The sequence below is a fragment of the Streptomyces sp. Ru62 genome (genome assembly GCF_002920615.1).
GTDB lineage: Bacteria > Actinomycetota > Actinomycetes > Streptomycetales > Streptomycetaceae > Streptomyces.
Map to the genome: position 1 here is coordinate 283,436 of NZ_PQSU01000002.1, position 57,223 is coordinate 340,658.

General features: G+C 71.8%; 50 protein-coding genes (2 of these 50 cut by a window edge). 25 read left to right on the forward strand and 25 right to left on the reverse strand.

The features are described 5' to 3' along the window. The 3 genes in view from C3492_RS03710 to C3492_RS03720 are tightly spaced (each overlapping or abutting the next) and all read right to left on the reverse strand, a layout consistent with a single transcriptional unit that may run on beyond the window. On the reverse strand, window positions 1-811 hold the start of the coding sequence (locus C3492_RS03710; protein WP_103810257.1) for a substrate-binding domain-containing protein. It extends 1,139 nt beyond the left edge of the window; only the first 811 of its 1,950 coding nucleotides appear in the window; its start codon is at window positions 809-811; the stop codon falls past the left edge of the window. Continuing rightward, the gene (locus C3492_RS03715) at window positions 801-2,357 is read right to left on the reverse strand and encodes a sugar ABC transporter ATP-binding protein (protein WP_103810258.1); all 1,557 of its coding nucleotides are present in this window, start codon (window positions 2,355-2,357) and stop codon (window positions 801-803) included. Before C3492_RS03715 ends, C3492_RS03710 begins: the two co-directional genes overlap by 11 nt. Next, entirely contained in the window at window positions 2,354-3,412 is a 1,059-nt protein-coding gene (locus tag C3492_RS03720; RefSeq protein ID WP_103810259.1) for a LacI family DNA-binding transcriptional regulator, read from the reverse strand. The genes C3492_RS03715 and C3492_RS03720 overlap by 4 nt, the downstream gene beginning before the upstream one ends. A 644-nt stretch (window positions 3,413-4,056) precedes the next feature. On the opposite strand from C3492_RS03720, the gene C3492_RS03725 reads away from it, so the two are divergent. Beyond that, complete coding sequence (locus C3492_RS03725) at window positions 4,057-4,830, forward strand: DUF2637 domain-containing protein (RefSeq protein ID WP_374938320.1); 774 nt, start codon at window positions 4,057-4,059, stop codon at window positions 4,828-4,830. A gap of 520 nt (window positions 4,831-5,350) precedes the next feature. Here the strand turns inward: C3492_RS03725 and C3492_RS03730 are convergent. Further along, window positions 5,351-5,761 (reverse strand): ATP-binding protein, encoded by a 411-nt coding sequence (locus C3492_RS03730; RefSeq protein ID WP_103810260.1) that lies wholly within the window; start codon window positions 5,759-5,761, stop codon window positions 5,351-5,353. Between the two features lie 202 nt (window positions 5,762-5,963). Between C3492_RS03730 and C3492_RS03735 the strand changes: the two genes are divergently transcribed. The 3 genes from C3492_RS03735 to C3492_RS03745 all read left to right on the forward strand — a co-directional run bounded on the left by C3492_RS03735 (window position 5,964) and on the right by C3492_RS03745 (window position 7,546). Next, complete coding sequence (locus tag C3492_RS03735) at window positions 5,964-6,815, forward strand: helix-turn-helix transcriptional regulator (RefSeq protein WP_103810261.1); 852 nt, start codon at window positions 5,964-5,966, stop codon at window positions 6,813-6,815. An 8-nt stretch (window positions 6,816-6,823) separates the two neighbouring features. Further along, the gene (locus C3492_RS03740) at window positions 6,824-7,042 is read left to right on the forward strand and encodes a DUF397 domain-containing protein (protein ID WP_103810262.1); all 219 of its coding nucleotides are present in this window, start codon (window positions 6,824-6,826) and stop codon (window positions 7,040-7,042) included. A 123-nt stretch (window positions 7,043-7,165) separates the two neighbouring features. Beyond that, window positions 7,166-7,546, forward strand: coding sequence for a VOC family protein (locus C3492_RS03745; protein ID WP_103810263.1), 381 nt, complete (start codon window positions 7,166-7,168; stop codon window positions 7,544-7,546). On the opposite strand, the gene C3492_RS03750 is transcribed toward C3492_RS03745, so the two are convergent. Continuing rightward, window positions 7,533-9,773, reverse strand: a complete 2,241-nt coding sequence (locus tag C3492_RS03750; protein ID WP_103810264.1) for a hypothetical protein — start codon at window positions 9,771-9,773, stop codon at window positions 7,533-7,535. The two genes, C3492_RS03745 and C3492_RS03750, sit on opposite strands and share 14 nt — an antisense overlap. Window positions 9,774-10,107: 334 nt before the next feature. Here C3492_RS03750 and C3492_RS03755 point away from each other — a divergent pair, with 334 nt between their 5' ends. After that, window positions 10,108-12,360, forward strand: coding sequence for an ATP-dependent RecD-like DNA helicase (locus tag C3492_RS03755; RefSeq protein ID WP_181140182.1), 2,253 nt, complete (start codon window positions 10,108-10,110; stop codon window positions 12,358-12,360). A 283-nt stretch (window positions 12,361-12,643) separates the two neighbouring features. Beyond that, window positions 12,644-13,933, forward strand: a complete 1,290-nt coding sequence (locus C3492_RS03760) for a citrate synthase (RefSeq protein ID WP_103810266.1) — start codon at window positions 12,644-12,646, stop codon at window positions 13,931-13,933. Window positions 13,934-14,527: 594 nt separating this feature from the next. Here the strand turns inward: C3492_RS03760 and C3492_RS03765 are convergent. After that, window positions 14,528-16,861 (reverse strand): cation-translocating P-type ATPase, encoded by a 2,334-nt coding sequence (locus tag C3492_RS03765; protein ID WP_258055467.1) that lies wholly within the window; start codon window positions 16,859-16,861, stop codon window positions 14,528-14,530. Between the two features lie 87 nt (window positions 16,862-16,948). Beyond that, entirely contained in the window at window positions 16,949-17,188 is a 240-nt protein-coding gene (locus C3492_RS03770) for a heavy-metal-associated domain-containing protein (RefSeq protein WP_103810267.1), read from the reverse strand. A gap of 258 nt (window positions 17,189-17,446) precedes the next feature. Here C3492_RS03770 and C3492_RS46605 point away from each other — a divergent pair, with 258 nt between their 5' ends. After that, complete coding sequence (locus tag C3492_RS46605) at window positions 17,447-18,172, forward strand: chaplin (RefSeq protein ID WP_308461122.1); 726 nt, start codon at window positions 17,447-17,449, stop codon at window positions 18,170-18,172. Between the two features lie 533 nt (window positions 18,173-18,705). Here C3492_RS46605 and C3492_RS03780 read toward each other — a convergent pair. Both C3492_RS03780 and C3492_RS03785 read right to left on the reverse strand, forming a co-directional pair. After that, the gene (locus C3492_RS03780) at window positions 18,706-18,981 is read right to left on the reverse strand and encodes a hypothetical protein (RefSeq protein ID WP_103810269.1); all 276 of its coding nucleotides are present in this window, start codon (window positions 18,979-18,981) and stop codon (window positions 18,706-18,708) included. 64 nt (window positions 18,982-19,045) lie between these two features. Next, window positions 19,046-19,900 (reverse strand): hypothetical protein, encoded by an 855-nt coding sequence (locus tag C3492_RS03785; RefSeq protein ID WP_103810270.1) that lies wholly within the window; start codon window positions 19,898-19,900, stop codon window positions 19,046-19,048. 461 nt (window positions 19,901-20,361) lie between these two features. Here C3492_RS03785 and C3492_RS03790 point away from each other — a divergent pair, with 461 nt between their 5' ends. From C3492_RS03790 to C3492_RS03800, 3 genes are all read left to right on the forward strand, one after another. Beyond that, on the forward strand, window positions 20,362-20,847 hold the full coding sequence (locus C3492_RS03790; protein WP_103810271.1) for a hypothetical protein: 486 nt from the start codon (window positions 20,362-20,364) through the stop codon (window positions 20,845-20,847). Window positions 20,848-21,067: 220 nt separating this feature from the next. After that, window positions 21,068-21,358 carry a hypothetical protein gene (locus tag C3492_RS03795; protein WP_103810272.1) on the forward strand — a complete coding sequence of 97 codons (291 nt, stop codon included), beginning with the start codon at window positions 21,068-21,070 and terminating at the stop codon, window positions 21,356-21,358. Between the two features lie 223 nt (window positions 21,359-21,581). Continuing rightward, the gene (locus tag C3492_RS03800) at window positions 21,582-21,872 is read left to right on the forward strand and encodes a hypothetical protein (RefSeq protein ID WP_103810273.1); all 291 of its coding nucleotides are present in this window, start codon (window positions 21,582-21,584) and stop codon (window positions 21,870-21,872) included. A gap of 158 nt (window positions 21,873-22,030) precedes the next feature. Here the strand turns inward: C3492_RS03800 and C3492_RS03805 are convergent, their stop codons facing one another. The 5 genes from C3492_RS03805 to C3492_RS03825 form a co-directional block, all read right to left on the reverse strand. Further along, a complete protein-coding gene (locus tag C3492_RS03805) occupies window positions 22,031-22,375 on the reverse strand; it encodes a hypothetical protein (protein ID WP_258055468.1) in 345 nt (114 codons plus the stop codon). A gap of 327 nt (window positions 22,376-22,702) precedes the next feature. Then, a complete protein-coding gene (locus tag C3492_RS03810; protein WP_103810274.1) occupies window positions 22,703-22,939 on the reverse strand; it encodes a hypothetical protein in 237 nt (78 codons plus the stop codon). A gap of 208 nt (window positions 22,940-23,147) precedes the next feature. Then, window positions 23,148-23,489: a hypothetical protein gene (locus tag C3492_RS03815; protein ID WP_103810275.1), complete on the reverse strand. Its 342-nt coding sequence runs from the start codon at window positions 23,487-23,489 to the stop codon at window positions 23,148-23,150. A 96-nt stretch (window positions 23,490-23,585) separates the two neighbouring features. Beyond that, on the reverse strand, window positions 23,586-23,828 hold the full coding sequence (locus C3492_RS03820; protein ID WP_103810276.1) for a hypothetical protein: 243 nt from the start codon (window positions 23,826-23,828) through the stop codon (window positions 23,586-23,588). A 256-nt stretch (window positions 23,829-24,084) separates the two neighbouring features. Then, the gene (locus tag C3492_RS03825) at window positions 24,085-25,497 is read right to left on the reverse strand and encodes a condensation domain-containing protein (RefSeq protein WP_103810277.1); all 1,413 of its coding nucleotides are present in this window, start codon (window positions 25,495-25,497) and stop codon (window positions 24,085-24,087) included. Between the two features lie 286 nt (window positions 25,498-25,783). On the opposite strand from C3492_RS03825, the gene C3492_RS03830 reads away from it, so the two are divergent. Next, window positions 25,784-26,827: a zinc-dependent alcohol dehydrogenase family protein gene (locus C3492_RS03830; RefSeq protein ID WP_103810278.1), complete on the forward strand. Its 1,044-nt coding sequence runs from the start codon at window positions 25,784-25,786 to the stop codon at window positions 26,825-26,827. A gap of 67 nt (window positions 26,828-26,894) precedes the next feature. Here C3492_RS03830 and C3492_RS03835 read toward each other — a convergent pair whose 3' ends face one another. Next, the gene (locus C3492_RS03835; protein WP_103810279.1) at window positions 26,895-27,095 is read right to left on the reverse strand and encodes an AlpA family transcriptional regulator; all 201 of its coding nucleotides are present in this window, start codon (window positions 27,093-27,095) and stop codon (window positions 26,895-26,897) included. Window positions 27,096-27,457: 362 nt separating this feature from the next. On the opposite strand from C3492_RS03835, the gene iolC reads away from it, so the two are divergent. The 5 genes from iolC (at window position 27,458) to mmsA (ending at window position 33,640) form a co-directional block, all read left to right on the forward strand. Beyond that, complete coding sequence (gene iolC, locus C3492_RS03840; protein ID WP_103810280.1) at window positions 27,458-28,408, forward strand: 5-dehydro-2-deoxygluconokinase; 951 nt, start codon at window positions 27,458-27,460, stop codon at window positions 28,406-28,408. Window positions 28,409-28,536: 128 nt separating this feature from the next. Then, window positions 28,537-29,415: a deoxyribose-phosphate aldolase gene (locus tag C3492_RS03845; protein WP_103810281.1), complete on the forward strand. Its 879-nt coding sequence runs from the start codon at window positions 28,537-28,539 to the stop codon at window positions 29,413-29,415. Between the two features lie 7 nt (window positions 29,416-29,422). After that, window positions 29,423-30,247, forward strand: coding sequence for a 5-deoxy-glucuronate isomerase (gene iolB, locus C3492_RS03850; RefSeq protein WP_103810282.1), 825 nt, complete (start codon window positions 29,423-29,425; stop codon window positions 30,245-30,247). Continuing rightward, entirely contained in the window at window positions 30,244-32,121 is a 1,878-nt protein-coding gene (iolD, locus tag C3492_RS03855; protein WP_103810283.1) for a 3D-(3,5/4)-trihydroxycyclohexane-1,2-dione acylhydrolase (decyclizing), read from the forward strand. Before iolB ends, iolD begins: the two co-directional genes overlap by 4 nt. Window positions 32,122-32,137: 16 nt before the next feature. Next, complete coding sequence (gene mmsA / locus C3492_RS03860) at window positions 32,138-33,640, forward strand: CoA-acylating methylmalonate-semialdehyde dehydrogenase (RefSeq protein ID WP_103810284.1); 1,503 nt, start codon at window positions 32,138-32,140, stop codon at window positions 33,638-33,640. A 53-nt stretch (window positions 33,641-33,693) separates the two neighbouring features. Here the strand turns inward: mmsA and C3492_RS03865 are convergent, their stop codons facing one another. Continuing rightward, on the reverse strand, window positions 33,694-34,524 hold the full coding sequence (locus C3492_RS03865; RefSeq protein WP_103810285.1) for a hypothetical protein: 831 nt from the start codon (window positions 34,522-34,524) through the stop codon (window positions 33,694-33,696). A 431-nt stretch (window positions 34,525-34,955) separates the two neighbouring features. Between C3492_RS03865 and C3492_RS03875 the strand changes: the two genes are divergently transcribed. From C3492_RS03875 to C3492_RS03895, 5 genes are all read left to right on the forward strand, one after another. Beyond that, window positions 34,956-36,347: an APC family permease gene (locus C3492_RS03875; RefSeq protein WP_103810287.1), complete on the forward strand. Its 1,392-nt coding sequence runs from the start codon at window positions 34,956-34,958 to the stop codon at window positions 36,345-36,347. Between the two features lie 151 nt (window positions 36,348-36,498). Next, a complete protein-coding gene (locus C3492_RS03880; RefSeq protein ID WP_103810288.1) occupies window positions 36,499-39,150 on the forward strand; it encodes a CocE/NonD family hydrolase in 2,652 nt (883 codons plus the stop codon). After that, on the forward strand, window positions 39,147-40,001 hold the full coding sequence (locus tag C3492_RS03885; protein WP_103810289.1) for an ABC transporter permease: 855 nt from the start codon (window positions 39,147-39,149) through the stop codon (window positions 39,999-40,001). Before C3492_RS03880 ends, C3492_RS03885 begins: the two co-directional genes overlap by 4 nt. Before the next feature lie 158 nt (window positions 40,002-40,159). Beyond that, a complete protein-coding gene (locus tag C3492_RS03890; protein WP_103810290.1) occupies window positions 40,160-41,641 on the forward strand; it encodes a von Willebrand factor type A domain-containing protein in 1,482 nt (493 codons plus the stop codon). Between the two features lie 106 nt (window positions 41,642-41,747). Then, window positions 41,748-43,670: a long-chain fatty acid--CoA ligase gene (locus C3492_RS03895; protein ID WP_103810291.1), complete on the forward strand. Its 1,923-nt coding sequence runs from the start codon at window positions 41,748-41,750 to the stop codon at window positions 43,668-43,670. A 71-nt stretch (window positions 43,671-43,741) separates the two neighbouring features. Here C3492_RS03895 and C3492_RS03900 read toward each other — a convergent pair whose 3' ends face one another. Next, window positions 43,742-44,146, reverse strand: a complete 405-nt coding sequence (locus C3492_RS03900; RefSeq protein WP_103810292.1) for a rodlin — start codon at window positions 44,144-44,146, stop codon at window positions 43,742-43,744. A gap of 247 nt (window positions 44,147-44,393) precedes the next feature. On the opposite strand from C3492_RS03900, the gene C3492_RS03905 reads away from it, so the two are divergent. The 4 genes from C3492_RS03905 to C3492_RS43950 all read left to right on the forward strand — a co-directional run bounded on the left by C3492_RS03905 (window position 44,394) and on the right by C3492_RS43950 (window position 47,992). Next, window positions 44,394-44,792: a rodlin gene (locus tag C3492_RS03905; RefSeq protein WP_103810293.1), complete on the forward strand. Its 399-nt coding sequence runs from the start codon at window positions 44,394-44,396 to the stop codon at window positions 44,790-44,792. A 237-nt stretch (window positions 44,793-45,029) separates the two neighbouring features. Then, window positions 45,030-45,272, forward strand: a complete 243-nt coding sequence (locus C3492_RS03910) for a chaplin (protein ID WP_103810294.1) — start codon at window positions 45,030-45,032, stop codon at window positions 45,270-45,272. A 120-nt stretch (window positions 45,273-45,392) separates the two neighbouring features. Then, entirely contained in the window at window positions 45,393-46,283 is an 891-nt protein-coding gene (locus C3492_RS46610) for a chaplin family protein (protein WP_103810295.1), read from the forward strand. A gap of 416 nt (window positions 46,284-46,699) precedes the next feature. Beyond that, window positions 46,700-47,992 (forward strand): glycoside hydrolase family 26 protein, encoded by a 1,293-nt coding sequence (locus C3492_RS43950; protein ID WP_107500661.1) that lies wholly within the window; start codon window positions 46,700-46,702, stop codon window positions 47,990-47,992. 14 nt (window positions 47,993-48,006) lie between these two features. On the opposite strand, the gene C3492_RS03930 is transcribed toward C3492_RS43950, so the two are convergent. The 8 genes from C3492_RS03930 to C3492_RS03965 form a co-directional block, all read right to left on the reverse strand. Continuing rightward, on the reverse strand, window positions 48,007-49,146 hold the full coding sequence (locus tag C3492_RS03930; RefSeq protein WP_103810297.1) for a GNAT family N-acetyltransferase: 1,140 nt from the start codon (window positions 49,144-49,146) through the stop codon (window positions 48,007-48,009). Then, complete coding sequence (locus tag C3492_RS03935; protein ID WP_103810298.1) at window positions 49,143-49,790, reverse strand: lipopolysaccharide biosynthesis protein; 648 nt, start codon at window positions 49,788-49,790, stop codon at window positions 49,143-49,145. Before C3492_RS03935 ends, C3492_RS03930 begins: the two co-directional genes overlap by 4 nt. After that, a complete protein-coding gene (locus C3492_RS03940; RefSeq protein ID WP_103810299.1) occupies window positions 49,787-50,944 on the reverse strand; it encodes a glycosyltransferase in 1,158 nt (385 codons plus the stop codon). Before C3492_RS03940 ends, C3492_RS03935 begins: the two co-directional genes overlap by 4 nt. Further along, window positions 50,941-51,702 (reverse strand): polysaccharide deacetylase family protein, encoded by a 762-nt coding sequence (locus C3492_RS03945; RefSeq protein WP_181140183.1) that lies wholly within the window; start codon window positions 51,700-51,702, stop codon window positions 50,941-50,943. Before C3492_RS03945 ends, C3492_RS03940 begins: the two co-directional genes overlap by 4 nt. Then, window positions 51,686-53,590: a lipid II flippase MurJ gene (locus C3492_RS03950; RefSeq protein ID WP_374938321.1), complete on the reverse strand. Its 1,905-nt coding sequence runs from the start codon at window positions 53,588-53,590 to the stop codon at window positions 51,686-51,688. The genes C3492_RS03945 and C3492_RS03950 overlap by 17 nt, the downstream gene beginning before the upstream one ends. Window positions 53,591-53,672: 82 nt before the next feature. Further along, window positions 53,673-55,034 (reverse strand): O-antigen ligase, encoded by a 1,362-nt coding sequence (locus C3492_RS03955; RefSeq protein ID WP_103810300.1) that lies wholly within the window; start codon window positions 55,032-55,034, stop codon window positions 53,673-53,675. A 3-nt stretch (window positions 55,035-55,037) separates the two neighbouring features. Beyond that, the gene (locus C3492_RS03960) at window positions 55,038-56,459 is read right to left on the reverse strand and encodes an exopolysaccharide biosynthesis polyprenyl glycosylphosphotransferase (RefSeq protein ID WP_181140184.1); all 1,422 of its coding nucleotides are present in this window, start codon (window positions 56,457-56,459) and stop codon (window positions 55,038-55,040) included. Next, window positions 56,456-57,223: the 3' portion of a glycosyltransferase gene (locus C3492_RS03965; RefSeq protein WP_103810302.1), read on the reverse strand. The gene runs 498 nt beyond the window's last position; 768 of the gene's 1,266 nt are visible here — the last part of the coding sequence; its start codon lies off the right edge, out of view — the gene reads right to left on this strand; the stop codon is at window positions 56,456-56,458. The genes C3492_RS03960 and C3492_RS03965 overlap by 4 nt, the downstream gene beginning before the upstream one ends.

A 57,223-nucleotide genomic window follows, 5' to 3' on the forward strand; every position in this document is an offset into this window, starting at 1 on the left:
CCAGCGAGGCGCCGCCGATGACGACCGCCGCGATGGCGTCCAGCTCGTAGCCGTCGGCGGCCTGCGGCTGCGCCGAGGAGAGCCGGGAGGCCAGCACGATGCCCGCCGCGGCGGCGAACAGCCCGGACAGGGCGTAGATCGCGAGCTTCTGCCGCTTCACCCGGAGACCGGACAGCCGCGCGGCCTCCTCGTTGCCGCCGATCGCGTACATGGACCGGCCGATGTACGTCCGCCCCAGCACGAACGCGGCGATCAGCCCCATCACCACCATGACCAGCACCGGCACCGGCAGCCAGCCGCCGAGGGTGTCCCCGAGGTGGGAGACCGAGTCCGGGAAGGCGATGGGGGAGCCCTGCGAGATCACCAGGGCCAGACCGCGGCCCACCGACAGCATGGCCAGCGTCGCGATGAACGGCGGCAGCTTGCCGTAGGCGATGAGGAAACCGTTCACCAGACCGGCGACGATGCCGGTGGCGACCGCCATCAGCACCGCGAGCACCACTGGCACCCCGTGGGAGGTGGCGCTCCAGGCCAGCACGGTCGCCGACAGCGCGGCCACCGAGCCGACCGACAGGTCGATGCCCGCCGAGACGATCACGAAGGTCACACCGAAGGCCAGGATCGCCGTCACGGCCGCCTGGACGCCGATGTTCAGCAGGTTGTCCGTCGTCAGGAAGTCGCCGGACAGCGCCGACAGGGCGATGACCAGGACGATCAGCGCGGTGAGCGCGCCGTTGTCGAGGAGCAGCCGGCGCAGGCCGCCCGGGGCGCCACTCGCGCCCGCCGGCCTCTTGAGCGTGTCAGTGGCCACGGGGGGCCTCCTTGTCGGTGGTGGGGGTGGAGCCGGTGGCGGAGTCCGAGCCGGCGGTCGGGGTGGAGACGGCGAGCGCCATGACGGCGTCCTGGGTGGCCTCGTCGGCCGGGAGTTCACCGGCGATCCGGCCCTGGGCCATCACCAGCACCCGGTCGCTCATGCCGAGCACCTCCGGCAGATCGCTGGAGATCATCAGCACGGCGGCACCGGCGGCCGTCAGCTCGTTGATCAGCTGGTAGATCTCGACCTTGGCGCCGACGTCGATACCGCGCGTCGGCTCGTCCAGGATCAGCACCTTGGTGTCGGCCAGCAGCCACTTGCCGATGACGACCTTCTGCTGGTTGCCGCCGGACAGCGTCCGCACGTGCTGCCCGAGGCCCGCCATGCGCACGCCCAGCTGCCCGGCGATCCGCTCGGCGGCGGAGTACTGCGCCTTGCGGTCCACCAGCCCGGCCCGGGTGGCCGACCGGAGGGTCACCAGTCCCAGGTTCTCCGCGACGGAGGCGTCCAGCACCAGCCCCTGCCCCTTGCGGTCCTCCGGCACCAGCCCGATCCCGGCCGCCATCGCCGCGTTCACGTCGTGCCGCTTGAGCTCGGCACCGGAGACCCGCACGACCCCGTGGTCGTACGGATCGGCGCCGAACACCGCCCGGACGACCTCCGTACGGCCGGCCCCCACGAGCCCCGCGATACCGACGACCTCGCCGGCGTGCACCTCGAAGCTCACGTCGTGGAACACGCCGTCACGGCCCAGCCCCTCGACGGACAGCAGCGCGGCGCCCTTCTCCGGACGCCGGCGCGGGTACTGCTGCTCGATGGAGCGCCCCACCATCAGCCGTACGAGCTCGTCCTCGGGCGTGGCGGCGGGCACCTGCCCGACACTGCGCCCGTCCCGGATGACGGTCACCCGGTCCCCCAGGGCGGCGATCTCCTCCAGATGGTGGGTGATGAAGACGATCCCCACGCCGTCCTCGCGCAGCGACCGCACGATGGCGAAGAGCTTCTCCACCTCCTCCGAGGTGAGCACGGCGGTCGGCTCGTCCATGATGAGCACGCGCGCGTCCAGGCTGAGCGCCTTGGCGATCTCGACCATCTGGAGCCGCGCGATGCCGAGTTCCCGCACGCGGGCCCGGGGCGGGACATCGACCCCGACCCGCTCCAGCAGCGTCGCGGCCTCCGCCTCCATCCGTTTCCGGTCGATCATCCCCAGCCGGCGCGGCTGCCGCCCCAGGAAGATGTTCTCGGCGACGGTGAGGTCCGGCACCAGATTGAACTCTTGGTAGATGGTGGCGATCCCGAGGCGCTCGGAGTCCTGCGCACCGTGGATGCGCACCTCCTCACCGCCTACGAGGATCCGGCCGGCATCGGGGGTGTAGGCACCGGAGAGCATCTTGATGAGGGTGCTCTTGCCGGCGCCGTTCTCACCGAGCAGTACATGGACCTCACCCCGGCGCAGGTCGAAGTCGACGCCGTCGAGCGCGACCACGCCGGGGAAGGTCTTGCGTATGCCCTCGATGCGCAGCAACTCGTCCGGGTTGCTCACGACGTGCTCCTTTGCACTGGGGAGGGGGACTGCGTGGGGGGTGCGGGGGTCTGGGAGGGCACGAGCGCCTCTCCGCAGGAGCGGCGTACGACGAGCCGCGCGGGCAGGGTGACGGAACGCGGGGTGCGCCCCTCGATCCGGTCGACCAGGGCCCGTACGGCGGCCCGCCCCAGCTCACCGGTCGGCTGGGCGATGGCGGTGACCGGCGGATCGGTGTGCACGAACCACGGGATGTCGTCGAACGCGGCCAGCGCGATGTCGTCGGGCACGCGCAGCCCACGCGCGCGTACGGCGTCCAGGGCGCCGAGCGCCATCAGGTTGTCGGCGGCGAAGACGACCTCGGGCGGCTCCGGCAGATCGAGGAACCCTTCGGTGACCCGCCGTCCGCTCTCCGCCTGGAAGTCGCCCTGCCCGATGTAGACGTCCGGGAGCGGGAGCCCGTACTCGGCGAGCGCGGCCCGGAACGCCTCCACACGCTCACTGCCGGTGGTGGTGGCGGCGGGCCCGGCGATGATGGCGAGCCTGCGGTGCCCGAGCCGGCACAGATGGGCGACGAGGTCCCGTACGGCGGCCTGCCCGTCCGCGCGGACCACGGGAACGTCCACGCCGGGGATCCACCGGTCGACGAACACCATGGGCGTCCCCGCCCGGGCGGCGTCGAGCATGAGGGGCGAACCACCGTCGGTGGGGGAGACGAGCAGCCCGTCGATCCGCCGGTCGAGCAGATTCCGTACGTGATGGTCCTGGAGCTCGGGCCGCTCGTCGGCGTTCCCGATGATCACGCTGTAGCCGAGCGCGCGGGCTTCTTCCTCGACGGAGCGGGCCAGCTCGGTGAAGTAGGGATTCAGCACGTCGCTGATGACCAGCCCGAGGGTATGGGTCTGATCCGTCCGGAGGGACCGGGCGACGGCGTTGGGCCGGTACCCCAGGGCGTCCACGGCCCCCATCACCCGTGTCCGCGCGTCGGCGCTGACGGACGGATGCCCGTTCAGCACGCGCGACACGGTGGCCACGGACACACCCGCCGCAGCGGCCACGTCCTTGATGCTCGCCATCGCCGGCCCCACCTCCTCGTGGGTTCATGGAATCGATTACATCCCTGCTGTAGGGAGGATTGGAATCGATTACACGAGCCGGAGGCAAGGGGCCAAGGGCGGCCGAGACCCAATCGTGACCGGGGGCGGGCGAGGGGGGGGTGGCCGCCCCGGGGCCGGGCGGGCCGGCGGCAGCGGAACGGACGATCAGACCGGAAGGGCTTTCAGAATACAACCCACTCGACTCACAAGCTGGATTCTGAAAAGCGAATGACACAAATGAAAAAACGCACTTACAACGTTTCCCTCGCGCCATGTTCACTCATTTGCCGCGCATCTGGAGGAGAGGAGGCGGCGTTAGCTCGAATATGACGACAGCAAGGTTCCATGGCTTGCCTCGCCGCGACGCGCGGAAAGACGGTCTGTCTGCGAGTCGTGTGGCGACGGTGGCAAAGTATATTTACACACCTGGTGTTGCACGCTCGCTGGAGGCGCGTGGCACCTTGCGCGGGGACGGCGTACGCGTCGAACCCCAGGCCACCGAGTCGCTGCTCCGTGAATTCCTCACCCTATTGGAAGCGGTGCAGGAGGAACTTAATCAACGGTGGACCGACCAGGCAAACTCTGACTGTCGCGCGGATCGTGTGTGACGGGGGCGGATCTCCATGAATCACGACTATGCGGGTTCCTCCTTCGGCCGGCGTGAACGGTACGCGGACACGCCCCCTTACACGGTGGGTACCGTCTGGCACAGCAGCCCCGTCGACGCCTTGGACTCATCTCCCCTGGTGCCCCCCGACTCGGGCTGGGACCCGGCCGAGGAACTCGCCTACCTCCTGCAGGAGGCCATCCCGGCCGAGCAGCCGGCCGTGGTCCCGCCTCCGCGCAACGAGGCGTCATCCCCCGTCGACTACGCCGACCCGATGGAGAACCTGGCCCGGATCACCGCGCAACTGCCGCCCATCCGACGCCCCTCCGCCGGGGCCGCACACCGCAAGAGCCGGGTGCGGAAAATCCGAGTCAAATGGTTGCAGACCAGCAGCTTCGTGATCGCCGCATTCGTTTCCGTCATCGCTGCGATGGTCAGCGTGTTCGGCGGAATGGCGGCCTACGGGCCACTGCGGAACATCACGTCGGGCACGAGCAGCGAGATGATCGCCTGGTGGCCCATTCTCGTGTACGGCCCCTGGATGGTGGCTTCCCTCTCCGTCCTGCGAAGCGCCTTGCATCAGCGCCGGGCCCTGCACTCGTGGTTCATCGTCCTGCTGTTCTCATCCGTAGCGATGATGCTGTGCGTGGCCCAGGCCGACCGAACGATCACGGGTATCGCCGGCGCCGCCCTCCCCGCGTGCGCGTCCCTGGCATGCTTCCAGCAACTGGTCCGCCAAATCACCTTGACGCTTCCCCCACGCCAGGACAAGCCCCGCCACCGCCGCTAGCCCCACCCGCCGTGGCTCCCCCCTGAGAATTGACAGGCAGATCTGTTCCACCCCCGACCCACCCCACCTGCGCCTTACCCCCACCCCCTGGCACAGATCTGCCAATCTCCCGCTTCCACCCCCACCGCCCCGCTCGCGCACCCCCCCCACCGGCCGTTCGCCGCCAAGCCGGCCCGGCGTGCCGGCGAGACGCGCCCGCGCCCCCCTCCGACGCTGTGTACCCAACCAACCCGAGGGCCCGTCGCCGCTGGGCCACCGCTGTGCCGGGCCGCTCGCTCGCTTCTCCTCCGGGCTGGAGCGGGCCGGGTCAAGGGTGGGCCGGAGGCCCATCGCCGAAGGCGACGCGCAGCGCCCTTGACGCGGGTCGCGGAAGCCCGACACTGGCCCAGAAGCGAGCGGCCCAACGGCTACCTGCTCACTCCCTCGTGAACAGCTCCGTGGCCTCCACCGCGTGCACGGCTCGCTGGGCCCAGCTCCTTCCGGGAGATCTGGCGCAGCGCCTCGTGCGACGAGCCGACCGTCACGCCACCTCCAGCTCGCACCACACGTACTTGCCCCGGTCGCCGAACCTGGCCGACGGCTGCCACCCCCAGTACTCCGCGCAGGCCTTCACCAGCCCCAGCCCCCGCCCCGCCTCCCGCTCCAACGCCCGCTCCAACGGCACCGGCGGCTCGGGCGGCGCCGGGTCCGTGTCCCACGCCCCGATCCACACCAGGCCCTCCGGGGAGCGGCGCACCCTCAGCGCCGCCGGCCCCTTCGTGTGCCGCACCGCGTTCGACACCAGCTCCGTCGCCAGTAGTTCAGCGGTGTCGAGCAGCCCCGCCAGCCCGTGCAACGTCAGGATCACGCGCAGGGTCCGACGGCAGACGGTCACGGCTCTGGGGTCGTTGGGGATGTAGAGCGTGTAGTCCCAGGGTTCGTTCTCGGGCATGACTCAGCGCCTCCGGTCAGTGGGTGGGGTTTCCACGCGCGGTGGCATTGCCGCAGCCGCCATGGCAGGACGGCGCGGTGCGCTTCCGCAGCGTGTGCGATGCGTCACCGACCGTAGGGCTAACTGTTTAACTGGCGCAACTGGATCGCGTAGTGTGACGCCCGAACGAGTAACGCCCACGGGCGTGTTGGGAGGTCCGGCGATGGCGTTGAGGAGCGAGCCGACAGCACGTCAGCTGCGTCTGGCGGTCGAGCTGCGCAGGCTCCGTGATGCAGCAGGCCTGACGGCCCGGGAGGCGGCGGCGCTGCTCGGGGTGACCGCTCCGGCCATCAGCCAGATCGAGTCCGGCCTCGCGGGTGTGAGCGAGAAGCGGTTGCGCCTCCTCGCGTCCCATTACGCCTGCACGGACGAGGAGTTCATCGATGCCCTGGTCACGATGGCGACCGACCGGACTCGCGGCTGGTGGGAGGAGTACCGGGGGCTGCTTCCAACGCCGTTCCTGAACCTGTCGGAGCTGGACCACCACTCCCGATTTCAGTACAACGTGGCCATCGTGTTCGTACCGGGTCTGCTGCAGACAGCGGACTACGCTCGCGCTGTCTACGCCACCAGAGTCCCCGAACTCACCGAGGAAGAGCTGGAACTGCGTGTGCGCCACCGCTTGGCGCGCCGCGTGATCTTCGAGGGTCCTTCGCCCACCCCTTTCGATGCGGTGATCCACGAGGCAGCGCTGCGGACCATGGTCGGCACCCGGACCGCAGCACGAGCACAGCTCGCCCACATCCTGGAACTTTCCGAAGCGGATCACATCACCGTGCGGGTCATCCCGTTCGATCGGGAGGGTTTCTCCGGTGGCAGCAGTTCGATGGCTTACCTCGGCGGCAGTGTGACCAAGCTGGACACGGTGATCCGTGACGGTCCCACCGGCGCGCTGTACATCGACGCCGAGGACCAACTGGCCACGTACCGCGCGCGGTTCCACCACGTAAGAGCGATGGCGTTGGAGCCCGGACACTCGCGTGATTTCATCCAGCGGCTGGCGAAAGAACTGTGAGGCACAGCATGACCGCCCCGAGTAACTGGCGAAAGTCGTCCTACTCCGGAGACGGCGAGGGCGACGACTGCGTAGAGATCGCCCCCACCCCCACCCACACCTCCATCCGCGACTCCAAGAACCCCACCGGGGCCATCCTCACCTTCCCCGCCCCCACCTTCGCCACCTTCCTCGAAGCCCTGAAGACACACCAGGACCCTCACCGCCACCACCACCCCCACCCCTAGGACCCAAAACCCTTCGCACCCGCTCCCCCCGCCCGGTACGGTCTCGACGTGTTCCCGCCGCGCGGAGCCCCGCCGGTCCGCGTGGCCGCACCGGCCGTCCCACGCTGAGAGCAGGTTCCGTCCATGGCATGTCGTATCGGTGAGCTCGTGCTCGGTTGCCGCGAACCCGAGGTGCTGGCGCGGTTCTGGTGCGAGGTCCTGGACTTCGTGGTGCTGGGGCGGGAAGAGGACGGCAGTATCGAGATCGGGCCGCGGGAAGGGTTCGGCGGCGCGCAGCCGACGCTCTTCCTCAGCCGCAGGGCCGAGCCGGAGCCGGGGAAGTCGCGGTTGCACATCGACGTCAACGCCACCGACCGCGATCAGGACGCCGAGCTCGAACGCCTCTTGAAGCTCGGGGCGCGCCCGGCCGACGTCGGTCAGACCGGCGAGGAGTCCTGGCACGTTCTGGCCGACCCCGAGGGCAATGAGTTCTGCCTGCTCAAGGCCCGCCTCAACCCCCTCTGAGTGCGGCGAAGAGGTCCGGCAGGAGCCCCGCGTTGGGATGGCTCAGAGGCACCGTCAACACGGGTTTCGCGACGCCCGCTTGACGGACGCTGATGACGCCGTTGTCCGGCTGCGCGGCGCTGATCGACTCCCAGGGCAGGGAGAGCCGTGGTTTGGCGCATGCGATGCCGCCCTGGTTCACCTCGACGCTGCCGCCGACCGTGACGGTCTCACCACGGCGGACCCGGGCGACCAGTTCGGTGAGCAACCGGGGCTCCAGGTACTGCCTGGCCAGGTTCACCAGGAATGCCCACTCCTCCGGGTGGTCGGCCCGGCGGCCCGCCTGGTAGAAGTGCACGCGGACCACGGGTCCGCCGTGGTACGGGTACCTGCCCACCGCGAAGTCCCACGTGTGGTCGTGGGTCGTCGGGTACAGGAACCGCTTGGTGGCGGTGTGGGTCGCGGTGTAACTGACCCACTCCACCTGGTCGAGCGCGAGTGAGTGCTTGCCGAAGGTGATGACCCGGGGGTCGGCGTAGAGACGCTTCCGGCGCACCTGCGTGTCGAGAACCGGAACCGGACCGGGCCGCGCCGACCCCGCCGCAGCGGAGGGCCCCTCGGCCCTGGCGGGCCCCGCCTCCCCACCAGGCCCCGACGCCTCAGCGGACCCCGCGTCCCCACCCGGCCCCGCCGCCCCAGCCCCTACGGTCCCCGCGGCGGTCCCGCCCGTCGCGGGCCCGGTCCCGTCCGCACCGCCGATGTGCGCGGTGAGCCATGCCGGTGTATGGGCGCGCGGGTAGGCGGCCAGGTCGGCGCGGTAGTGGCCGGGCGCCAGCAGGTGGTCGGCGGGGAGGGGCCGGTCGCCGTAGTCGTACTCCGTGGTGATCCGGGCGTTCGCTCCCGCGCTGTGGCTGACGGTGAGCAGCAGACGCCACCACGGGCCGGACGGCATCTGTGCGGCGAGGTGTCGCTGCCGGCGGACCAGTACGGCCATCTGCTCGGGGACCCGGACCTCGGTGCTCCGGTTCCCGGACCAGAACCGGAGCTGGGCAACCTCGCCGGAGACCGTGAAGGAGAAGGCCGCCGCCAAACGGTCCCACCCCGGCGGGCCGAGCAGGGCCAACTGCTGTGCGATCGGGGTGATCAGCCGGGACGCCCTGGCCGCGACCAGCTCCTCGGCGGCGGGTTCGATGGTGAACGAGCTGATGCCGGCCGAGCCTTCCGACGCGGAGTCGAGCCGCATGACCTCGTCCCTGAGGTCGGCCATGAACCTTTCCTCGGCGGGTTTGCGGCGCACGTACGCCTCTTCGGCGGCGAACATGTCCTCCGCCTGCTGCGGGGGGATCGCGCTCGATGTCTCCTTGACCCGCCCGACATCGCTCACCAGGAACACCGAGCGGCCCACCGGCATGTCCAGGAACGCCATCGGATCGCTCTCGTCGACGTCCACCGGCGCGTAGACGCTCCAGCCCGCTTCGAAGCGGTCCGCCGCGAGCCCTCGCGTGGGGTGGTCCAGGCGGCGTGCCCGGATCCGTTCCACGACCAGGGAGACGGCCCGGTCCGCGGTCATCCGCCCGCCCTCGGGCGTCGGCACGTGGTCGAGCGGGTGGCCGGCCCGGCCGCCGGGGCCGGTACCGGCCGCCGACCGGCCCCGGTAGTGCTGCGTGAGGTCGAACCAGAGGCACACCTCCTCGGCCGTCTCGACGTCGACATCGGCCGCGACCACCGACCAGGAGCCTCCGGCGTCCCGCCCGTACAGCGTGACCAGGTCGCCGTCGCCCCGGCCGGCGACGACGTAGTCCGCCTGGTGGAGCTCGCCGAGCCCGGCCGCGTCGGCGAGTGTGGGCGCCGTGGGGCTGACGCGCTGCCCGAACGCTTCGCCGCTCACGTCTAGGGCAGTCAGCACGTGATCGCTCAGCACGTGATCCCCGTCAGGAGTGGGGGCGTACTCGTAGCCGACCTGGGGGCTGTCGTTCCAGTCCGGCTCCGGCCGGCTCAGGGCATCGTGCCGACGGCGCGTTCGCACGACGACCAGGGCGGGGGCGTTGGCGACGAGCAGCGACCAGGTGCCGGTGGCGTCCCTGCCGTAAAGGGTGATGTCGTCGTGGCCGTGGCGGACCGAGACGTAGTCCGTCCGGTGACTGTCGCCGTACTCGGCGGCTTCGCCGAGCGTGGGGGCCGTGGAGACGACGCGTTCCCCGAACCGTTCGCCGCCGGCATCGGTGGCAGCCATCACATAGCGGGTCATGTGGTCCTGGCTCCTGTCGCTACGAGGATCAGGGGTGCGGGGCGCCCGCCACTCTAGTGGCTGGAGACGTCGGCTCGCCGGTGTTCGGAGTGTGCCGTTCCGGCGCAAGACCCGCCGACCGTGGGCGAGTTGACCGCTCAGAGCAAGAACGCGGCGGCAAGGGTGATCAGCGTGCCCAGGGCAACGACGGCGCCCAGGACGCCGAAGCCCGGGGCGATCTTCACGCTCGTGGGCCTGATCTCCCGCCGGACCGGCTCCCGGGCCGCGCCACGGATCAGACGGTGGCCCAGGACGCCAGTGGGCCGGTGTCAGACCTCACCGGTACCGTCGGATCATGGCTCAACAGGCGGGGACCCAGACCGGCGAACGGCGTCTTGCCGTGGTCGAAGGCGTGCTGGAGCGGATCACGTACGCCAACGAGGAGAACGGGTACACGGTGGCCCGGGTCGACACCGGCAGAGGCGCCGGGGATCTCCTCACGGTGGTCGGCGCGCTCCTCGGTGCCCAGGTCGGTGAGTCCCTCCGGATGGAGGGCCGCTGGGGGTCGCATCCGCAGTACGGCAAGCAGTTCCACGTCGAGAACTACACGACCGTGCTGCCGGCCACCGTCCAGGGCATCCGGCGCTATCTGGGGTCCGGGCTGGTCAAGGGCATCGGGCCGGTCTTCGCCGACCGCATCACCCAGCACTTCGGCGTCGACACCCTGAGGATCATCGAGGAGGAGCCCAAGCGCCTCATCGAGGTTCCCGGCCTCGGCCCCAAACGCACCAAGAAGATCGCCGACGCCTGGGACGAGCAGAAGGCCATCAAGGAGGTCATGCTCTTCCTGCAGACCGTCGAGGTATCCACCTCCATCGCCGTGCGGATCTACAAGAAGTACGGCGACGCGTCGATCTCCGTCGTGAAGGAACGCCCCTACCAGCTCGCCGCCGACGTCTGGGGCATCGGCTTCCTCACCGCCGACAAGATCGCCCAGTCGGTCGGGATCCCGCACGACAGTCCCGAGCGCGTGAAGGCCGGCCTGCAGTACGCGCTGTCGCAGTCCGCCGACCAGGGGCACTGCTTCCTGCCCGAGGAGCGGCTGATCGCCGATGCCGTGAAGCTGCTCCAGGTGGACACCGGGCTGGTCATCGAGTGCCTGGGCGAGCTGGGCCAGGTGCCGGAGGACGGAGGCGATCCGGGGGTCGTCCGGGAGAAGGTGCCCGGACCCGACGGCGGCGACGAGCCCGTCAGCGCCGTGTACCTCGTCCCCTTCCACCGCGCCGAACTCTCCCTCTCCGCCCAGCTCCTGCGGCTTCTGCGCACGGACCAGGACCGGATGCCGGGGTTCCGGGACGTGGACTGGGGCAAGGCGCTCGGGTGGCTGGGATCCCGCACCGGCGCCGACCTCGCGCCCGAGCAGGAGGCGGCCGTGAGACTCGCGCTGACCGAGAAGGTCGCCGTCCTCACCGGCGGGCCCGGCTGCGGCAAGTCGTTCACCGTGCGCTCGATCGTGGAGCTGGCCCGGGCCCGGCGTGCCAAGGTGCTGCTCGCCGCCCCGACCGGCCGGGCCGCCAAGCGGCTGGCCGAGCTGACCGGAGCCGAGGCCTCCACCGTGCACCGGCTGCTGGAGCTGAAGCCCGGCGGGGACGCCGCCTACGACCGGGACCGGCCGCTCGACGCCGACCTGGTGGTCGTGGACGAGGCATCCATGCTGGACCTGCTGCTCGCCAACAAGCTCGTGAAGGCCGTACCGCCGGGGGCCCATCTGCTCTTCGTGGGGGACGTGGACCAGTTGCCCAGCGTGGGCGCGGGGGAGGTCCTGCGTGATCTGCTCGCCGACGGCAGTCCCGTCCCGGCCGTCCGGCTCACCCGCGTCTTCCGGCAGGCCCAGCAGTCCGGTGTCGTCACCAACGCCCACCGCATCAACGCGGGGCAGCATCCGCTCACCGACGGGCTGAAGGACTTCTTCCTCTTCGTGGAGGACGACACGGAGGCCGCCGGCCGGCTCACCGTGGACGTGGCCGCGCGGCGGATTCCGGCCAAGTTCGGGCTGGACCCGCGCCGTGACGTGCAGGTGCTGGCGCCGATGCACCGGGGGCCGGCCGGCGCGGGCACGCTCAACGGGCTGCTCCAGCAGGCCATCACGCCCGGGCGGCCCGATCTGCCGGAGAAGCGGTTCGGCGGCCGGGTGTTCCGCGTCGGCGACAAGGTCACCCAGATTCGCAACAATTACGAGAAAGGGAAGAACGGTGTCTTCAACGGCACCGTGGGCGTCGTCACCTCGCTCGACCCGGTCGACCAGCGCCTGACCGTGCTGACGGACGAGGATGAGGAGGTTCCGTACGAATTCGACGAACTGGACGAACTGGCCCACGCGTACGCGGTGACCATTCACCGCTCCCAGGGCAGTGAATATCCCGCCGTGGTGATTCCCGTCACCACGGGAGCATGGATGATGCTCCAGCGGAACCTGCTCTACACGGCGGTCACCCGGGCCCGTCAGCTGGTCGTTCTCGTCGGTTCACGCAAGGCGATCGGGCAGGCGGTGCGCACGGTGTCGGCCGGGCGGCGGTGCACCGCCCTGGACTTCAGACTGGGGGCCTGAGCCCGAAGGCGGCGGGCCCTGAAGTCACGGGCGGTGGCCCCGAAGTCACGGTGGCGGCACGGAATCCGGCCCTGCGGCAAAAATGATCGATCAAACGAGTCGTGAAGGTCACAGAGCACTTCCGGTTACCCCTTCGAGGGGGCAGGATGAGCAGGTTGACGGCACTGAGTGCCGCCAATAGGCCCAATGGTCGACCCCGAGTGCACTCTCCTGAGCCAAATGGGGGATGGTAGAGACAGTCAGGGCACCTCGAAGATGAGGCACTACGTCGGTGAGGGAAGACGTGAGCGACAACTCTGTAGTACTGCGGTACGGCGACGGCGAGTACACCTACCCGGTGGTCGACAGCACCGTCGGTGACAAGGGCTTCGACATCGGGAAGCTCCGCGCCCAGACCGGTCTGGTGACTCTGGACAGCGGCTACGGCAACACCGCCGCCTACAAATCCGCGATCACCTACCTCGACGGCGAGGCGGGCATCCTCCGCTACCGCGGCTACCCCATCGAGCAGCTGGCCGAGCGCTCCACCTTCCTTGAGGTGGCGTACCTGCTGATCAACGGCGAGCTGCCCACCGTCGACCAGCTGACGGCGTTCAAGAACGACATCACGCGGCACACGCTGCTGCACGAGGACGTCAAGAACTTCTACAAGGGCTTCCCGCGCGACGCCCACCCGATGGCCATGCTGTCCTCGGTCGTCTCGGCGCTGTCCACCTTCTACCAGGACAGCCACAACCCGTTCGACGAGACGCAGCGCGACCTCTCCACGATCCGGCTGCTCGCCAAGCTCCCGACGATCGCGGCGTACGCGTACAAGAAGTCGATCGGCCACCCGTTCGTCTACCCGCGCAACGACCTCGGTTACGTCGAGAACTTCCTGCGCATGACCTTCTCGGTGCCGGCGCAGGAGTTCGAGCTCGACCCGGTCGTCGTCGCCGCGCTGGACAAGCTGCTGATCCTGCACGCCGACCACGAGCAGAACTGTTCGACCTCCACGGTCCGCCTGGTCGGCTCCTCGCAGGCCAACATGTTCGCGTCGATCTCGGCCGGCATCAGCGCCCTGTGGGGCCCGCTGCACGGCGGTGCCAACCAGTCCGTGCTGGAGATGCTGGAGGGCATCCGCGACTCGGGCTCCGACGTCGACACCTTCATCCGCAAGGTGAAGAACAAGGAGGACGGCGTCCGCCTGATGGGCTTCGGCCACCGGGTCTACAAGAACTTCGACCCGCGCGCCAAGATCATCAAGGCCGCCGCGCACGACGTGCTCTCCGCGCTGGGCAAGGAGGACGAGCTCCTCGACATCGCCCTCAAGCTGGAGGAGCACGCGCTGTCCGACGACTACTTCGTCGAGCGCAAGCTGTACCCGAACGTGGACTTCTACACCGGTCTGATCTACCGCGCCATGGGCTTCCCGACCGAGATGTTCACGGTCCTGTTCGCCCTCGGCCGCCTGCCGGGCTGGATCGCCCAGTGGACCGAGATGATCAAGGAGCCGGGCTCCCGCATCGGCCGCCCGCGCCAGATCTACACGGGCGTGGTGGAGCGCGACTTCGTGCCGGTCGAGGAGCGCTGAGTTCTTCTTGGCGGGTGCCTGGGGTGCGGTGAGCCTCCAGGCACCCGACTGTCCCGTCGTAGCGTCAAGGCGCTCGGCGGTCCCGTCGTAGCCGCACGGGCCGGAGAGTCGTCGTAGCGGTACGGACAGAAAAAGCGGAAGGCGCCCTGAGACGCCGGTCCCCCCACGGGCCGACGACCAGGGCGCCTTCCCATGTCCCGGTGCGGATTCCCCCCACGGGATCCGGCCGGGCGCTCGGAGAGGACAGCGCCTGAATCGCTGTCTGTGAGCAGAACGAGCAAAACTCGGCCTGCTCCAGTGATGCGGTGCGATCTGCCGGGACAACGCACCCCGGAAGGGCCGCTCAAAGCTTCCCGGTGTGCGTGCCCCGGCAACGCATCTCTGAGGAAGTCCCCCAAGACATCCCCAGATGCCAGTCAGCGCCCCCCAAGACGCCGGGCTGACATCGCCAACTTAGACCCTCGAACCCCTTCGATGGTTACGTTCGCATCACTGTGATCTGCGTCTCTTGCATATGTCCTTTAGGTGCGCAAGAGCCCCGATACGGCGATCGGGGCTCAAGCGTAAGGATGATGCGCGAGCCTTGTGAAGAGCTTATGTGAGGCTCGCGCCGGACTCCAGGGGGACCGGGACATCCACCCCGGCAATTGCCGCGCCCTGCCGGAAGGCGCGCAGCCGCAGGCTGTTCGTCACCACGAACACCGAGGAGAAGGCCATCGCCGCCCCCGCGATCATGGGGTTGAGCAGCCCCGCGGCGGCCAGCGGCAGCGCGGCGACGTTGTAGCCGAAGGCCCACACGAGGTTGCCCTTGATGGTGGCCAGCGTCCGCCGGGACAGCCGGATCGCGTCCGCGGCCACCCGCAGATCCCCGCGCACCAGCGTCAGGTCGCCGGCCTCGATCGCCGCGTCCGTGCCGGTGCCCATGGCCAGTCCCAGGTCCGCCGTGGCGAGCGCGGCGGCGTCGTTCACACCGTCGCCGACCATGGCCACGGCCCGCCCCTCGCGCTGGAGCCGTCGTACGACGTCCACCTTGTCCTCGGGCAGCACCTCGGCGAAGACGTGCGCGGAGTCGATGCCGACCGTGCGCGCGACCGCCTCGGCGACGGTCCGGTTGTCGCCGGTGAGCAGTACCGGCGTCAGTCCCAGCGCCCGCAGCTCGCGGATCGCCCCGGCACTGGTGTCCTTGACCGCGTCGGCGACGGCGAGGACCCCGCGGGCCCGCCCGTCCCAGCCCGCCACGACGGCCGTACGGCCTTCCCGCTCGGCCTCGCGGGCCGCGTGGGCCAGCTCCTGCGGGAGGTCGTCGTAGAGGCGCCCCACGGCCACCTCGCGGCCGTCCACGCGCCCGCGCACGCCCCGTCCGGGCACGTTCTCGAAGTGTTCGACCGGCGGCAGCGCTCCGGCGCGTTCCTCGGCGCCGGCGGCGACGGCCCGGGCCACGGGGTGCTCGGAGGCGTGCTCCAGGGCGCCCGCGAGCCGCAGCAGCTCCTTCTCGTCCTCGCCCTCGGCGACGTACACGGCCTGGAGGCTCATCCGGCCGGTGGTGACCGTGCCGGTCTTGTCCAGGACGACCGTGTCCACGCGGCGGGTCGACTCCAGCACCTCGGGGCCCTTGATCAGGATGCCGAGCTGGGCGCCGCGCCCGGTGCCGACCATCAGCGCGGTCGGGGTGGCCAGGCCCAGCGCGCAGGGGCAGGCGATGATCAGGACGGCGACGGCGGCGGTGAACGCGGCCACGGTGTCGCCGGTGACGCCCAGCCAGACGCCGAAGGTGCCGAGCGCGATGAGGATGACCACGGGGACGAAGACGGCGGAGATCCGGTCGGCGAGCCGCTGCACCTCGGCCTTGCCGTTCTGCGCGTCCTCGACCAGCTTCGCCATCCGGGCGAGCTGGGTGTCCGCGCCGACCCGGGTGGCCTCCACGACCAGCCGGCCGCCCGCGTTGACCGTGGCGCCGGTGACCCGGTCGCCGGGGCCGACGTCCACCGGCACCGACTCGCCGGTCAGCATGGAGGCGTCCACCGCTGAGACGCCCTCGGCCACTGTGCCGTCGGTGGCGATCTTCTCGCCGGGCCGGACGACGAACCGGTCGCCGACGGCCAGTGACGACACCGGTATCCGCACCTCGCGGCCTTCCCGCAGCACGGCCACGTCCTTGGCGCCCAGCTCCATCAGGGCCTTCAGGGCGGCGCCCGCGCGGCGCTTGGAACGGGCCTCCAGATAGCGGCCGAGCAGGATCAGCGCGACGACTCCGGCGGCGACCTCCAGGTAGATCGTGGAGGCGCCGTCCATGCGGGAGACGGTGAGGCGGAACTCGTCGTGCATGCCGGGCATGCCGGCGTCGCCGAAGAACAGCGCCCACAGCGACCAGCCGAACGCGGCCAGCGTGCCGACCGAGACGAGGGTGTCCATGGTGGCGGCGCCGTGCCGCAGGTTGGTCCAGGCGGCCCGGTGGAAGGGGGCGCCGCCCCAGACGACGACCGGCGCGGCGAGGGTGAGCGAGAGCCACTGCCAGTTGTCGAACTGCAGCGCGGGGATCATCGACAGGAGGACCACGGGGGCGGCGAGCAGCGCGGAGACGAGCAGGCGGTGGCGCAGGGCGCCCAGTTCGGCGTCCGGTGCGGGTGTTTCCGCTTCCGTCCCGGGCGCGGGCCGCGGTGGTGGCGGCTCCTCGGCGGTGTAGCCGGTCTTCTCCACGGTGGCGATCAGGTCGGCGACCTGGACGCCGTCGCCGAAGGTGACCTTGGCCTTCTCGGTGGCGAAGTTGACGGTGGCGCTGACGCCGTCCATCCGGTTGAGCTTCTTCTCCACCCGGGCGGCGCAGGAGGCGCAGGTCATCCCGCCGATGAGCAGCTCGACCTCGGAGCCGGTGCCCGTGGCCGCGGCTGCCTCCGCGGTTTCTGCGGTTTCTGCGGTGGTGCTGGTCATGTCCGGACTCCAGACATCGGACCGGGCCCTACGGATCCAGTATCAGCTGGTCGGCACGGCCCGGGTCGGGGAAACGGAGGGTCTTCCTCAGGCCTGGCCGGCCAGCTCGAAACCGGCCTCGTCCACGGCGGCGCGCACGGCCTCCTCGTCCAGCGGGGCCTCGGAGACGACGGTCACCTCGCCGGTCGACGCGACGGCCTTCACCGAGCTGACGCCGGGGATCTGGGAGATCTCGCCGGAGACGGAGCCCTCGCAGTGGCCACAGCTCATGCCGGTCACCTTGTAGACGGTGGTGACGGGGCCCGTGGTGTCGGTCTGAGCGGTCATCGTTGCTCCTCGTAGAGGTGTTCGGGGCCGGTGGGGTCCCTGGAGGACCCCTCACTCGGCCATACTATACCCCTAGGGGGTATGAGGTCGGTGTGTGACTCGCTGCGAGCGGGGCGGCCCGGAAGCCCGCCCGGAGCAACTCGCGGGCGGCACGCCATAACTCCGGATGGGGCACGTCCGTTTTATGTGGGTGCGGGTGAGTGCCCGCGATGATGTCAGGAAGGCAGGAAACCAATGAGACGGACTACCCGAAACGGTGTGTTCGCCGTCGCCGCCGCGTCCGGCGCGATGGTCGTGGCGTTCCCGGTGTCCGCCGCCTTCGCGGCCGACGGGGCCGGTGCAGAGGCAACGGCGGCCGGCTCGCCCGGGGTGCTCTCCGGCAACAACGTCCAGATTCCGGTGCACGTGCCGGTGAACATCTGCGGCAACACCGCCGACGTGGTGGGACTGCTCAATCCGGCCGCGGGCAACACCTGTGTGAACGGCGGTGCGGCGAAGACCGCGGGTGCCGCGAAGAGCGGTACGGCGAAGGCCGGCGTTGCGCGGACCGGTGGTGCGGCGAAAGCCGGCGGTACGGGCGACAGCGGCGCGTCGGTCGCGTCCGGTGGGGCGTCGGCTCACGGCAGCACCGCGGACTCGCCCGGACTGCTGTCGGGCAACGACCTCCAGCTCCCGATCGACCTGCCGGTGAACGTCTCCGGGAACAGTGTCAACGTGGTCGGCGTGGGCAACCCGGTCTTCGGCAACCACTCGGTCAACGAATCCGGCGACCACCCGAGCCCGGCCCCGCACTCCGCGGTCCCGAAGCCCCGGGCCCCGAGGCACCCGGCTTCCGCCCGGTCCCACCCCGCCCCGCACCCCGTGGCATCCTCGCTGGCCCACACCGGAGCGGACCTCACGGCCCCCGCCCTCGCGGGCAGCGTCGCGCTCATCGTCACGGGAGGGATCCTGTACCGCCGCTTCAGTGGGGGCCACGTCCGCTGAAGCGGCCCCCGTCCGGGAGTGCGCTCCGGCCCGGACCAGTGCTGCGGGGCCGCTGTGCCCTCTCCCGGACCCGCAGTTCCGAACCGGCGACGTGACGGCCCCGGGGCCGGTGCCCGAATCACCGACGGGCGCCGGCCCTGTCCGACACCCCCGCGGGGTGTGATCGCGGGAGGACGGGAGGAACCGGCGTGTGACTCCAGGGGCGCCGTGTCGTTGGAGGGGTGCGTTCCCTTCGGTCACGGGCCCCGGAAGTGGAGAACTTCCGGGGCCCGTGACACGTTCGGACGGGTCCGGGCAGACCGGTCCGCGCAGCGGCTGTCGGTTGTCGTACACGACAGCACCGCGTTCCCTGAGCGGTCCTGGGGGACCGCTCAGGGAACGCGGTCGCGGGCCGGCGGGCCGTGCAGGGCCCGGTCGGGCGGTGTCTTCGCGTGGGAAAGGGCACGCACGGACCACGGGACACGCCACATGCGATGGCACTGGCGTGTCCCGGAATGGTCTGTGCGTGCCCGGGGCCGCGGGGGGCGAGGCCGTCAGAACGCCTGGCTGTTGCAGCCCATGTCCGAACCGAGGTGGCTCTGCTGCGCGCCGGGGTTGCCTTCACCGTTCAGCAGGTTGCCCGCCAGGCCGGTGATCGCACCGATGCTGCCGATCACCTCGATGTTCATGTCGTGCGAGCGGCACTCGATGCCCTGCGTGATGTCGACGTCGTGGCCCGGCTCACCGTGGGCGAACGCGGCGTTGCCGCCGAAGGAGCCGACACTGCCGAGGACGACGCCCACGAGGACCGCCTTGTGAATCGTGCGCATGGGTTCTCCGTTGGTTGAGGGGACGCGATCTGCACCAGATCGGGTCGCGATTTCGGTGAGGCTGTCAGCCGAGCCGGGGAAGCCCCAGCTGGCCGACGGGTGGCGCCGCGACCTGCCCGAGGCCGACCGGAGCCAGTTCCGGCACGCTCCCCGGCGTGATCTGCGGGTTGAGGAGCGGGTTGATCTGAGGGTTCACCTGGGGGTTCACCTGCGGGGTGACGTACGCCGGAGGCTCCGGGCCGAACGCCTGGGGCACCGCCACCTGCGGGGCGACCTGCGGCATGACCTGAGGCATGACCTGGGGCACCACCTGAGCCCGCTGCGGGGGAGCGGCTTGGACCGGCTGCGGGGGAGCGGCCTGCTGCGGGTAGGGCGTGGCGGAGGCCTGCGCCGTTCCGAGCGACGTGGCCGAGGCCGTGGCGTAGCCGGTCGGCTGTTGCGGTGCCGGCTGTGCGTACTGGGGCGGGGCCGGCTGGGGAGCCGGTGCGGGCTGTGCGTACTGGGGAGCCGGTGCGGGCTGTGCGTACTGGGGCGGGGCCGGCTGAGGGGCCGGTGCGGGCTGTGCGTACTGGGGAGCCGGTGCGGGCTGTGCGTACTGGGGAGCCGGTGCGGGCTGTGCGTACTGGGGCGGGGCCGGCTGGGGAGCCGGTGCGGGCTGTGCGTACTGGGGAGCCGGTGCGGGCTGTGCGTACTGGGGAGCCGGTGCGGGCTGTGCGTACTGGGGCGGGGCCTGCTGAGGGGCCGGTGCGGGCTGCGCGTACTGGGGAGGCGGGGCCTGGTACGCGGGATACTCGGGAGCCGGCGCCGGAGCGGGACCGCCGGGTCCGACGAGCGTGTCGGCATGGCTGACGCCGACGCCGATGGCGGACAGACCGCCGGCCGCCGCTACAACGAGCGCGGCCTTGTGAAGCTTGCGCATGAAACCCTCGGCCCTTCGATACCTGAAACGTTGCATTCAGCGCGGTCACGCGTGCGGCGGGTGCGGTTACTCGCACTGCACGGTCAGCAGCGGTAATGCTGAGCAGCACGCGGACTTCGCGTCGGAGCCGACAGCGAATCCCCTCATCCCTGTCTCGGATTAACGGCCGCTGCCCCTCTCCCCGTTGGAACGATTGCTCCTCGCTGTGGTCACGCCCCTTGAGATCCGTCACCCGTTTGCTCCTAAGGGCGGCATTACCTCTGCGTTCCTTGCGCCTTTGGGGCAAATGGGTGACCCCCCGGGGGCGCCCGTATCCGAGCCCGTCCCCGCCTCGTTCCTCAGGAGCCAAGCGCGGTGCTCCATCGCCGCCGCAGAGCGGGCGGCAGGAACAGCGACAACTGTGCTGCCGCATCAGCCATTTACCAGGTTCCGTGCACAGGTCAAGAAGGGCCGAGGATTCCATGCGCAAGCTTCAGCAAGTCGCGCTCGTCGTCGCAGCAGCCGGTGGTCTGTCCGCCGTCGGCGCCGGCCCAAGCTCCGCCGCGACTCCCCCCGCCTACAACGGGGCTGTGCCGCCGCCCGTTTCGCAGCCGGACGCCCAGGCCGCCGCCGCCACCTCGTCTCAGGCGACCGCGCAGACGTACGGCTCACCGGTCCTGCGGCAGGCGCCCCCTCAGCGGGGCACCGAAATCGCCCCGCAGATCAACCCGCAGCTGAACCCGCAGATCAGTCCGCAAGTCACCCCGCAGGCCCCGCAGTCGCAGCAGGGCGCCCCGGTCCACCAGAACAACCTGTTCCGTCCGTACCAGGAGTGCAGCCCCCAGACGCTGCTCGACGCGAACATCCCGGTCGCTCTGCTCGCGGCGTCGGAGACGCGCGGCGTCGATTGCACTCAGGCCAACAGCCAGGCGAACTCCCTCGCCAGCGCCACCGCGATGCGGCAGTAGCGCCACCGGACGCCGACGCACGCCGGCGCCCCGGCACGGGCTGCGGGAGCGTGTTCGACGGGGTCGCAGGCGCCTGATACGGCCTTTCGGGTCATTGCTGTTGCGAGCTCACGAATTCGGCGCGTCGATGTCCGTTTTGGGGTATTTCGTATTAGTCTCCTGTAACGAGACGAGTCGATCGAGCACAGATCGAACTCACCAACATCCACTCGGAGATGACATGCGCAAGCTTCGCAACGTTGCCGTCCTGGTCGCCGCGCTCGGCACCATCGGACTCGTGAGCGGCACGGCCCACGCGGGCCAGGGTGGCGGCAAGGGCGGTGAGCACGGCGACAAGTTCAAGATCACGCAGAGCTCGCAGTGCAAGTCGCACGACCTGAACCTCGACGTCCTCGGTGAGGTGGGCCTGCTCAACGGCCTGCTGGGCAACGGGCTCAACGGCGAGGGCAACCCGGGCGCCCAGGCCACCAACATCGGCTCGACGATGGGCTGCAACAACAGCGCCCTCTGACGTCCTGTCCGGCGCGACAGACGTCGGACGATCAATGGTCCCGGCAACCGAGCATCGAGCAGGGTGCCGGGACCATTCGTACGCACCGGCAGCCCTCCGCGGCGGCGGGAACCGCTCGGATTCGTCGCGGTGCCGGATTTCCGGAACGACGTACCGGTCTTCGTGAACGTACGAAAGTCGGTCTCTCGTAGATCGCATCCACCCTCACTTCACGGGAGATGACATGCACAAGGTTCGCATGGCTGCCGTCCTGGTCGCCGCATTCGGGAGCCTCGGGCTCCTGGGCGCCGGCGCTGCCCACGCCGACCAGGGCTGGGGCAAGGGCGGCGACAAATTCGACGTCAAGCAGAGCAGCACCTGTTCGTCGCACGACCTGAACCTCGACATCCTCGGCGAGGTCGGTATCGGCAACGGCCTGGGCGGCAACCTGCTGAACGGCGAGGGCAACCCGGGCGCCCAGGCCACTCACATCGGCTCGACGATGGGTTGCAACAACAGCTTCGGCGGCGAGTAGAACGAACATCGATTCCCGGCACCCCGGCCATCGGCCACGGTGCCGGGAATTCTTCTTTGTCCGGTGAATGCGTGACCGTACGGGCGGGCGAGCGTATGTCCGCGGAAAACGAACTGCCGGGCCGGGATCGCTCCCGGCCCGGCAGTCTTCGGTGTTCCTCAGAACTCGATGTGCGGCTTCTTGAAGCCCTTGGGCAGCTCCGCCCTGTTGGAGCAGTCCACAACCTGTCCGACGCTGGCGGATCCAGTGCTCGTCAGTTCGTCCTCCGGGAACACCAGGCGTGGCCGGTCCGCCGTCGAGCAGTTCTGCTCCTGCTTGAGGGTGTGTGTGCCGTCCTTGTCGGTCTGCGTCTCGGTCTTGTGGACGCAGACGGTGCCCCCCTGCTCGGTGGTTTTGCAGCCACCCGGAATCGCGTCTGCGTAGGCGTGTCCGGCGCCGACGCACACCAGGGCGAGACCGCCGACGAGTCCCGAGACGGTGGCGATCTTCTGGAGACTGAACATGTGTCGCTTTCCTTTACGACGGAGGCCCGGGCGCATGTGCCGTTCACCGGCGTGCGTCCGGGCCCGAGAAGGTCGGAACAGATCATCCTGCGCCTGGCCGCGCCGTGAGCCGAACGCGTGGGCGGGATGGCGGCAGCCCGGACGCGCGCCGTTGGATTGCCGCGCGTCCGGGCTGAGTTCGTGATGGGGTGTCACTCGGCACACCGTCGAACGGATCGAGCCGGTGCGAGACCGGAGCGTCGAGTTCGTGCGATGTGCATCAGGCTTCCGAAGGAGGTTGATGCGCCCCGTTGCCGTGGCGCCGAGGGGATGGGCCCCGTTACGTCTTTACTCGCCCTCGTGGTCGCCCTCGTGGTCGCCCTCGTGCTCGCCGTAGCCCTGCTCGGGCTCGGCGTACCTCTGCTCCTCCGGCTGGGCCTCGTGCTTGTCCTGCGGCTGCACGTAGTAACCGCCACCGACGGCCACCGCGTTCGCCGACGAGTTGGCCACGGCAGTGACCTCCGGAGCCGAGTCGTCGCCGCCGTGGGCGAAGCCGACGCCGGCGCCGAGGGTGGACAGCCCCATAACCGCCGCCGCTACGATCGCAGCGCGCTGAAACTTACGCATGTTTGACCCTTTCTGACCCAGGCACGGTGCCTGGCTTGACTACTCAACGTGAGCTTATGTGAGCATTGAGTAGTAATTCAGGATCTACGCTCCACATGTCGCGTCGATCCCTCTTATGTCGTAGAGGTGCCGTGATGCGTCGGCCTCGGGGCTGTGGTTGCCGGGGTCAGCGCCAGAGGCTGGGCGACTCCGGCCGGCCCCCGGTCTCTTCGGGTACTCCCCGTGTGGTGGGGGAGCAGGTCACCTCGGGTCCGAGCCGTGTCTGGCCGTTGCCCAGGGCGGCGGGCAGAGTGAGGGGCTGCACCTTCTGGCAGTTCTCGTAGTGGGGGAGGGTGCCGTCTTCGGGAATCTCGCCCGTGATCCGCTGTGTGCAGGTGAGGTCGCCCAGGATGTCCCGGGTGCAGGTTCCCGGGCCGCTTCCGGCGTACGCCTGGGTGGCGCCGACGCAGGTCAGGGCGAGGCTGCCGAGCAGCCCCGAGGCAGCCACGATCTTCTTCGTACTGAACATGTGATGCGTTTTCCCTCTGTCGGGTGCCCGGGTGGCCGGGCACCGTGCGCCCCGGGCACCGGCCGTACCGGGCTCTGTCTTCGATGACCGCCGAGCTCAGCCAGTGAAGGCGTTGTTGTACTGGCCGCAGGTGGTGTCCATGGTGTCGGCGAGGCCGAGGACGGCGATCGGGACATCGTTCTCGGCCACCGTCTGCGGGCTGCACTCCTGGTAGGGGCGGTAGGAGTCGGTGACGTGCAGTCCGCCGGCGTTGGTGTCGGCGATGGCGGTGCCGGCGCCGATGGCCGACAGGCCGCCGGCCGCCGCTGCTGCGATCACGACCTGCTGAAGCTTGCGCATGGAACCCTCGGTTCTTTGCTTGTCCGTTGAGGCTGGTTGCCTAGTGTGACCGAGTCGATACTAGCAGTCACGAAGGGGGAGTTCCGTGCCGGGCACCTGTGTCCCGGGAGGGCAAGGGGCCCGAGAGCCGGACGCTCGCCCAAGGTCCGGGCCGGTCAAGGGCGTTGTCGTTCCGCGTCGGCGGTCGTGTCGCATGGGCTCGTGCGGGTGAAGTGCGGCGCGAGCGCCAAGAGGGGGGAGGGATCGGGTGGTTGCGTCAGAAGTACGCCGGTTCCGCGACCCGGAGACCGTCTCCCGCCGACACGGAGACGATCAGATCTCGCAGTCCCTCGACGTATCGTCGTACGTTCTTGTAGGCGATGTCGGTGTCCGGGTAACGGCAGGCGAGCCACAGTCCTTCGTGCAGTCTGTTGACCCAGACGCACACCTGGTCGCCGTACGACACCCGGATCAGTCCGTACGCCTTCGTCTCGGCCCAGCGGGCCGAGCCAGGAGTGAGGCGGGCATCCACATACGAGACGATCGAGTACAAGTCGGGTGAGGTCGGGCGGAAGTCCGCGCCGAGCAGGTGGAGTACGCGGGCCAGCGGGATGCGCGCGAGCGAGCGGTTCGCCCGCAGTTCGGCGCGGACGGCGGTGAGCGCGTCGTCGAAGTCCCGTGTCGCGGGCACCTCGATCGGCGCACCGCCGACGTACCAGCCCACGGAATCCGACCAGGCGGGCTTCAGCCGGGTGTGGAACGGTACGACCGTGCGGTAGTACGGCTGACCGCCGAGCTCGTGGACGATCAGACTGGTTGCGGCCAGGAGGCCCACCTGGCTGCCGCCATGGGGTCGGCAGCGCTTCTCGAAGGCGGCGGCCGCGTCCGCGTCGAGGAGCGGCTCGCACATCAGCCTCTGGGCGGGCAGTGTGCAGCCGGGTCGCAGACCGAGGTCGACGGGGAACTCCGGAAGCCTCCCGTCGCACCGCCTGATGAACTCCCGCCAGCGGGCGACGATCGCGTGTGTGTCGTCGATCCCGTCCGCGGCCGCCCGCTCCTGTTCGCAGAAGTCCACGTAACTCCCCACGGTGGTAACGGTGGTGGGCCGGTCCGTGGCGTCCGCCGTGTACAGTTCGTGGATTTCTTCCGGGATGCGCTGGAGGGAGTAGGCGTCGACATTGGTGTGGTCGAACACCGCGTACACGCTGGTGGAGTCGTCGCGGACGACGGCCGCGTAGATGAGGTTCGGCCAACCGAGCGCGTCCGCCGCCACGTCGAAACGGTCCTGCATGTACCGGACCAGAGCCTTCGCGTCGGTGAAGTCGCCGATCACCTCGCGGTGCAGCGACACGTCCTCCTCGGCGAGCGTGAACCGGTGCAGTTCGTCGCTGGCCCAGCGGAAGCCGCTGCGCAGTGTCTCGTGCCGCACCGTCCAGCGGCGCAGCGCCTGTTCGAGCGCGTCGAGGTCGGCTCGGCCCGGCAGGTCGAACGCCGTGCCCAGCCACGTCGGTACGAACAGTCCGTCTGCGCGTACCGACCGTGCCGTCCTGACGTGTGACTCCTGGATGTACGCCGGTGGCCGCGGGTCCGCCGGCAGTGCTGACGCCGCCGTGATGGTCGCCGGGCTGAACGTCCACTCGACGAGCCGTCCCGGCCGGACCTCGCAGCGCTGGATGTCAGAAATTCGCACAGTGGCGTCTCCTTCGCAGAAGACACCAGCTTGATCAGAGGGGAGCCGTGCGCGAGCAGTGGTCGCTGTGTCGTCGGCTTTTCATCGGGATGTGTGACGCCTCGAACGGCGAAGCGACTCCTCTCCCGACGGCAACCGGGCCGCGCGTCCACATTGTTCGCCACCGGAAACGCGTTACGCACGCGGTCGTACCAACTCGTCGGCCGCACGCCGACTTTCAGCGGCGGCGACCTGGTGGCCCTCGGCCCTGGCCTAGCCTTCGCACAGGTTCCCGGAAGGAGCGTGTATGCGAGCCGTGGTCTACGAGCGATACGGCGTCCCCGCCGAGGTGACGGACGTGCCCGACCCCCGCCCCGCCCCCCATGGCGTGGTCGTCCGTGTCGAGGCCACCGGCCTCTGCCGCAGTGACTGGCACGGCTGGATGGGGCACGACCCGGACATCACGCTGCCGCACGTGCCGGGGCATGAACTCGCCGGTGTGGTCGAGGCGGTGGGCGCCGGGGTGACCGGCTGGCGGCCCGGCGACCGGGTCACCGTGCCGTTCGTCTGCGCCTGCGGCAGCTGCCCGTCCTGCGCGGCGGGCGACCAGCAGGTCTGCGAGCGGCAGACCCAGCCCGGGTTCCACCACTGGGGCTCCTTCGCCGAGTACGTCGCGCTCGACCACGCCGACGTCAATCTCGTCGCGCTGCCGGACGACATGACGTACGCCACCGCCGCCGCCCTCGGCTGCCGCTTCGCCACCGCGTTCCGGGCCGTGGTGCAGCAGGGGCGGGTGGCGGCCGGAGAGTGGGTCGCGGTGCACGGCTGCGGCGGGGTCGGCCTGTCGGCGGTGATGATCGCGGCGGCCGCAGGGGCCCGAGTGGTCGCGGTCGACGTGTCGGCCCGAGCGCTGGAGCTGGCGCGGACGTTCGGAGCCGCCGAGTGCCTGGACGCGAGCGGCGTGTCCGACCCGGCCGCCGTCGTCCGGGAGCTGACCGGCGGCGGCGCCCACCTCTCCCTCGACGCCCTCGGCTCGCCGGCCACCTGTGCGGCCTCCGTGAACGGTCTGCGCCGCCGCGGCCGGCACGTCCAGGTCGGCCTGCTGCCCTCGCCGGACGGCACCACCCCGGTCCCGCTGGCCCGCGCGACGGCCCTGGAGCTGGAACTCCTCGGCAGTCACGGCATGGCCGCCCACACCTATCCCGGCATGCTGCGCCTGGTCCGCGCCGGCGTTCTGCGTCCGGATCTCCTGGTGACCCGGACGATCACGCTCGACGCGGCCCCGGCGGCCCTCGCGGCGATGGACACGGTGCCTGGGGCGGGCGTCACGGTCATCGAGCCCTGGAGCTGAGAGCCCGGCGCCCACCGCCGCTTCGCCCCGGCTTCCCCGCTGCCGGCACCGTGTCCGCGAGAGCGCGTCAGTCCTCTCGGCGGCCGCGGTTGCCGGGGCGGGAGGCGACCCAGGCGCGGACGGTGTCGGCGTACCAGTAGGGCTTGCCGCCCTCGACGTGGTCGGGCGGGGGCAGCAGCCCGTGCTTGCGGTAGGACCGTACGGTGTCCGGCTGCACCCGGATGTGCGCCGCGATCTCCTTGTAGGACCAGAGCCTTCGGTCGGCCATGCGTGCACCTCCCCGCGCGCACCGCGGCGGCGACCGGGAAGGGCCGCCGGGGGGACCGGGCGCTGCGCGATCACAAGCCTGTGCCTGGCGAACGACGCAGAGTGACCGGCGGAGCCTCCCTGTCGACCGGGTGTGACCCGGAACCCGCGTACACGTGACATCTGTGACAGGAGAACGGTCTTTGTGACAGAGCGGCCACACAGGGCGTCCCCGCCCCGCCTCCCGCCCACGGAACCCTGAACCCCGGGAGAGGGCTGGCCGGAGTCCCGGACGCCGACTGGTCCGAATGTCTGGACAAAACATTGACATGGCTCGGCATGCGGGACTAGAAAGCCGGGGAGAGCCATGACGAAGGGAAGCCGATGGCCTACGACCTGATCACCATGGGGCGGATCGGGGTGGACCTCTACCCGCTGCAGACCGGTGTCCCGCTCGCCCAGGTGTCGTCCTTCGGCAAGTTCCTCGGCGGGTCGGCCACGAACGTGGCGGTCGCCGCGGCCCGCCTCGGCCGGCGCACCGCCGTGATCACCCGCACCGGCGACGACCCGTTCGGCACCTACCTCCACGAGGCGCTGCGCGGCTTCGGCGTCGACGACCGCTGGGTCACCCCCGTCCCCGGCCTGCCGACCCCCGTCACCTTCTGTGAGGTCTTCCCGCCGGATGACTTCCCGCTCTACTTCTACCGGCAGCCCAAGGCCCCCGACCTGGAGATCGACGCCCACGAGCTGGACCTGGACGCCCTCCGCGAGGCCCGGATCTTCTGGGTCACCGGCACCGGCCTGAGCGAGGAACCGAGCCGTACGGCGACCCTCGCGGCCCTCGCCCACCGGGCCAAGGCGGGCATCACCGTCTTCGACCTCGACTGGCGCCCCATGTTCTGGTCGGACCCCGGAACCGCACGCCCCTTCTACGCGGAGGCCCTGCGGCACACCACCGTCGCCGTCGGCAACCTGGACGAGGTGGAGGTCGCGACCGGGGTGCGCGAGCCGCATGCCGCCGCCCGCGCCCTGCTGGACGCCGGGGTCGAGCTGGCCGTCGTCAAACAAGGCCCCAAGGGGGTCCTCGCCGTCAACCAGAAGGGTGAGTCGGCCGAGGTCCCGCCCCTGCCCGTCACCGTCCTGAACGGACTCGGCGCCGGGGACGCCTTCGGCGGCTCCCTCTGCCACGGCCTGCTGGCCGGCTGGGAGCTGGAGACGATCATGCGGCACGCCAACGCGGCCGGTGCCATCGTCGCCTCCCGCCTGGAGTGCTCCTCCGCGATGCCGACCCCGGACGAGGTGGCCGCCGCGCTCGACGCCGGAGCGGTGCTGTGAGGGCCGGCCGCGTCACGGGCACGCACCCCGAGGACGGCTCCGGCACCGGTCCCACGACCCCTCCCCGGGCAGGCACCGCAGACGCTCCCCGCCAAAGCGCCGCAGGCACCCCTCGGCGTCGTGTCGACGTGGCCGAGCTCGTCGGGATCCGTACCCGGCACCCCGAGGCGATCGCCGAGGCCGCTGCCCGTCGGGCCCGCAGGCCGCTGCTGAACGAGAGCGGGCGGCTGATGATCGTCGCCGCCGACCACCCGGCCCGTGGCGCGCTCGGCGTCGGCGACCGCAAGCTCGCCATGGCCAACCGCGCCGACCTGCTCGAACGCCTCTGCCTCGCGCTGTCCCGGCCCGGCGTCGACGGCGTCCTCGCCACCGCCGACATCCTGGACGACCTGCTCCTCCTCGGCGCCCTGGACCACAAGGTCGTCATGGGCTCCATGAACCGCGGCGGTCTGCAAGGGGCCAGCTTCGAGCTGGACGACCGGTTCACCGGCCACCGCCCGCAGGACATCGAGCGCCTCGGCTTCGACGCGGGCAAGCTGCTGCTGCGCGTCGACTACGGCGACCCGGGCTCCCTGACCACCCTGGAGTCCACCGCCCGCGCCATCGACGCCATGGCCGAGCGCCGGCTCCCGGTGTTCGTGGAGCCGTTCATCAGCCGCCGCACCCCTGGGGGGAAGGTGACGAACGACCTGTCCGCCGAAGCGGTCACCCGGTCCATCGCCATCGCCTCCGGCCTCGGCGGCTCCTCCGCCTACACCTGGCTCAAGGTGCCGGTCACCGAGAACCCCGACGACATGGCCCGGGTGATGGAGACCTCCACCCTGCCCGCCGTGCTGCTCGGCGGGGACATCGGCGACTCGCCCGAGGACCAGGTCGCCGCGTACGAGAAGTGGCGCGGCGCGCTCCAACTCCCCACCGTGCGCGGCCTGGTGGTCGGCCGCTCGCTGCTGTACCCGGCGGACGGCGATGTGGCCGCCGCCGTGGACACCGCCGTAGGACTGCTGTGAGGGCCGCATGACCAGCACCGACCTGCATCTGCCCCGGGGCGCCACCGCGAATCCCCGGTACGCCGTCGACATCGATCCCAAGACGGCCGGCTGGACGCACAGCAGCCTGCGTGTCGTCGAACTGGCGCCCGGTGGCAGCCATACCTTCACCACCGGGGACAGCGAGTGGATCGTGCTTCCGCTGGAAGGCGGATGTACCGTACATATGGAGCAGAACGAGTTCCAACTCCTGGGCCGGGAAAGCGTGTTCGCGGACGTCTCCGACTTCGCGTACGTGCCCCGGGACGCCCAGGTCCTGATCGCCTCCGGCGCGGGAGGCCGCTTCGCCCTGGCAGGAGCGAAGTGCGAGCGACGACTCCCCGCCCGCTACGGCCCCGCGCCGGAGGTCCCCGTCGAGGAGCGCGGCAGCGGCACCTGCGCCCGCAAGGTGCGCAACTTCGCCTCCGCCGACTCCTTCGCGTGCGACAAGCTGATCGCCGTAGAGGTGATCACACCGGGCGGCCACTGGTCCTCGTACCCGCCGCACAAGCACGACGAGCACCGGCCGGGCGAGGAGTCCGAGCTGGAGGAGATCTACTACTTCGAGATCGACGGCCCCGACGGGCTCGGTTACCAGCGGGTGTTCCCCTCGCGGGAGGGCGGCGCCGACGTCCTCGCCGAGGTCCGCTCCGGCGACGCCGTCCTCGTCCCCGACGGCTGGCACGGTCCGTCCATCGCCCAGCCCGGGCATGACATGTACTACCTGAACGTCATGGCGGGCCCGGGGGAGACCCGGGAATGGCGGATCTGTTTCCACCCCGACCACGTAGAAAGCACAGGGGGCTACCGATGACGATCCGGCTGACCGTCGCCCAGGCGCTCGTCCGCTTCCTCGCCGCCCAGTACACCGAGCGGGACGGCGAGCGGCAGCGGCTGATCGGCGCCACCTGGGGCATCTTCGGGCACGGCAACGTCGCCGGCATCGGCCAGGCGCTGGTCGAGTACGCGGACGTGATGCCGTATCACCAGGGCCGCAACGAACAGTCCATGGTGCACGCGGCGGTCGGCTACGCCCGGCAGTCGAACCGCCTGTCCACGCACGCGGTCACGACGTCGATCGGACCCGGCGCCACGAACCTCGTCACCGGCGCCGCCCTCGCGACCATCAACCACCTGCCGGTGCTGCTCCTGCCCGGCGACGTCTTCGCCACCCGCCCCGCCGACCCGGTCCTGCAGCAGCTGGAGCTGCCGTACGCGGGCGATGTGTCGGTCAACGACACCCTGCGCCCGGTGTCGAAGTACTTCGACCGCGTCACCCGCCCGGAGGCGCTGATCCCGAGCGCCCTCCAGGCCATGCGGGTCCTCACCGACCCCGTGGAGACCGGCGCGGTCACGCTGGCCCTGCCGCAGGACGTGCAGGCGGAGGCCTTCGACTGGCCGGAGGAGTTCTTCTCGGCGCGCGTGTGGACCGTACGGCGGCCGGGCGCGGACCCGACCGAGCTGGCGGAGGCGGTCCGGGCGATCCGCTCCGCCGCGCGGCCCCTCGTCATCGCCGGCGGCGGGGTCCACCACAGCCGAGCGGAGGAGGCCCTCGCCGAGTTCGCGGCGGCGACCCGCATCCCGGTCGCCTCCACCCAGGCCGGCAAGGGCTCACTGCGCTACGACCACCCGCAGGACGTCGGCGGGATCGGTCACACGGGCACCGCGACCGCCGACGAGCTGGCCCGTACGGCGGACCTGGTGATCGGCGTCGGCACCCGGTACACCGACTTCACCACCGCCTCCGGCACCCTCTTCGAGAACCCGGCCGTCCGCTTCCTGAACCTCAACATCGCGCCCTTCGACGGCCACAAGCTGGCCGGGCTCCCGCTGGTCGCCGACGCCCGCAGCGGTCTGGAGGAGCTGACCGAGCGGCTGCAGATGCACGGCCACCGGGTCGCCGGCACCTACGTCAGCGAGTACACCGAGGACAAGGAACGCTGGGAGCAGCGCGTCGACGCCTGCTTCGAGGCCGACGAGATCGACGCACGGCCGACCCAGACCCAGGTCATCGGCGCCCTGGACGCGCTGGTGGACGAGTCGGACGTCATCATCAACGCGGCCGGCTCGCTCCCGGGCGACCTGCACAAGCTGTGGCGGGCGCGGTCGTACGACCAGTACCACCTGGAGTACGGCTACTCCTGCATGGGCTACGAGATCCCGGCCGCCCTCGGGGTGAAGCTCGCCGCGCCCGAGCGGAACGTGTGGGCGCTGGTCGGCGACGGCACCTACCTGATGATGCCGACGGAGATCGTGACCGCCGTGCAGGAGGGCATCGCGATCAAGATCCTGCTGGTGCAGAACCACGGGTACGCCTCGATCGGCGGGCTCTCGGACTCGGTGGGCGGCGAGCGGTTCGGCACGGCCTACCGCTACCCGGCCGAGGACGGCACCTTCACCGGCGCCCCGCTCCCCGTCGACCTCGCCGCCAACGCGGCCAGCCTCGGCATGCGGGTGCTGCGCGCGAAGACAGTACGGGACCTGCGCGCGGCGCTCGCGGAGGCGCGCGCGGCCGACACACCCACATGTGTCTACGTGGAGACGGAAACGTCCGACACTGTGTCGGGGGCGCCTCCGGCGCAGGCCTGGTGGGATGTTCCTGTGGCCGAGACCGCGACCCGACCGTCCGCGGTCAAGGCACGTGAGCTGTACGAACGGCACGTCTCGACCCGACGCCGCCATCTGTGAGAAGGAGTCTCCGGACATGACGAAGATCGTCAACCACTGGATCGGCGGGAAGACCGTCGAAGGCGCGTCGGGTGCCTACGGGCCGGTCACCGATCCGGCGACCGGCGCGGTCACCACGAAGGTCGCGTTCGCGTCGGTGGAGGAGGTGGACGCGGCCGTCGCGGCGGCCAAGGACGCCTACCTGACCTGGGGCCAGTCCTCGCTGGCGCAGCGCACGTCCATCCTGTTCAAGTTCCGCGCGCTGCTCGACGCGCACCGGGACGAGATCGCCGAGCTGATCACCGCCGAGCACGGCAAGGTGCACTCGGACGCGCTGGGCGAGGTGGCGCGCGGCCTGGAGATCGTCGACCTGGCCTGTGGCATCAACGTCCAGCTCAAGGGCGAGCTGTCCACGCAGGTGGCGAGCCGGGTGGACGTCGCCGCGATCCGCCAGCCGCTCGGCGTCGTCGCCGGCATCACGCCGTTCAACTTCCCGGCGATGGTCCCGATGTGGATGTTCCCGATCGCCATCGCGTGCGGCAACACCTTCGTGCTGAAGCCGAGCGAGAAGGACCCCTCGGCGTCGGTCCGTCTCGCCGAGCTGCTGGCCGAGGCCGGCCTGCCCGACGGTGTCTTCAACGTCGTGCACGGCGACAAGGTGGCCGTCGACCGCCTGCTGGAGCACCCGGACGTGAAGGCCGTCTCCTTCGTCGGCTCGACCCCGATCGCCCGCTACATCCACACCACCGCCTCCGCCAACGGCAAGCGCGTACAGGCCCTGGGCGGCGCCAAGAACCACATGCTGGTCCTGCCCGACGCCGACCTGGACGCGGCGGCCGACGCGGCGGTGAGCGCGGCCTACGGCTCCGCGGGCGAGCGCTGCATGGCCATCTCGGCGGTCGTGGCGGTGGGCGCCATCGGTGACACGCTGGTGGAGAAGATCCGCGAGCGCGCCGAGAAGATCAAGATCGGTCCGGGCAACGACCCGACGTCCGAGATGGGCCCGCTGATCACCAAGGCGCACCGCGACAAGGTGGCCTCGTACGTGGAGGGCGCCGCCGCGGAGGGCGCCGAGGTCGTCCTGGACGGCACCGGGTACACCGTCGAGGGCTTCGAGGACGGTCACTGGATCGGCATCTCGCTGCTGGACAAGGTGCCGACCAGCGCGAAGGCGTACCAGGACGAGATCTTCGGCCCGGTGCTGTGCGTGCTGCGCGCCGAGACCTACGAGGAGGGCGTGGCGCTCATCAACGCCTCGCCGTTCGGCAACGGCACCGCGATCTTCACCCGGGACGGCGGCGCCGCCCGCCGCTTCCAGCTGGAGATCGAGGCCGGCATGGTCGGCGTCAACGTGCCGATCCCGGTGCCGGTGGGCTACCACTCCTTCGGTGGCTGGAAGGACTCGCTCTTCGGCGACCACCACATCTACGGCAACGACGGCACGCACTTCTACACCCGCGGCAAGGTCGTCACCACCCGCTGGCCCGACCCGGCCGACGCCCCGGCGGGCGTGGACCTGGGCTTCCCGCGCAACCACTGAGCCGGACAGCACGCTGCCCCGCCCTCCGTGCGGAGGGCGGGGCAGCGGTGCGTTCAGCCCTGCCGGCTCTGCTGCTGCCTGATCATGTCCGTGAGGTCGGCGACGCGCCCGGCGGGCGGGGCCTTCACGGTGGCCGTCCTGCCGAACTTGTCGAAGTCCATGCTGACGGTCATGACGCCGATCTTCTCCTTGAGCCGGACCGGCAGGTCGTCGGGGCCGACCCACACGTCCATGCGGATCGACTTCGCGCCGGTCACCTTGCTCATGGGGCTGTCCTCGCCGTAGACGTCCTTGAGCTTGCCCATGTGCGCGCTGTCGATCACGCCGCGGTAGTGCGTGGTGCGCTTCCCGTTCACGGTCTCCGTGCCGAGGTTCTGGGCGTCCTTGGCGTACTTCAGGCCCTTCATGGAGGCGGAGGGGCTGCCGTTGTCCCCGCTGAGGGCCTGGGCGCCCTTCTTCCCGAAGAGGACCGAGCTGTCGATCTTGATCCAGTCCTTGCCCTGGTACGGGCCGGAGCGGAAGCGGTCGACGTCGTAGTAGTAGACGCCGTCGACGAACAGGACGTGCGTCGTGGGGGAGTGGTTCATGGCCTGCATGTTCGCGGCCTCGGTGTCCATCTCCACGTCGAAGGCGTACGAGCCGCCCCAGGAGTAGGTGCCCTTCATGGAGATCGGGCCGCTGGTGCCGGTGTCGGTCGTCATCCGCACCTCGGCCGAGCCCAGCCGCTCCGTCCGGTCCGTCGCCCTGGTCAGTGCCGCCATCGCCTGGTCGGCCTTGTCGACCGCCTTGACGGCCGTCCTGGCGCTCTCCGTGCCGCAGCCCGAGGCCGCCACCAGCGCTGCCGCCGTGCATCCCACCCAGGCGGCGGTGTGCCTCTTCCTCATGTCCCCACCCCAAGCCGTGTGTCTGTCGTGCGGGGCGCACTCTATCGGCCACCACTGACATGGACGCGACCGGTTTACCCGTCCGGATACCGGACGGCTGACATTTTTTTGAAACCTTGGCTGCGGTTCCCGTTCAGGCCGGACGAAACGGGTGACGAAGGGGTTGCGAGCAGATGACCTTCAAAAGCAAGGTCACATCGGTCATAGGCTTGATGGATGCACCTATAGGGCGTCACAGCCTGGGAAAGTGATGCGGCGCACAGCCGTCATGAGGTGCGGATTCCGAAGGTAAACGGCCATTGACGTGGTGGTTTTCGTCGGGGTTCTCTATGCAGCGCCGGGAGCGGACGAGACGAACGTACGACGATCCGCCGGAGGCGATAGCGCTCCCGACCCCCATCCCAGCCGCTCACGTCGAACGGAACCGCCGTATGACCGACACGCTCCAGAAGTCCGTGGCAGACACCGCGACGGCCCCGGCACCGGGGCTGAAGCGTTCCATCGGTGTCGTCGGCGGGACCCTGCTGACGCTGTCCTGCGTCACGCCCGCCTCCACGCTCTTCGTCGTCGTCCCCGACCTGTTCGGTTCCCTCGGCACCGCCACCGCCCTGACGATCGCCATCGGCTCGCTCCTCTGTATCGCCGTGGCGTTCTGCTACTCCGAACTGGGCACCCTGATCCCCAGCGCGGGCGGCGAGTACGCCATGGTCTCCACGATGGCCGGGCGGCTCGCGGGCTGGCTGGTCTTCGTGCTCTCCCTGCTGGTCGTGATGATCGTGCCCCCGGTGATCGCGATGGGCACGGCGGACTACCTCGCCCCCATCGTCCACCTGGACCCGTCCATGACGGGCGCCGGAGTGATGCTGCTGGCCACCCTCGCCGGCCTGTTGGACCTGCGCGCCAACGCCTGGATCACCGGCATCTTCCTGGTCCTGGAGGTCATCGCCGCCGGGGTCGTCGCCCTGCTGGGCTTCTCGCACGGCCACCGCGGGGTGGGCAGCCTGGTCTCGATGCAGGTGGCCGGCGCGAACGGCCACACCGACACGGTGACGGCCATGCTGGTGGTCTCCGGCCTCGCCATCGCCCTCTTCGTCACCCAGGGCTTCTCCACCGCCGTCTACCTCTCCGAGGAACTGGAGAACCCGCGCCGCAACGTCGCCCGGACGGTCCTCGCCACCCTCGCCATCTCCACCGTGGTCATCCTGGTGCCGGTCGCCGCCATCACCATGGGCGCCTCCGACCTCAAGGAACTGACCGGTGGCGACATCAGCTCCATGGTCACCGCCTGGTCCAACTCTGCGGTCGGCACCTTCGTCAGCCTCTGCGTGGCCCTCGCGATCATCAACGCGGGCATCGTCATGGTCATCCAGAACTCCCGCGTCCTGTTCGCCTCGGCCCGCGACAAGGCCTGGCCCGGCCCGGTCAACACCGTCTTCTCCAAGCTCGGCCGCTTCGGCTCCCCCTGGGTCGCCACCCTCGCGGTCGGCGTCCCCGGCGCGGTGCTCTGCTTCGTCAACCTCGACACCCTCTACGGCGTCACCGGCGTCTCGGTGACCGGCATGTACCTGCTCGTCGCGGTCGCCGCCCTGCTCGCCCGCCGCGGCTCCCACAAGCACACCCCCGCCTGGCGGATGCCGCTGTGGCCCGCGATGCCGGTCCTGCTCATCGCCGTCCTGGCCTACATCCTGACCCAGCAGGAGACGAGCTACCTGCTGTGGACCGGCGGCATCACCGCGGCGGCCACCCTCTACTGGGCCCTGTACCTGCGCCCGCGCCGCGACACCCACTGGCTGGTGTCGATCCCGGAGGACGCGCAGGCCTGATCCCGCGCCCCGGAGGATCACCCGGAGCGACCGAGCCGCCGCCCGTACCGCGGTCGCGGTACGACACGGCCCGCCCGTACTCCCCGGGAAGGGTCCGCCGTTCAACCCCAGGTCGGCAGCGCTTGTCAGCACCGCCCCGTACCGTTGACGCATGGATCTTCGACTGCCCGCCCTGCGCAGCCTGCTACGGCGGCCCCGTCGGCTCCTGGCCGCCGGGGCCGCCGTCGTGGTGCTCGCCGGCGCCGGGACGTGGACGGCGGCCGTCGCCGCCGACGACCCGCGGGCCGTGCGCCGCAGCGACCAGGTCATGGCGGTCGACGGGGTGCGCCTGGACACCTCGTACTTCACCCCGGCCGGCACCGGCCGGCACCCCGCCGTCCTGCTCGCCCACGGCTTCGGCGGCAGCAAGGACGACATGCGCCGGCAGGCCGAGGACCTCGCCCGGGAGGGGTACGCGGTCCTGACCTGGTCCGCGCGCGGTTTCGGCGGCTCCACCGGGAAGATCGGCCTGAACGACCCGAAGGGCGAGGTCGCCGACGTCTCCCGGCTCATCGACTGGCTGGCCGGGCAGCCCCAGGTGCGGCTGGACAAGCCCGGAGACCCGCGCGTGGGCGTGGCCGGCGGCTCCTACGGCGGCGCGATCTCCCTGCTCGCCGCCGGGTACGACCACCGGGTCGACGCCATCGCGCCGGCCATCACCTACTGGAACCTCGCGGACGCCCTGTTCCCGAACGACGTGTTCAAGAAGCTGTGGGCCGGCGTCTTCGTCAACACCGGCGGGGGCTGCGCGAAGTTCGAGCCCGCGCTGTGCCGGATGTACGACCGGGTCGCCGAGTCCGGCACCCCGGACCCGGCCGCCCGGCAGCTGCTGGAGGAACGCTCACCGTCCGCGGTCGGCGACCGCATCAAGGTGCCCACGCTGCTGGTGCAGGGGCAGACGGACTCCCTGTTCCCGCTCGGCCAGGCCGACGCCGCCGAGAAGGCGATCCGCGCGAACGGCGCCCCGGTCGACGTCGACTGGATCGCCGGCGGGCACGACGGCGGCGACATGGAGACCAGCCGGGTCGAGACGCGCGTGCGCGCCTGGTTCGACCGGTATCTCAAGGGTGACAAGGGCGCCGACACCGGCCCGGCCTTCCGGATCACCCGCACCGGCGGCGTCGACTCCACCGACGGCACCGCCCAGCTGCGCGGCGCGAGCGCCGCCGCCTATCCGGGCCTGCGCGACCATCCGCGCACCGTCCCCCTCACCGGCGGCACGCAGCGCGTCGCCAACCCGGCCGGGGCCAGCCCGCCCGCCGTCTCCGCGCTGCCCGGCCTCGGCGGCTCCGGCGGCCTCGCCCAGCTCTCCGCGCTCGGCGTCGGCGTCTCCCTGGACTTCCCCGGCCAGTACGCCCGGTTCGACTCCGCGCCCCTCACCCGCGACCTGCGCGTCACCGGCACCCCGACCGTCACCGTGCACATCACCTCCACCCGCGACGACGCCGTCCTGTTCGGCAAGGTCTACGACGTCGGCCCCGACGGCACCCGCCAGGTGCTGCCCGCCCAGCTCGTCGCCCCCTTCCGGGTGACCGGCGCCAAGACGGGCAAGGACGTCACCGTCACGCTCCCGGCGATCGACCACGAGGTGCAGAAGGGCCACCGGCTCCGCCTGGTCCTCGCCTCCACCGACCTCGGCTACGCCTCCCCGGCCGCCCCGGCCACCTACACCGTCTCCCTGAAGGGAGGCCTGAGCGTGCCGACGGCACCCTCCGTCAGCACCGCCGCCGCGCCCCTGCCGGCCTGGGTCTGGTGGCTGCCCGCGGCCGGCGCGGCCGCCGCCCTCGCCCTGCTGCTCACCACCCGCCGCCGGACGTCCGCCCCCGCGCCCGACCCGGAGCTGGCCGAGGTCCCGCTGGTGATCACGGACCTGAGCAAGCGGTACGCCGGGTCCACCGACCGGTACGCCGTCCGGGACCTCTCCTTCCGGGTGGAGAAGGGCCAGGTCCTCGGCCTGCTCGGACCGAACGGCGCGGGCAAGACCACCACCCTGCGCATGCTGATGGGCCTCATCCGGCCGGACGCCGGCGAGATCCGCGTCTTCGGCCACGCCATCCGGCCCGGCGCGTCGGTGCTCTCCCGCGTCGGCGCGTTCGTGGAGGGCGCCGGCTTCCTGCCCCACCTGTCCGGCCGGGAGAACCTGGAGCTGTACTGGCGGGCCACCGGCCGCCCGCCCGAGGACGCCCACCTGGACGAGGCCCTGGAGATCGCCGGGCTCGGCGACGCCCTCGCCCGCGCGGTCCGCACGTACTCCCAGGGCATGCGGCAGCGCCTCGCCATCGCCCAGGCCATGCTCGGCCTGCCCGACCTGCTCATCCTGGACGAGCCCACCAACGGTCTGGACCCGCCCCAGATCCGCGAGATGCGCGAGGTGATGATCCGCTACGCGGCCGGCGGGCGCACGGTGATCGTCTCCAGCCATCTCCTCGCCGAGGTGGAGCAGTCCTGCACCCACCTGGTGGTGATGGACCGGGGCCGGCTGGTGCAGGCGGGCCCGGTCCGGGAGATCGTCGGCTCCGGCGACACCCTGCTGGTCGGCACCGCCGAACCGGTGCAGGAGCCCGTGGTGGAGAAGGTGGGCGCGCTGGACGGCGTCGCCTCCGCCGTGCGCACCGACGACGGGCTGCTGATCCGGCTGGAGCCCGGCGGCACCGCCGAGCGGCTGGTCGTGGAGCTGGTGCGGCTGGAGGTGCCGGTCGCCTCCGTCGGCCCACACCGCCGCCTGGAAGACGCCTTCCTCACCCTGATCGGAGGTTCCGCATGAGCACGCTCACCGAGGTCGCCTCCGGCTATCAGGCGGGGCGCACCCTGCCGCTGCGGGTCGAGCTGGCCCGCCAGCTCAAGCGGCGCCGCACCCTGGTCATGGGCGCCGTCCTGGCCGTACTGCCGTTCGTGCTGCTGATCGCCTTCGCGGTCGGCGGCGACCCGGGCGGCCGGAACAACCAGGTCACGCTGATGGACACGGCCACCGCCTCCGGTGCCAACTTCGCCGCCGTGAACCTGTTCGTCTCGGCGGGCTTCCTGCTGGTCATCCCGGTCGCCCTGTTCTGCGGGGACACGGTGGCCTCCGAGGCGAGCTGGTCCTCGCTGCGCTATCTGCTCGCCGCGCCGGTGCCCCGGGCCCGGCTGCTGTGGTCCAAGCTTGTGGTGGCGCTCGGGATGAGCCTCGCCGCGATGGTGCTGCTGCCGCTCGTGGCCCTCGCCGCCGGCACGGCCGCCTACGGCTGGGGCCCGCTGGAGATACCGACCGGCGGCGCGCTCGACACGGGTACGGCGGCCCAGCGGCTCCTGGTGGCCGTGGCGTACGTCTTCGTGTCCCAGCTGGTCACCGCCGGGCTGGCGTTCTGGCTGTCGACCAGGACGGACGCCCCGCTCGGCGCGGTCGGCGGCGCGGTCGGCCTGACCATCGTGGGCAATGTCCTGGACGCCGTCACCGCCCTCGGCCACTGGCGTGACTTCCTGCCCGCGCACTGGCAGTTCGCCTGGGCCGACGCCGTCCAGCCCCGCCCCGAGTGGTCCGGCATGATCCAGGGCACCGCGCTCTCCATAACGTACGCCCTGGTGCTGTTCGCGCTGGCCTTCCGGGGTTTCGCCCGCAAGGACGTCGTCTCCTAGGTCACCGGCACGTCACTCGCCGGTCACGGCGGGCCGCCGCCGTGGCCGGTTCGAGATCCATCCGCAACTCCCCGGGACGCACGTTCCGGGCCTCTGCCCCGTCACAGTCGGCAGCGGACGCACAGGTCCGATGCCAACAGGCCGACGGGGAGGACGAGATGGAGCGGTACGGGGATCAACGGGCACGGCGGGCGCTGCTCGCGCTCACGGCCGCGGGCGGGCTGCTGCTGACGGCGTGCAGCGCGGGCGGCGCCGCGCAGACGAGCCACGACAAGGCCCGCGAGGGCGGGTCCGGCGTGGTGCGGCAGGACGCCGGCGGGCGGCTGTCCACCTTCGCGCTGGACGTCGACACCGCCTCCTACACCTACGCCCGCCGCACCCTCGCCGACGGCCGCAGGCCCGATCCGCGGACCGTCCGCCCGGAGGAGTTCGTCAACAGCTTCCGCCAGGACTACCGGCGGCCCGACGGCAACGGCTTCACGGCCACCGTCGACGGCGCCCGCACCGGCGAGCCGGACTGGTCCCTGGTCCGGGTCGGCCTCGCCACCCGGCCCGCCGCGCCGGACGCGCACCGCCCGCCCGCCGCGCTCACCTTCGTCATCGACACCTCCGGCTCCATGGCCGAACCCGGCCGCCTGGACCTCGCCCAGCACGGCCTGACCACCCTGACGGACCGGCTGCGCGACGACGACTCCGTCGCCCTCGTCACCTTCAGCGAGGATGCCGAGACCGTGCTGCCGATGACCCGGCTCGGCGGCCACCGCGGCACGGTCCGCGACGCCATCGACAGCCTGGAGCCCCAGAACTCCACCAACCTCGGCGCGGGCGTCGAGGAGGGCTACGCCACCGCCGTGGAGGGCGTCCGCAAGGGGGCCACCAACCGGGTCGTCCTCGTCTCCGACGCCCTCGCCAACACGGGGGAGACCAGCGCGGACGCGATCCTCCGCCGGATCGACGACGCCCGCCGCGAACACGGCATCACCCTCTTCGGAGTCGGTGTCGGCAGCACCTACGGCGACTCGCTCATGGAACGCCTCGCCGACCGGGGCGACGGCCACACCGTCTACGTCTCCGATCCCGGCGAGGCCGACAAGGTCTTCGCCGGTCAGCTCCCGCGCAACATCGAGCTGACCGCCCGGGACGCAAAGGCCCAGGTCGCCTTCGACCCGCACACCGTCACCGACTTCCGCCTCATCGGCTACGACGACCGCAAGGTCGCCGACCAGGACTTCCGCGACGACCGGGTCGACGGCGGCGAGGTCGGCCCCGGTCACACCGTCACCGCCCTGTACGCCGTCCACACCCGGCACGGCGCACGCGGTCACCTCGCCACCGCCACCGTCCGCTGGCTCGACCCGGAGACCCGCGACCCGCACGAGGCGTCGGGTGCCCTGGAGACCGGGGCCCTGGCCGGCTCGGTCTGGCGGGCGAGCCCCCGCTTCCAGGTCACCGCGGTCGCCGCGTACTTCGCCGACGCCCTGCGCACCGGCTCCGCGGACCGCCCGGCCCTTCCCGGCGCCCCCGGCCTGACCGGCCTCGCCCGCAGGGCCGCCGGGCTGGCGGACAGCAGCGAGGACGCCGACGTGCGCGGCCTCGCCGACGCCATCCGCCAGGCGAGTGCCACCGAGCCCGTGGAGTGAACGCCGAACGGTCCCGGTGAACCCCATTGACCTTTTCTTACTTGCGAGTAAGTTGACCCTTCAGTAAGAACCTTGGGCAGGCCACGCACCGCCACCGGGAGCCGTCATGGGCGTACGCAGGGATCTGAAACGGGCACGGCAGCGCACCGGTCTGGCGGACCGCGCCGCGGTGGAGATCGTCCGGGACGCCATGGGCACGGTCCGCGAGGTGCGCGCCGCGCCCCTGGCGCCCCCGCTCACCACCGGTTCCCTCGCCGACCTGCCGTTCGGGCACGCGGCCGAGACCCCCGACGCGGTGCTGCTGCGCCGCCGCGATCGCGGCGGCGCCTGGCGCCCGGTGACGGCGGCAGCCTTCGCCACCGAGGTCGCCGCCGTCGCCAAGGGGCTCGTCGCCGCCGGGCTCGAACCCGGCGGCCGGGTGGCGGTGATGTCCCGCACCCGCTACGAGTGGACCGTCCTGGACTTCGCCATCTGGGCGGCCGGCGGCCAGTCCGTGCCGGTCTACCCGACCTCCTCCGCCGAGCAGGTCGAGTGGATCGTCCGCGACTCCGGCGCCCGGTTCGTCGTCACCGAGACCGCCGCGAACGCCGCCACCGTCACCACCGGCACGGCAGGCCACACGCGCCCCCCGCGCCTGTGGCAACTCGACGCCGACGCCCTCACCGACCTCACCGTCCTCGGCCGGGACCTGCCCGACGACGAACTCGTCAAGCGGCGCGGGGCGCTCGGCCCCGACACCATCGCCACCCTCTGCTACACCTCCGGCACCACCGGCCGCCCCAAGGGCTGCGTCCTCACCCACGCCAATCTCCACGCCGAGGCGGCCAACACCGCCGAGCTGCTGCACCCGGTCTTCCAGGCGGTCACCGGTCAGACCGCGTCCACCCTGCTCTTCCTGCCGCTCGCCCACATCCTCGGCCGCACCCTCCAGCTCGCCTGCCTGCTGGCCCGCATCGAGACCGGCCACTTCCCGAGCGTGAAGCCCGACGAACTGCGGCCCGCGCTCAAGGAGTTCCGGCCCACCTTCCTGGTCGGGGTGCCGTACCTCTTCGAGAAGATCCACGACACCGGGCGGGCCACCGCGGAGAAACTCGGCCGGGCCGCCTCCTTCGACCGCGCCGAACGCGTCGCCGTCCGCTTCGGCGAAGCCCACCTGCGGAAGTTCCTCGGCACCGGCAAGGGCCCGGGACCCGGCCTGTACGCCGCGTGGGCGCTGTACGACCTGCTGGTCTACCGCCGCATCCGCAAGGAGCTGGGCGGCCGGATGCGGTACGCCATCAGCGGCGGCTCCCCGCTGGACCGCGACCTCAACCTGTTCTTCCTCGCGGCCGGCATCGTCGTCTACGAGGGCTACGGCCTGACCGAGACCAGCGCCGCCGCCACGATCGTTCCGCCGCTCAGCCCGCGCCCCGGCACGGTCGGCCGGCCGGTGCCGGGCGTCTCCGTGCGCCTCGCCGACGACGGGGAGGTGCTGATCAAGGGCGGGGTGGTCTTCACGTCGTACTGGAACAACCCCGCCGCCACGGACGCCGTGCTGCACGACGGCTGGTTCGCGACCGGTGATCTCGGCGCGCTGGACGACGACGGCTACCTCAGCATCACCGGCCGCAGGAAGGACATCCTTGTCACCTCCGGCGGCAAGAACGTCTCGCCGGCCGTCCTGGAGGACCGGCTGCGCAGCCGCTCACCCGTCGGCCAGTGCGTGGTCGTCGGCGACAACCGGCCCTTCGTCGCCGCGCTGATCACCCTCGACCCGGAGGCGGTCGCCCACTGGCTGTCCGTACGGAAGCTGCCACCGGACACCCCGCTGTCCACGCTGGTGCGCGACGAGCGGCTGCGCGCCGAGGTGCAAAGAGCGGTCGACCACGCCAACAAGGCGGTCTCCCGTGCCGAGTCGATCCGCGCGTTCGCGCTGGTCGAGGGCGAGTTCACCCAGGAGAACGGGCTGTTGACGCCGTCCCTGAAGGTGAAGCGGCACGCGGTGACGGCCGCGTACGCGGAGCAGATCGAGGCGCTGTACCGGCGCTGACCCGCCGCCGTTGCCGCGGACACGCCGGAGCGGGCCGCCGAGGATTCGGCGACCCGCTCCAGGGACCGGGATCAGCGACCGGATTCGGAGTTCTCGGACAGGATCGACACGTCCTCCAGCAGGTGCGCCAGCGCGCCGTCGCGCTTGACGTTCGAGGAGTTCTCGGTGCACTGCTGCTGCATGTGGTCCGACAGGATCGGAACATCCTGCAGCGCGCCGCCGACGGCCGCGTCGACGGAGGCCGGAAGGTCGTTCACCGCGATGCACGGCTTGTTGAAGGAGCCCTGGATGAGGGCGATCTGCGGGCTCATGTTCCCGTACGTGGCCGAGTTGCCGTAGTTCTGCCATCCCGCGTTGCCGTTCGCGACGGTCGGCCCGTCGTCGTTGCCGAGTGCCAGCGCCTGCGGTGCCGCGGCGGCGGAGGCGCCCATGGCGGAAGCGGCGACGGCCGCAGTGGCAACAATCTTCCTGATCACTGGCCAGTCCTTTCTGAGGAAACCCCGTCCACCGGAGCGTTCTGGTCAACTCCTCGCTCTCCCCGCGGTTTCTCCCCTTCACCCTGTCGGCCGATGAGGTGGACTGGTGGTGTGGTTTTCCGATCGGCGACCCCCCGTCATCCTCAAGACGTGCGCGCTCCAACCGAGTGAATCAGCGGAACCATTCCCGATGCGCCGGGTTGATGAGGCCGTAGGGCATGCGTCGTTACGAGGAAAGGAACGCGAAGTGCTCAAGAAGGCAATGGTCGCCGCCGCGACCGCCGCTTCTGTCGTGGGAATGGCGGTGGCGGCCGCGCCGCAGGCGCTTGCCATCGGCAACGACGACGGGCCGACCGTCGCGAACGGCAACGGCGCCGTGTCGTCGTTCGGCAACTCGGCGACGAAGGGCAACCTGAGCCCGCAGCTCTCCCTGGTGCAGGGCTCGCTCAACAAGCCGTGCGTCGGAGTCCAGGACGTCGACGTCGCCGTCGACGCGGCCATCGGCGGCACGGTCCAGGACATCCCGGTTCTCTCGGACCACCTGCAGCAGCAGTGCTCCGACAACTCCACGAACGCCAAGCGCGACGGCGCGCTCTCCCATGTCCTGGAGGACCTGTCGGTCCTCTCGGCCAACGGCGAGAGCTGAGCCGGTCTGCCGGCCCGGGCCGTCCGCCGCACCGTCTGCGGACCGCCCGGGCTCTTTTCTTGAAATACGGGAGGAGGGAGAGCGCGTGAGAAATGAGTGCGATCGGGTGATTCTCGCGCTCTCCGCGTTCTGCGGCCTTCCAATGTGTCTATCTCTCGTTCCGTGCCGCGACCGTTCACGTCGTGCTCACACGGTTCTGGCCGTCATTGGGGCATGACCCCAGAGAAGGGAACATCCATGAAGAAGACCGCTGCTGTCGTTACGGGCGCGATCCTGGCCCTGGGGCTGGCCGGACCCGCCTTCGCCGACTCCGAGGCCAATGGTGCCGCCACGCACTCCCCGGGCGTCCTGTCCGGAAACGTCGTCCAGGTCCCGATCCACATTCCGATCAACATCTGCGGCAACACGATCAACATCGTCGCTCTGCTGAACCCGGCGGCCGGCAACACCTGCATCAACGGCGACATCCACAAGAAGTGACGACGCGACACTAGGTACCAGCCCCCCGGCTGCGGACTGGCCGGCCCCGGACCGCCGATCCGTCGATTCCGCGCTCCGGGGCCGGCTTTCCCTCTTCTGCGAGCAGAAAAGACCACGAGGTTGCGACAGACACTCCGCAAGGGCATGTCCGTGGCCGCGGTCGCGGCCGGCGTGCTGTCCTTGTACGGCGGCTCCGCACTCGCCGACTCCCGGGCTCAGGGTGCCGGGCAGGCTTCCGCCGGGGTGCTGTCCGGGGACGGCGCCCCGGACCCCGCGAACCCGGTCAGCGCCTGCGGCGACCCGGTCGGCGCGGCCGCGGCGCCGGACCCGGCATCCGCCGGCTCCTGTGCCACCACGACGGCCCACGACCGACCGGACCAAGGTGCCGGCCGTCCTGCTGAAGAACCCGCCGGCCCGGGGAACGGCGGCTCGGGCAGTCCCGGCCACGGTGGTTCGAACGACTCGGGTCGCGGGAGGGCGGAGAACTCGGGTCACGCCGGCACGGACGGTTCCGGACACGGCGGTTCGAAGGACACCGGGTACGGTGGCTCGACGGACTCGGGGTCCGGCGGCCCGGGCGACTCCGGATACGGCGACGCGGGCGACTCCGGATACGGCGGCTCCGGCCACTCCGGCGGACGGCCCCGCCCCGACGCCGACCACTCCACGCCTCCTTCCGGCGGCACGACCGCCCCTCCTCCGTACGGCGGCGAGGAGACCGCCCCGCCTCCCTACGGCGGAGGTGAGAGCACGCCCCCTGGCGGTGGCCACAGCACGCCTCCCGGTGGCGGGCACACCACGGCACCGGGCGGTGGCGAGACCACGCCCCCGGTCACCGGTCGCACCCCGCCGCCCGGCGGTGGGGACGCGGAGTCCCCCGGGCAGCCGCCCACGCTGCCGCACACCGGTGGTGCCGGCCCGGCGATGATCGCGACGTCGGCCGCCAGCGCAGCCCTGATCGCCGCCGGGGTGATCCTGTACCGGCGAGGCCGTTCCGCCTCCCGTCGTTAGCGCCCCGGATGCCGGACCCGGCGCCCGGCACCCGGGCGCCCCCGCCGCTCCGCCGCCGCCGCGCGCACCGCGCTCCCGTGCCCGGCGCGTGGCGGCTCCGCGCGTCTCGCCGCCTCGGCATTCGCGGCCGGTCACCTGCCCGCGCCCACGCCTCGCAGTCGCGGCATGCCCCCGCGCCCTGCGCCTCACCACTGCGACACCCGCCGTGTCCGGCCGCCTCCCAGCGCGCAGGGGCCGGTCCCGCGCCGACCGCGGCCCGCTTGCCCGGGCAGCGTGCGCCCATTCACCCGTGCGGGGGTTCGGCGGGCGGAAAGCGATATCCGTACCGGCATCAGTCGTATTGATATGACTGCGTGCTCGGTTGCCGGATGACGCGACGCCGCGACATCGAGTGGCGAGTGCAGAAAGGAGCGGGCATGGCTCCGCAACAGCGCAGGGCCCGGGCCGGGCGGCCGGCCGCCGTCGTCGCGGCGGCGCTGTTCGCGTCGGCCACCCTGGCGGCCGGCCCGGGGCTCGCCGTGGACCGCCCGGGACACTCGCGGGCCGCCGTCCCGACGACTCCGGCGACGACCCCCACGGCCCCCGCGGTGCCGTCCCCGCCACTCCCTCCGCCGTCGCCCACGCCGGACACGCCCCCCGTCCCCCTCCCCCCGACGCCGTCGCAGACCCCCGTGCCTCCCGGCTCCGGCCGCCCCGTCGCGGACTTCGGGGCGTTCCTCGACTCCGGGCCGCAGGGCGTCGCTCGCATGACCGAGTTGAGTCACTGGCTCGGCGGGACCGAGTTGAAGGTCGCCCACACCTACCTGCCCGGGAGGCGCTGGCGGGACATCGAGGGGGCACCCGGCTTCCTGGACGCATGGGCGCAGTGGCGGCGTGAGAAGGCGGACCGGACGCTCGTCCTCAATGTGCCGATGCAGGAGCGCAACGAGGAGAACCTCTCGGACGACCAGGTGCGGTGGCTGCTGCGGCAGGCCGCGGTCGGCGCGTTCGACCACCACTTCAGGGCCCTGGCCGAGCGGCTGGTGGAGCTGAAGGTGCCGGACACGGTGATCGTGCTGGGCTGGGAGATGAACGGCACCACCTACACCCACCGCTGCGGACCGGACCCCGAGGCATGGAAGACGTACTGGAACAGGATCGTCGCCACCATGCGCTCGGTGCCGGGACAGGACTTCCGGTTCGACTTCACGCCGAGCCGTGGCCGGGACGCCGTTCCGTGGACGGAGTGCTATCCCGGGGACGCCACGGTCGACATCATCGGCATGGATTCCTACGACCAGCCCAGCGGAGTGTCCTTCGACGAGCAGGTCACCGAGCCCTACGGCCTCCAGCAGCACGTGGATTTCGCCAAGGCCCACGGCAAGGCCATCTCCTATCCGGAATGGGGGCTCTTCCGCAACGGTGACAACGCCGAGTACATGCGGCGCATGCTCGCCTGGATCGACGAGCACAAACCGCTGTACAACACGCTGACCGACTACTGCCCGCACGGCGTGTGGCAGTGCTCGGCCAACCCCCGCTCGTCCCGGATCTACCGGGCCGTCCTGTACGGCCGCACCGAGCAGCCGGCCCAGGTGCCCACGCCGACTCCGGCGCCCGCACGTGAGCCGGTGCTCACCACCGGACCCCCGGACGGCTGCCGGTCTCCCGTCCTGGGCGACTGGACCGAGTACTGGCTCGGCGAGCGATTCTGCATCCCCTTCGACTGACGGGCACCGAGTCGTCAGCGCTGGGCCTGCTCCCGCCACCGGAGCAGCACTTCCCTGCCCCGCTGCCGGGCGTTCGCGTCGCACAGCGCGGCCATCAGCAGCGGGGCGGTGCGCCACCGGGCCATGAGCAGCCGTCTGTTGGTGACCTGTTCGGGCCGCCAGTGCCGCTTGTACGGCTCGTCGCCGCGCAGCAGGCTCAGCGTGCGGGGTTCGCTGCCGCCGGTGTACTCGGCGCAGGCGTCCAGCAGCATCACCGCGACGTCCACCTTCCGCTGGCGCAGGCCCGGATGGGCGCCGTACAGGTAGCCGCCGGCCAGGCTGCCCGAGAGGAGGGTCAGATCGACGGCCACCACCTCGTCGCCGATCCGGAACTCGGTGACCACCGCGTTCCCGGAACGCACCATCGGGCCCACGGCGCGCACCAGATGCTTCCGGAACCGGGGCCGCAGATGTTCGCTCGTCACCTTCCGGTCCTGCCATTGCAGTCGGTGCAGTTCCAGCAGCCGGCCGATCGCCGCGTCCACCTCGTCCGGGCCCACCGCCCGCCGCTGCACACCCAGCGCGGTCAGCCTGCGCAGCTTCGCCCGCGCCCGCTGGCCGGCTTTGCCCGAGGACAGCCGGGCGATCAGCTCGTCCATGGGTGCGGCGGGAAGTTCCAGGCACAACGAGTCGTCCACCGTGCGGCGAGGCCCGCGCCAGCGGTCGTAGATCCGCTCCACCGCGCCGCCCGGACGTACCTCGCGGAAGTCGATCAGCGCCGTGCCCGCCGCGACCGTGAGCGCGTCGGTGAGCGCGCCGGCCGCCCGCCCGTTGTCGCCGTCGTCCAGCAGCACGTCGGCGTAGTCGGAGATCGTCCCACCGAGCGGCACCAGCGCCGGCAGCGGGCGGCGCACCAGCATCAGCGGCGCGGCGGCCACCAGTTCCCGCCCGGCGTGTACGACCAGCAGCCGAAGCCGGCCGGGCAGACCGTACGACAGCCACCACGAGTGCAGCCAGGCGTGGCTCTGGAACGGCGTCGCGGCGGCGCACCGCGCGAAGAGCCGCCCCCAGGCGGGGGCCAGCGCGGCGAACCTCTCCTCGTCGGTGACGAGTTCGCTGATCAGTCCCGTGGCGCGGGCGGGGCGCGCGGTGCCCGCCGGGTACGTGGAGATCACAGCTGACCGTGTACGTCGGCGGCGACGGCCGGGCCGGGCACCGAGGGCGACCGGGTGATCTCCTCCTCAGCACGCCGTTTCGGGCGTACCAGCAGCACGAGGGCGCCGAACAGCCCGCCCGCGCTCGCGCCGACCAGTCCGGTCACCGCGGGGGACGGCGAGCTGGGCGCGCTGGGCTTCCCCGCGCGGGAGAACTGCATGAGTCCGACGTGGGTGTCGGCCTTGGCGGCATCGGCGTGGCGGATGAGCGCGCGGGCGACGGCGTTGGCCATGTCGGCGGCCTGGTCCGGGTGGACGGAGGTGGCGGAGACGGCGACCATGGGGGCGTCCGGTGATGTCGCGGTGCGCACGCTGTCGCGCAGGGTGCGCACCGGGACCCCCGCCCACACCTGGGCGTCGCCCAGCACCGCCACCTGGGTGGCGACCCGGCCGTACGCCTGTGCGAAGCCGAGCGCGGTGGCGGTGTCGGTCCGCTCACCGGGGACGGCGACGACATAGCTGGTCGCCGTGTACTCCGGGGGCTTCAGCACGCCGTACCCGCCGCCCAGCAGGCCGCCCGCCAGGACACCGGCCGCCACCAGCGACCAGGGTGGGAGCGCCCGGAGGCGGGACGTTCTGCGGTGCGGGACGTGGTTCTCGGTCATGACGGGCTGACTCCCTCGGGGGATCGGGACGGGGGGACCGTGCGGGTGAACGCCGCCGTGTAGACCTCCATGAGGCGGGCGGCGCTGCGGGTGATGCAGTAGTGGCGGGCCGCCTCGGGGGCGGTGCGCGGGCCCGGTCCGGCGGCGCGGACCTCGGCGAGCGCGCGGGCGTAGGCGCCGGCGTCGCACGGGACCCGCACCGCGTCCGGGGCGGCCCCGGGCGGCAGGTCCTCCAGGGCGGGGCAGGAGGTGTAGCGCACCGGCAGGCCGGCCGCCAGCGCCTCCACGACCGCGAGGCCGAACGCCTCCTCGGTGGAGGGCGCGGCGAGCACGTCCATCGCCGAGGCCAGCGCGGGCAGGCCGGGCCCGGACGAACCGTCCGGCAGGTACGGCCGTTCCCCGGCGAACAGCACCCGTCCGGCGACCCCCGCCGTGTACGCGGCCCGCCGCAGCGCGGGCTCCTGGGGGCCGCCGCCGACCAGCAGCAGCCGGCAGTCGGCCGGAAGACGGGCGAGGGTCTGGATCAGGACGTCGAAGCGCTTGCCGGGGATGAGCCGGCCGATGCCGCCGATGACGAACGCGTCGGCGGGCAGCCCGAGCCGGTCGCGGGTGCGCCGGCGGGCCTCCGGGTCGAAGGCGAACCGGGCCAGGTCGATGCCGTTGGGGACGACCGCGATGCGGGGCTCGGGCACCCCCCAGCGGGCGAGCCGGGCGGCGACCGTGGGGGAGACGGCGACGGTGGACCGGCCCAGCCGCTCGCCCAGCAGGTACAGCGCGCGGACCCCCGCGGTGAGCGGACGGCCCTCCATCTGCGAGTCGCCGAGGGAGTGTTCGGTGGCGACGACCGCGCGGACCCCGGCCAGCCGGGCGGCGATCCGGCCGTAGAGGCAGGCCCGGTAGAGATGGGTGTGCACGAGGTCGTACCGGCCGCGCCGGATGTGCCGGGCCAGCCGGGGCAGCGCGGCCAGGTCGCGGTTCCCGGCCATGCCGAGGTGGGTCACCCGGACCCCGTCCGCCGCCAGCCCGTCGGCCACCGCCCCGGGGTTGGTCAGCGTCACCACCTCGCACGCGACCGGCAGGTGCCGCAGCAGCAGCCGCAGTTGCTGCTCGGCGCCGCCCACGCCGAGCCCCGTGATGATGTGCAGGGCCTTCACCGCAGCCCCTCCACGGGCCGTCGGCGCAGCCGGTGCAGCCGGTACTTCAGGAACAGGCGCACGGCGGTGTCGTTCTGCCCGATGTACACGCGCGGCAGGACGTGCGGGCCGGTCAGCTCACCGGGGTCGATGGCGCAGGCGTAGGTGTAACCGGCCTCCCGTACGGCCTCCACGGCACGCCGGTCGACCGTGCCGTACGGGTAGCAGAAGCCGGTGACCGGGGCGCCGGTCAGCTCCTCCAGCGCCGCCCGGCTCTCGGCGGTCTCGGCCTTCAGCAGGCGGTCGTCGGCCCGGGTGAGGTCGACGTGGGTGAGGCCGTGCGAGCCGATCTCCATGCCCGCGGCGGCGGCCCGCCGGATGCCGTCGGCGGTCAGCAGCGGCTTGCGCGGGCCGAGGGGATCCCAGGCGTTGTCGCCGCCGAGCCGGCCGGGCAGCACGAACAGGGTCGCCGTGCAACCCCAACGCGTCAGCAACGGCAGGGCGTTGCCGAGGAAGTCGGTGTACCCGTCGTCGAAGGTGAGCGCCACCAGGTCCCGCCCCTCGCCCCGGGCCCGGGCGGCGAGCAGTTCGGCGACCGACACCCCCCGCAGCCCCCGCCGGCGCAGCCAGCGGAGCTGCCGCTCCAGCCGGTCCGGGCTGACCGTGAGGTGGTACGGGTCGTCGGAGCAGTCGCCGACCGAGTGGTACATGGCGATCCACGGGACCGGGCCGGGGGCGAGGTGCCGGATGGGAGCCGGGGACTCAACGAAGGACGGCATGGGTGAGCTTTCGGGTGAGGGTGCGTACGGAACGGAGTGCGGATGCGAAACCCTGGGCGCCCAGGGCCCAGCCGAGCAGGAGGAACACGACGGTCACCGTGGCACCGCCGGCGGCCAGCCCGGCGAGCGGGGCCGACGGCAGCCCCCCCACGAACCCGCCGACCACGGCGGCCACCACCGCCGCCCGCAGCGGACGGCTCAGCTCGTGCAGCACCGACCCGGTTCTGATGGGTACGCTGCGGCGCCGCATCCCGGCGAGGAGCAGGAGGGCGGTGACGGTGATGCCGGTGGCGTTGGCGGCGGCGATCCCGGTGACCCCCCAGGAACCGAGCGTCCCGGCTCCGGCCCAGGAGGTCGCGACGATGCCCGCGGTCATCGCGGCCACCGGGTACCAGGCGGCGCGCCCCGCCGAGAAGTAGGAGCGGACCAGGACGCCGGTCAGGGTCTGGCCGAGCAGGCCGATCGCGTAGACCCGCATCACCCCGGCGGTCGCCGCGGTGTCCTGGGCCGTGAACGCACCCCGCTGGAACAGCAGCTCGATCAGCTGCGGTGCGCAGGCCACGACCGCGGCCGTACCGAGCAGCACCAGGCAGCCGGCCAGAGCCAGGTCCTGCTCCACCCGGTTCCGGGCCCGCTCGGTGTCGCCGTCGGCCAGTGCCCGCGCCACCACCGGGAAGGTGACCGTGCACAGCATCATGGACAGCGTCATCGGGATCTGCGCGACCTTCTGCGCGTAGTTCAGGTGCGAGATGGCTCCGGCGGGCAGCTCGGAGGCGAGGAACCGCTCGATCAGCACCTGCGACTGCCGGCACAGCGCGAACAACAGCACCGTGGCCAGCAGCGGCACGTCCAACGGCTGCGCCGCGGCGGCGGCTCCGGCCTGCGTCCCGCTGATCCGGCGGAGGCGCAACTGCCGTACCAGGGAGGGGAGCTGGACCACCACCATCAGACAGCCGCCCGCCGCCACCCCGAACGCGGCCGACCGAACGCCCCACCGGCCGCCGAGCGTGTACATCGCCGTGACGATGCCGACGTTGTACGCGACGTAGATCGCGGCCGGTGCCAGGAAGCGGCGGTGGGCCCGGAGGGCCGCGCTGGCGTACCCGGCGAGGCCGAAGCTGAGCACGCACGTCGCGGTGAGCCGGGTGCAGTCCACGGCGAGGGCGGGGTCGGGCAGGCCCGGCGCGAGCGCGGTGACGAACTGCGGTGCGGCCACCGCGAGCAGCGCCCCGATCGCCGTGAATCCCAGGGCCAGCCGGGGCAGGGTGCCGGCCACCAGCGACCGCACGGGATCCCCCGGGGCGCCCCGCGCGCGGCGGGCCAGGGCCATGCTGAACGCGGGGATCAGCGCGAAGGCCAGCCCGTCCTCGATCAGCAGCGTGGCCGCGAACTCCGGCACGGTCCACGCGACCAGGAAGGCGTCCGTGTCCGGCCCGGCCCCGAACAGCCGGGCCAGTGACTGGTCCCGCACCAGCCCGAGCAGTGCCGCGGCGATGGAGAGGGAAGCGGTGACGAGGGTGGCGTGAGCGAGGAAACGCCGGGTGGGCGGGGCGTTTTCACGGGCCGGAGCGGGCGGAGGCGGCTGGTCCGGCGCGGGCGGCTGCTGCGCGGGGGCGGGGTCGAGGAGCGGTCGCGGTGGCGTCGCGGCGGGGTCCGCCCCGGTGGGCACGGGGTGTGCCGGCAGGTGGGCCTGGCCCGCCGCGGGAGCGGGTCTCCCCGTGGGGGGTTCGGCCGACCGGGCCACCGGCAGAGGGACCCCGCCCGCCCCGGGTCTCGTCTCCGCCGTCGGCCGGTGCGCCGTACCGGGCCGGCTCCGCGCGCCCCCCGTCGGCCCGTACGCCGTACCGGGCCGCGGCCCCGGTGCGCCGCCGGTTCCGGGGCGCGTCATGTCATCGGCCTTCGGTCGCGGTGGGGCGGCGGGGGCGTCCGGTGGGGTGCCGGCCGTCGCCTTCGGGCCGGGGGGATGACCGTCATCGCAGGGCCGCCTCCCCCGTCACCCTCTCCCGTGTGACGGGGGAGGCGGTGCTGCCGCAGGAAACGGCCCGGTCCGCGCCGATCAGCGCCCACCAGGCGACCAGACCGAAACACACCGCCGTCAGGACGGTCGACGGGCCGCCGATGTCGGCATACGCGAAGTCCACGAGCTGCCACACCAGCAGGCCGCACGCGATCAGCGCGCAGTCCAGGCCGTGGCCGCCGGCCGCGCGGGTCCGGCACAGGCCGCGCAGCGCGCACACCAGCAGGGCGAGCCAGGAGCCCGCGAGGCACAGCAGTCCGACCAGACCCTGTTCGCCGAGGACCAGCAGGTACATGTTGTGCGGTGAGAGCAGCGGCTGCCGGCGGTAGGCGGCACCCGCGCCCGCGATGTCGCTGCCCGAGGACAGCGCGAGCGAGGCGTGCCCGTCCCGGTGCTCGGGGAAGCCCTTCAGACCGACGCCGGTCAGCGGGCGTTCGCGCCACATGTCGACGGCCGCGGCCCACATCGTGTACCGGTCGGTGACCGACTGGTCGGGAGCGTCGGTGACCTGGGTGATGCTGTCGAACCGTTCCTGGAGCATCGTCGTACCCACGCCGAACCCGCCCACCAGCACCACACCCGCGGCCACCACGGCAGCCCCCGCCTTGAGTGCCCGGCGCAGGCCGGCCAGGACCAGCTGGACGGTGACGGTGACCGCGGTCGCGATCCAGGCACCCCGGCTGAAGGACAGGGCGAGCGGAACCGCGAGGGCGAGCGCGCAGCAGGCGGCGAACGCCCGCCCCCGTTCCACGGACCGGCCGAGCGCCAGGCCCACGGCGCACACCAGCCCGAAGGACACCACCGTCGCCATGCCCATCACGTCCGTCGCCCCGAAGGTGCCGACCGCCCGGATGTCCTGGCCCTGGTAGGAGGCACCGGTGCCGGTGACGTACTGGTGCACGCCCAAAGCCCCCTGCCACCCCGCGAGGGCCACCACCGACCAGGCCAGCAGCCGGAAGTCGGCCCGGCCGCGGACGAGGAGGACGACGGCGGCCGGAACGAGGACGAAGACCTGGAGGTAACGGCCGAGCCCGGTGATCCCGGCGCCCGGTGCCACCGCGTGCAGCGCGGCCAGCGCGAGGCCGGCCACCGGCAGCCCGAGGACCAGCGCGGCGGTGCGGGTGAGCGGGCGGCGGCGCGCCCGCAGCAGCCGTACCGCGCAGAAGAGGACGACCAGCGCGGACAGGGCGTCGGCGGGACCCGCGCCGCCCTCGTCGCCGGAGGCGACCGGCAGTGCGAGCAGGGCGACCACGGCCAGCACGGGCAGCACCGGCGACGGTCGCACGGGGCGGTGCAACGGCAGGGTGAGGGCCATCGGTCAGCTCCCCGTGGACCGTACGAGCGCGGCGGCGGTGCGCAGCATGATGCAGACGTCCTGCCACAGCGACCAGTTGTCGATGTAGGCGTTGTCGAAGCGGGCCCGGTCCTCGATCGAGGTGTCGCCGCGCAGCCCGTTGATCTGGGCGAGCCCGGTGATGCCGGTCTGCATGCGGTGGCGGGCCGCGTACCCCGGGTAGGTCTGGCTGAACTGGGCGACGAAGTAGGGCCGTTCGGGACGCGGGCCGACCAGGCTCATGTCGCCCCGTACGACGTTCCAGAGCTGGAGCAGCTCGTCCAGCGACGCCTGCCGCAGGAACCGGCAGAACGGGTTCATCCTCCGCTCGCCGGCCACGCTCCACCGGGTGGCCGCCTCGTGTTCGTCGGCCGGGCGGTGGGTGCGGAACTTCAGCAGCGTGAAGGGACGGCCGTCCTTCCCGATGCGCTCCTGCCGGAACACCACCCCGGGCCCGTCGGTGAGCCGCAGCACCACCGCGCACACCAGCAGCAGCGGGCTGATCAGTACCAGCAGCGTCCCGGCCACCGTGATGTCCAGCAGCCGCTTGGCCACGCTCGTCCGCCGCCGCGCGCCCAGGTCCAGGCGGCGCACGGCGAACCCGGCGAGCTGGTCGCGCACCTCGTACGCCGGACCGTCCGCGTCCACCTCCCAGAGCGTGCAGCCGGACTCGGTGAGCGCCCGCAGCAGCGGCCCCTTATCCGTGCGCACGTCCGGGTGGACGGTGAGGACGACCCGCACCCCGTTCTGGATGAGCGCCCGCTCCACCTCCTCGCCGGTGGTGAGCACCGGCAGCCCGCCGGCGCCGTCCGCGTGCTCCGCGACCACCCCCACCGGACGCACTCCGCAGCCCGGCTGCCGGAGCAGCGCGGCCGCCACCCGCCGGGCGGCCACCACGGGCCCGATCACCAGGGCGGGACGCGGGTGCCTGCGCAGCGCGACCCGGCGCCGCCAGTGCACCGCGCCCCGGCCCGCACCGGCCGCCACCGCGTGCAGAGCGCAGCCCAGCAGCAGCGTGGACGCGGTGAGGGCGCTGCCGGGGGCGTACGTGGCGAGCAGGGCGGCCAGGCCCAGCCAGACCACCGCGATCCGCGCGCACACCGCGGGGAGTTCGTCGAGGACGCCGTGCACCGACCGCGCGGAGGGCGGGCGCAGCAGCAGCGCGCCGGACACCAGCACCGCGACCGGCAGCGGCCGGCGGGTGGCCTCGTCCAGCGCGATGCCGCCCACCAGCGCGGCGAGCAGGTCGGTGGCGAGCAGGGGCAGCGGTGAGGCGGGCCGCTCGGGCGGGCGTCGCGGCGGGAACCGGAGGCCGCCTTCGGCGCGGGCCGGCAGCACGGAGACGGGTGAGAATCCGTGGTCCCATGGCTGCGCGCCGGGGGAGGGGACGGTGCTTTCCGCAGTCACGAGTGGTTGGACTCCCTGCACTCGGAGGGTACGAGCTCGGTTGTTCCGCCGGTCGCCGCCGGGGCGTCGCGGTCTGTGCCGGCGGTGCCGAGGAGGGTGCGGTAGAGGGCCGCGAACCGTTCGGCGGTGAGCCGCACGTCGTGCGTGGACAGGACGTACCGACGGCCTTGGTCGCCGAGCGCCGCGCGCAGTGGTGGGTCGGACAGCAGCCCGGTGACCGCGCCGGCCAGTGCGGTGGGATCCTGCGGCGGCACCAGGCAACGCTCGGCGAGCGCGCGCGGCAGGCTCTCCCGGGCGCCGTCGACGTCGGTGAGGACGACGGGTGTTCCGCAGCCCAGTGCCTCCAGCGGGGCGAGCGCCATGCCCTCCCAGCGTGAGGGCAGCACCACCAGGTCGGCGGCCCGGTACCAGGGCACGGGGTCGGGGACGGCGCCGGTGAAGTGGACGGAGGAGGGTGCCCTTCGTCGTAATGCCTCGCGGTCGGGGCCGTCACCGACGAGCACGAGCGTCGCCCGTGGCAGCACGCCGATGACCTCCTCCCAGGCCCGCAGCAGTACGTCTTGCCCCTTCTGGCGGCAGAGGCGGCCTACGCACACCACGAGGGGGCGGCCCTCGTCGCCGGGTGCGGGCGGCTCCGGCTGGAGCCCGTCGGCGGCGGCCCGCGGTGCGGGAGGGGGGACTGCCGGGCGGCCGGGCGCGGTGCCGGAGGGGGCGGCCGGGGAGAAGCGGGTCGTGTCGATGCCGTTGGGGATGACCGTGTAGGC

Coding starts and splice junctions, on each gene's coding strand:
- C3492_RS03720 (WP_103810259.1), bottom strand. CDS start 3,412: ATGGCGAGCATCAAGGACGTGGCCGCTGCGGCGGGTGTGTCCGTGGCC.
- C3492_RS03725 (WP_374938320.1), top strand. CDS start 4,057: ATGAATCACGACTATGCGGGTTCCTCCTTCGGCCGGCGTGAACGGTAC.
- C3492_RS03730 (WP_103810260.1), bottom strand. CDS start 5,761: ATGCCCGAGAACGAACCCTGGGACTACACGCTCTACATCCCCAACGAC.
- C3492_RS03735 (WP_103810261.1), top strand. CDS start 5,964: ATGGCGTTGAGGAGCGAGCCGACAGCACGTCAGCTGCGTCTGGCGGTC.
- C3492_RS03740 (WP_103810262.1), top strand. CDS start 6,824: ATGACCGCCCCGAGTAACTGGCGAAAGTCGTCCTACTCCGGAGACGGC.
- C3492_RS03745 (WP_103810263.1), top strand. CDS start 7,166: ATGGCATGTCGTATCGGTGAGCTCGTGCTCGGTTGCCGCGAACCCGAG.
- C3492_RS03750 (WP_103810264.1), bottom strand. CDS start 9,773: ATGACCCGCTATGTGATGGCTGCCACCGATGCCGGCGGCGAACGGTTC.
- C3492_RS03755 (WP_181140182.1), top strand. CDS start 10,108: ATGGCTCAACAGGCGGGGACCCAGACCGGCGAACGGCGTCTTGCCGTG.
- C3492_RS03765 (WP_258055467.1), bottom strand. CDS start 16,861: ATGACCAGCACCACCGCAGAAACCGCAGAAACCGCGGAGGCAGCCGCG.
- C3492_RS03770 (WP_103810267.1), bottom strand. CDS start 17,188: ATGACCGCTCAGACCGACACCACGGGCCCCGTCACCACCGTCTACAAG.
- C3492_RS03780 (WP_103810269.1), bottom strand. CDS start 18,981: ATGCGCACGATTCACAAGGCGGTCCTCGTGGGCGTCGTCCTCGGCAGT.
- C3492_RS03785 (WP_103810270.1), bottom strand. CDS start 19,900: ATGCGCAAGCTTCACAAGGCCGCGCTCGTTGTAGCGGCGGCCGGCGGT.
- C3492_RS03790 (WP_103810271.1), top strand. CDS start 20,362: ATGCGCAAGCTTCAGCAAGTCGCGCTCGTCGTCGCAGCAGCCGGTGGT.
- C3492_RS03795 (WP_103810272.1), top strand. CDS start 21,068: ATGCGCAAGCTTCGCAACGTTGCCGTCCTGGTCGCCGCGCTCGGCACC.
- C3492_RS03800 (WP_103810273.1), top strand. CDS start 21,582: ATGCACAAGGTTCGCATGGCTGCCGTCCTGGTCGCCGCATTCGGGAGC.
- C3492_RS03805 (WP_258055468.1), bottom strand. CDS start 22,375: ATGTTCAGTCTCCAGAAGATCGCCACCGTCTCGGGACTCGTCGGCGGT.
- C3492_RS03810 (WP_103810274.1), bottom strand. CDS start 22,939: ATGGGGCTGTCCACCCTCGGCGCCGGCGTCGGCTTCGCCCACGGCGGC.
- C3492_RS03815 (WP_103810275.1), bottom strand. CDS start 23,489: ATGTTCAGTACGAAGAAGATCGTGGCTGCCTCGGGGCTGCTCGGCAGC.
- C3492_RS03820 (WP_103810276.1), bottom strand. CDS start 23,828: ATGCGCAAGCTTCAGCAGGTCGTGATCGCAGCAGCGGCGGCCGGCGGC.
- C3492_RS03830 (WP_103810278.1), top strand. CDS start 25,784: ATGCGAGCCGTGGTCTACGAGCGATACGGCGTCCCCGCCGAGGTGACG.
- C3492_RS03835 (WP_103810279.1), bottom strand. CDS start 27,095: ATGGCCGACCGAAGGCTCTGGTCCTACAAGGAGATCGCGGCGCACATC.
- iolC (WP_103810280.1), top strand. CDS start 27,458: ATGGCCTACGACCTGATCACCATGGGGCGGATCGGGGTGGACCTCTAC.
- iolB (WP_103810282.1), top strand. CDS start 29,423: ATGACCAGCACCGACCTGCATCTGCCCCGGGGCGCCACCGCGAATCCC.
- iolD (WP_103810283.1), top strand. CDS start 30,244: ATGACGATCCGGCTGACCGTCGCCCAGGCGCTCGTCCGCTTCCTCGCC.
- mmsA (WP_103810284.1), top strand. CDS start 32,138: ATGACGAAGATCGTCAACCACTGGATCGGCGGGAAGACCGTCGAAGGC.
- C3492_RS03865 (WP_103810285.1), bottom strand. CDS start 34,524: ATGAGGAAGAGGCACACCGCCGCCTGGGTGGGATGCACGGCGGCAGCG.
- C3492_RS03875 (WP_103810287.1), top strand. CDS start 34,956: ATGACCGACACGCTCCAGAAGTCCGTGGCAGACACCGCGACGGCCCCG.
- C3492_RS03880 (WP_103810288.1), top strand. CDS start 36,499: ATGGATCTTCGACTGCCCGCCCTGCGCAGCCTGCTACGGCGGCCCCGT.
- C3492_RS03885 (WP_103810289.1), top strand. CDS start 39,147: ATGAGCACGCTCACCGAGGTCGCCTCCGGCTATCAGGCGGGGCGCACC.
- C3492_RS03890 (WP_103810290.1), top strand. CDS start 40,160: ATGGAGCGGTACGGGGATCAACGGGCACGGCGGGCGCTGCTCGCGCTC.
- C3492_RS03895 (WP_103810291.1), top strand. CDS start 41,748: ATGGGCGTACGCAGGGATCTGAAACGGGCACGGCAGCGCACCGGTCTG.
- C3492_RS03910 (WP_103810294.1), top strand. CDS start 45,030: ATGAAGAAGACCGCTGCTGTCGTTACGGGCGCGATCCTGGCCCTGGGG.
- C3492_RS43950 (WP_107500661.1), top strand. CDS start 46,700: ATGGCTCCGCAACAGCGCAGGGCCCGGGCCGGGCGGCCGGCCGCCGTC.
- C3492_RS03935 (WP_103810298.1), bottom strand. CDS start 49,790: ATGACCGAGAACCACGTCCCGCACCGCAGAACGTCCCGCCTCCGGGCG.
- C3492_RS03945 (WP_181140183.1), bottom strand. CDS start 51,702: ATGCCGTCCTTCGTTGAGTCCCCGGCTCCCATCCGGCACCTCGCCCCC.
- C3492_RS03950 (WP_374938321.1), bottom strand. CDS start 53,590: ATGACGCGCCCCGGAACCGGCGGCGCACCGGGGCCGCGGCCCGGTACG.
- C3492_RS03955 (WP_103810300.1), bottom strand. CDS start 55,034: ATGGCCCTCACCCTGCCGTTGCACCGCCCCGTGCGACCGTCGCCGGTG.